Here is a 57,226-nt window from a genome sequence, read left to right on the forward strand (position 1 = left end):
AGGAGGAAAGATTCTGATTGCGGCAGCTGCAGCGGCTGCGGCTTTCCTGATCTACTGGTTCGGATTTGCTCCGCATATCGTGATGCAGGACTTTGTCGGAAAGGATCTCAATTCTGTCTCTGCCTGGGCAAAGCAGAATAAGATGGATGCCGGCGTGGTCGCAACGGCTACGCCCGAATACAGCATGGAGATCGATAAGGACCTGATTCTTTCGCAGAGTGTTTCTGCCGGGACAAAGATCAGGAAGGATACCCCGGTGACCTTCACGCTCTCGCTTGGACCGGATCCGGATGAGGCTGTTGCGTTTCCGGATATCAGGAATATGACTCAGAGCGAGATCACGGACTGGATCAATGAAAATAAGCTTCTGAAGACCAAGGTTACCACACAGTACAGCACGACAGTGGAAAGCGGTGCAGTGATTTCCTATGATCTGAAGAATGCGGATGAATCTTCCTTTACCAGGGGGACGACCCTGAATATCATCTGTTCCAAAGGTGCTGCGCCGGCTGGACAGGTTACGGTCGAGAGCTGGGTGAATAAGGAATTCGCAGGAGCGAACGGCTGGGCTGCGTCCAAGAAGCTTACCGTCAACAAGCAGGAGACTTATTCTGACAAGGTGGATTCCGGATTAGTCATTTCCCAGTCCCCGGAGGCTGGTCAGTCCCTGGAAGAAGGCGGGACGATCACCTTTGTGGTTTCCAAAGGCAAAGGTGTGACCGTTCCGAATCTGGTGGGCTATACGAAGGAACAGCTTGATGCATGGACTGCGGATAAGAACAATGATGTCACGGTAGTCACCAAGTCTATCTATAATGATGCGCCCGCAGGTTCTGTCATCTCCCAGTCCATCGATGCCGGTTCTGTCGTAGACAGCGGCACGGTTCTGGAACTGACGGTGTCTCTGTATCTTCCGATCCTGCAGACTAACAGCCGCCAGTGGCTTGGCAAGGATTATCTGGAACTTAAAGCATGGGTAGATGATGTGAATTCCAAAGGAGCGAACATCCAGGCTGGCGAATATGGTGCAGATTATCAGCCGACGACCAGCGATGAATATCCGACGCCGGGCCAGATCACAAAGTATTCCTGCAGCTATGGAACAAGTGATGCCGGCAATGGCTGCGATCGTCCGCTGTCTCTGAATGCACGCATAGCATATCAGGTTTCGACTGGACCGAAGACCGCTGCCACGTCGACGGCAGAACCGACGACTGCTCCGAGCAGCTATGCGCTGAGCACTTCGGATCTCGCGGATCTTGGAAAGATTACGGATTTCTGCAACAACAATAATATGAACTGTACGTATACCGCATCTGACGCCGAAAATGATCCGATGGTCAAAGTGTCGGTTAACGGAAAAGAGTATCAGACCGGCGACTCGTTCTCTGAAGTTGTTCAGAAAGGAGCGGAGATCAGCGTTACTTATAATTCCCGGAAAGCGACATCGGCAGCTTCTCCGACGGCAGGAACTGATTGAGAACAGAATCAGATCAAGATAGAAATGAAGGGAGGGTCTGAACTTTGAATGCTCTGAAACGCGCCTGGGCTTATGTAAGACGCAAGCCAACCAAAACCATACTTCTGATGATCACGTTCTTCCTGATCGGGAATCTGGTGATTCTCGGCCTTGGCATTTCTGAAGCGGCTGAAAATGCGAAGATCCTTACCAGGAAGTCCATGCGGGCGGTCGTGAGCTATGAAGTGGATTACAACTCGTATTACAACTACGTGAATACTCTGACGGATGAAGATGAGATCAATCAGGCTTATCAGAATTCACCGACCATTGACGCTTCACTTGCTCAGGAACTGTCCAGGGATGAACGGGTCATTGCGTTCAACTACATGGTCAATACAACTGCCTACAGCGTCGGATTTGACAATGTGCCGGTCGGCAATGAGGAGAACCGGGGAACTTCTACGTATACCGATGAGAATGGCAATACGGTAGAGTACCGGGATCCGAATATCATGATCTATGCGAACATGTATCCGAATATGATTGAATTTGCGGAAGGAACCTTCAATGTGGTTTCCGGAAACATGTTCACGCAGAGCGATATCGATGACGCAAAGAATGTTGTCCTGATCACGCAGGAACTTGCCGATCAGAATAATCTGAAGGTCGGCGATACCATCACCCTGACGACTCTGGATACCTATTCCCAGCAGGATTATCTCAATGGCGGTGCGACTGCAGATGAGCTGAACCTCGAACTGGAAATCTGCGGCATCTACACGACCAAGAACGATGTGGATCCGAGCTCAGAGAATTATAAATGGATGTCCCCCTATGAATCGCCGAAGAATATCGTGCTCATGCCGATGACATCTTATGCAGAATACATGAAGAAGCAGATCGAGGTTGCGGTTAAGGTTCATCCGGAATATTACGAGGGAGTGAACCTGGAAGATATCGAAGCGGCAGTGAGTGTTCCGACCAAGGTTGTGTATCTGCTCGATGATCCGCTCCATGTCGACCAGTTCGTGGCAGATCATAGCAGCAGCCTGGCACCTTATACGATTCTCAATGCGAACAATGAGACCTTCAAGAAGATGGCCAGACCCCTTGATACGCTGAGCTTCTTTGCCAATATCGTGGTCTGGATCGTGGTCGTCAATGCGGTAGTGATCATTTCTCTGGTTACTGCGCTGACGCTCAAGACCAGAGAATACGAGATCGGTGTACTGCTTTCGATCGGCGTGTCCAAGGCAAAAATCGTGCTGCAGCTGTTTGCGGAGCTGTTCGTGATTGCAGTCATCGGATTCGGACTTGCTTCGATATCCGGTTCTCTGCTTGCCGGCAAGGTTGGCGAGACTGTGCTGAATTATCAGACAGCTTCGGATGCCCAGTATGAGACGGATGACAATGATGGCGGCTATTACTTCAGCGACAGCACCGATTATTTCACGGAGGTGACGCAGGAAGATCTGCTTTCTCAGTACCATGTGTCTGTTTCGCCGCTGCTGATCGGGAAGATCTATCTGCTCGGAACGGGAGTCGTGCTGATTGCAATCATTATTCCTTCCTTCATGATCATGCGTCTGAATCCGAAGCAGATTCTTCTGGAGCAGAACTGAGGAGGACACTATGGGAACGATACTGAAACTGGAAGATCTCTGCTATGGCTATATTGACGGCGGCTACAAGCGCGAGATCCTGAAGCATCTCTCCTACAGCTTTGAAGAAGGAACGTTCTATACGATCCTGGGCCCTTCCGGATCAGGCAAGACGACCTTGCTGTCGATCATGGCAGGCCTGGATAAGCAGGAAAGCGGACATGTTTATTATCAGGAGGAAGATATCGATCAGATGGGGCTGTATAAATACCGCCGCAACAAGATCGGGGTGGTCTTCCAGTCTTATAACCTGATCACCTATCTCACCGGCCTGGAGAATATCCTGGTGGCGATGACGGAAACGGACAATGATATTCCTGGGAACCATAAGGACATGGCATATGCGCTGCTGAATATGGTGGGCATTGCCAATACGAAGGCAGATCGGCTTGTCACGCATCTTTCCGGCGGAGAACAGCAGAGAATTGCGATTGCCAGAGCAATTGCCGGAAACGTTGATCTGATCTTCGCGGATGAGCCGACTGGCAATCTGGATACTGAGACGGAGCAGGAGATCATCAAGCTGTTCCAGATGCTGAGCGAGAAGTTCGGCAAGACCATCATTGCCGTTACACACTCGAATGAAGTCTCCAAGCTCAGCGATCACCGAGTGCTGCTGAAGAACGGTGTGCTGCAGGATCTGTAAACCGAAAAGAAGCCTTGTGTCCTGAATGGAGGATTCTCCATCTGGATGCAAAGCTTCTTTTTCGATCAGAATATCCGGGATTCAGAGATTCAGAAATGAGGGGATCTTTTCTGCTTCCTTCTGCCCTTTGTGATAGAGATCAATGATCTTCTGCCGGTCTTTGGTCAGCGTGTCCATGCCTTCAATGCTGTCCGGAGCAAGGATCAGAATTTTCCCCTGCCGTTCGAGACTGATTGCTTCATCCAGCTCACGGTTGTAAGTCTCTGCCCGTTTCTTCAGCGCTTCAGCAGCCATCGGCCATTTCTTCAAGAACCATGCGAACTTCTGATCCTTTGAGGAATTGCGGTAATAGTGCCGCGGTCTTGTGAGGATGACGATGACCTTCTCGCAGCCGGCATCGAATGCCTTCTGAAATGGAATGGGGTCAGAGAGTCCCCCATCGAAATAGATACCGCCTTTCCATGCATAAGGCTTGGAAGCAACCGGTACGCAGCTGCTGGCTTTGATTGCGCCATAGTCATCCTGCACCATATCATGAGAATCAAAGTATACTGGCTTGCCTGTTACAGCGTCTGTCGCAACGATGCGGAAAGTTCTGCCGCTTTTCATGATCTGTTCGAAGTTCAGCGGGTTTTCGCCCCCTGAATTCGTCAGCGCATCCCCATAGATATATTCCAGATCAATATAGTTTCCTTTGGTGATCATGTTGCGGAAGCTCATGTAGTCTTTCCGGAAACTGTAATTGGTGTAGAACTGATAGTTCCTTCCCTTCTGACCTGCCAGGAAAGATGCTTCATTTGCGCTGCCGGCAGAAACACCGATGAGATAATCAAATGTGACTCCATGATCCAGGCACCAGTCAAAGATGCCTGCTCCGAAGATTCCGCGTTCTCCGCCTCCTACGTCCACGATTCCGTTCATGAAAATGTCCCCTCTTTACGCAAGGATTCTATCATCTGGAAGAAGATCATGAAAACTTCATTCGAGGCAATCTGTATAGACTTCCTGGCAGTTCAATTCTCCTGTTTCTTTCAGGAACAGGGATGCTAGAATAAAGGCATTATCCGGATGGAGGGTTTATTATGGATGAACTGGCAATGCTGCACCTGCTTGAAAATGACCCGCAGATTTCAGCTGAAGATCTGGCAGATGCACTGAATGAGAAGGAAGCGGATGTCCTGCGTGCAAAAGAGCGGCTGGAAAAGGACAAAGTAATCTGCGGCTATCATACGGTGATCAACTGGGACAAGACCAATGATGAGCGCTGCAGCGCGGTCATTGAAGTCAGCGCGAAGCCGGAACGTGACGTAGGCTACGATGCCATTGCAGAGCGTATCGCTCGCTTTGATGAGGTGACCAGTCTGTATCTCATGAGCGGGAAGTCGGAATTCCTGGTGACGATTGAAGGCAAGACGATGCGGGAGATCGGCGATTTCGTCGGGCAGAAACTGGCGCCGATTGAAGGCGTCACTTCCACTGTGACCTGCTTCATGCTGAAAAAATACAAAGTAGAAGGCATGATGCTGGAAGAAGAGCCGCTGAAGGATGAAAGGCAGATTGTCCATGAGTGAAAGCTATCTGAGCGATCGCGTCAAAGACATGCCGGAATCTCTGCTCTGGAAATTCTTTTCCCTGGCAAGGCAGACTCCGGGTGTCATTTCGCTGTCAGTCGGCGAACCGGATTTTCCGACGCCCTGGCATATCAGCGAAGAAGGAATCTATGCCATTGAAAAGGGACGTACGTATTACCCGCCTTCCAAGGGCCTGGAGCAGTTAAGAAAAGGAGTTCCGGAATACTACCGCAGAAGATTCGGCGTTGAAGGCTATGAAACCGAGAATGTTCTGGTGACATGCGGTGCTTCGGAAGCGATTGATCTGGCTTGCCGCTGTGTGCTGAATCCAGGCGATGAGTGCATCGTTCTGGATCCTGGCTATATTGCATATGAGCCTGCAGTTCTTCTGGCTGGGGCTGTTCCGGTCTATCTGAAGCTGAAGGAGAGCGAAGGCTTCAAGGTTACTCCGGAGGCACTGGAAGCCTGCATCACCGATAAGACGAAGATGATCATCCTGAACTATCCGTGCAATCCGACCGGCGGAATCATGGAGAAAACGGACTATGAGAAGATCATCCCGATTCTGAAGAAGCATCATATCTATACGCTGAATGATGAGATCTATCTGGAACTGACCTATGGCGGCGAGCGGTATTCCATGGCAAGATTTGAAGACATGCGTGATCAGATGATGATCGTCTCAGGGTTCTCCAAGGCATATTCCATGACCGGATGGAGACTTGGCTATGTGCTGGCCAGCAAAGAGATGATCAATGCCATGACGACCATCCATCAGTACACGACAATGGGTCCGGCTACGCCGGCTCAGTTTGCGGCAATCGAAGCAATCTCAAAGCGCTCTGACCGAGATATCGACATGCATTGTGAGTCGTTCAAAGCCAGAAGAAACTTCCTGGTCAGCCAGCTGAATAAGATGGGCCTTCATACCCCGATGCCGGAAGGTGCATTCTATGTGTTTGCTAACATCACGCCGACCGGGCTTTCCAGCTATGACTTCTGCGTACGCCTGCTGCAGGAAGAAAAGGTGTGCGTGATTCCAGGTAATGCGTTCGGTCCGAGCGGTGAGGGGTTTGTCCGGATTTCCTATGCATACAGCCTGGAAGAACTGAAATCGGCCTGTGCCCATATCCAGAATTTCCTGAAGCAGTTCGGCTTATGAGTGAACGTTCATTTGTTCCGGGAGAGATCGTGAAGCATTTCAAGCGGGAACTCCATCCGGAAGGATCAACTTATCTGTACCGGATCATGGGCGTTGCAGAGCAGACAGAAACCGGAGAACAGCTGATGGTCTACCAGGCCCTTTACGGAGACTGCAGGCTTTATGCAAGGCCCCTTGAGATGTTTCTGAGCGAAGTAGATCATGAGAAATATCCGGAGATTGTCCAGAAGTACCGGTTTGAGAAATTTACCGGCAGATAAGGATGGAGAGCTGGATAGACGCAGAAAGGCATTTACAAGTAACCGACCAGAAAGCCTAAGTGCTTCAGCCTTGGGATGAGAGCCGGAACATGTGCAGCAGAAACACTCTTTCTACTGCGTATCATATAATAGGGAGGATACAAGTTCAGATTAGAACCGAATGAAACACAGAAGAAGCAGATTCAGGAAACACTTGATTCTGCTTGTTTTGTGTTTGAAAGTAAATGGTGCTAATTTTGAAAGACGGGCGATTTCATCTGACTCCATCAGGGAAAATGTGCAGGCTTGCCGCGGATCATGCTTACTCCATCATTGAGAGCGTAAAATCGCAGATGCAGGAAAATTAAGATTGCAGAAGTTCCTTGAACCTGTTATGATTCTCTCCGTGAGTTAGATTTTTTAATCTGCTCCTTGCCTGTATAGGCCATTAGTCCAGAAGGAGGTGCTAGAATGAGCAAGTACGAAGTCATGTACATCATCAATGCGGGTGTCGAGGACGACAAGCGCGCTGCTCTCATCGAAAGCCTTAACGGAATTATCACCAGAGAAGGTGGCAAGGTCGTTAATGTCAACGAATGGGGCATGCGGGATTTCGCCTACCGTATTGACGATATGACCAAAGGTTACTACGTCGTAGTGAACTTTGAGGCAGACAATGCCGGCGTCAAGGAATTTGATCGTCTGATGCGTATCAATCCGAACGTTGTGCGTTTCCTGATCGTCAACATGGATGAAGTAAAAGAAAACAAACCTGCTGCCAAGGAGGCTAAGTAATGGCCGGCAGCATCAACAGTGTCGTTCTGGTCGGAAGACTGACCAGAGATGCAGAAGTGCGCAAGACCCAGTCAGGTCTTTCTGTCGCTACGTTCACGGTTGCCTGCGATCGCAGGTTCTCTTCCCAGAATGGGAATCAGAGCCAGAATGGTCAGCAGCCGTCAGCTGATTTCATCAGCTGCGTGGCATGGAGACAGCAGGCTGATTTCCTGGGAAGCTATGCTCACAAGGGCTCGCTCGTAGGAGTCCAGGGTTCTATTCAGACGCGGAATTACACCGCTCAGGATGGAAGAAAGGTATACGTCACAGAAGTAATCTGCGATCGTGTGCAGCTCCTGGAATCAAAGAATGCAAGCCAGTCCAGAAGTGATACCGGCAGCTACGGATACGGAAACTACGGCAACGAGCCGCAGGATCCGTACGCTGGCGGGATGAACCATGGATCTGCCGATACTGGTGCGCAGCCGTCCGCTTCGGATGGCTTCAACACAGGTCCGAGTCTCGATATCTCGAGCGACGATCTGCCTTTCTGAAAAAAAGAAGGAGAGTAAACCATGGCATTCAAGAAACAGAGAATGGGTGGCCGCAAGGTATGCTATTTCACCAAGAATAACATCACCTATATCGACTATAAGGATGTTGAGCTGCTGAAGAAGTTCGTTTCCGCCAACGGCAAGATCATTCCGCGCCGTGTCACGGGAACCAGCGCTAAGTACCAGCGTCAGCTTGCTGTCGCTGTAAAGCGTGCTCGTCAGATGGCTCTGCTGCCATACGTCGGAGACTGACCAATCAATCGCCAGGCCTGAGTAAGGTCTGGTTTTTTTGTGCGTTCAGCAGCAGATTCTCATGAAAAGTATAGATTTACATTCGTAGACCTTGACGGGCGGAAGAAAACTGATTACTCTGAAGATGGGCTACATAAGTAAACCTTAAGGAGGCAGGTGCATGAATCATTCTTTAAGCAATGCGGAACTGAAAATTGCTGAGATTATCTGGGAAAAGCCTGGCATTTCCTCTATGGACACGGTTCGTCTGTGTGCAGAGAGGTATGGATGGAAGAAGTCGACAGTATTCACACTGATCCGCAGAATGAGCGAGAAGAAACTGCTCTTGTCTCTGGACCATTGTCTGGAGATGACGATTTCCAGGCAGAATTATCTTGATCAGATGGCTTCAGAGGTGATCAGTGATGATTTTTCCGGTTCTCTGCCGTTGTTTCTGACTTCCTTCATGCGGGCAAATACGCTTTCGGAAGCGGAAGTGAAGGAACTGAAGAAGCTGATTTCAGATTACCGGGGAGGTTCCGAACATGAAAGCTGATGTGCTTTTTCACTATATTCTCAATATGTCTGTTACCGCTTCGCTGACGATTGTTATGGTGCTGGCGGCAAGGATCCTGCTCAGGAAATCGCGCCGTTTCTGGTCCTTCTTGCTGTGGGTTCCGGTTCTGTTCCGCCTGCTGTGCCCGTTTTCCTTAAAAAGCCCGGTATCTGCAGCAGCGCTCATGCCTTCAGAAACCATGACGATTCCTTCGGGAAGCGGGAATATCTCGATGGTGAGCTATGCAGATCTTCCTGGCGGTGCGTCTGCTTCTGCAGGGGTCACACTTGTTCAGGCTGCAAGCATGATCTGGATCGTCGGCGCAGCAGCATTGCTATGCTATACCATCCTTTCCGAGGTTAGATTCATCCGGAAACTTCCGTCTGCAGGTCAGAAGAATATGGTGGAGGATCCGAGAATTCCTTCTCCGTTTCTCCATGGAATTCTGAAGCCGGTAATTTATCTGCCGGCGGGACTTAATGAGAAGGAAAAAGAAAGTGTCCTTCTTCACGAGCACTGCCATATCCGATATGGAGATCCGCTGTTCAAGCTTCTCTTCTGGCTGGCGGTAATTCTTCACTGGTTCAATCCGCTCGTATGGATAGCCTTCCGGCTGATGAACGAGGATATGGAGATCCGCTGTGATGAGTATGCCCTTCAGCATAGCGATGTTGCTCAGCCTGCCTATGCAGAACTTCTGCTCCGCTTTGCAGCAGAGAATGGAGCACCTGCTGATCATGAAAGAATCTGCTTTTCCATGGAACATTCCAGGAACCGGATTATTCATGTGCTCCAATTCGCGCGTCAGTCTGATAAGCGGGTTGCGGCTGCAGGAGCTGTGATCGCAGTGCTTTGTACGACTGCCTGTGCTTCTAATCCTTCTGCTGTGGTTCCTGCTGGAACTGCAGATATGTCTGCCTATCGGGGGATCGGAACAGGCAGGAATCAGTTCAATGAAGTGGATATCTACCAGCTGTTCGATTTCTTCGAGGAGAAGGGGACCGGTCTGATCTATATCGGCAGACCAGATCTGGAATACTGCCAGGAGACGGTTCCGGTTCTCAACCAGGTAGCGGAAGATCAGGGACTCACAGTTCTCTATCTGGATGATCAGAAGTTCATCGATTCGAATTCCTATGATTCTCATTTCATGCTGAACTGGTATCAGCTCTGCGATGAACTTGGCCCGGCGGGTGATCGGGAAAAGAGCATGATTGTAATGCCTCTGACCGCATGGGTTGAAGATGGAGAAGTAGTTCGATACGAAGATATCAATGAGGATTATTACGGGAAGAAGCTATCGGCTTCAGAAAAGCAGGCAATCTATGATTCCTACCGGAATCTGATCCTTGAATCGTGAAGAATGGATGAAGGAAGTTTTGATTTAGAGCTCAAATTGAAATACCTGAAAATGCATATTTTACTGTCAAATCATGGAGATCTTAAATTATGAAAAAAATAATCGCAGTAATCATTTCTCTATTTGCATGCATTATGACTATTACACCGATTAATGCCTCTCAACTAATATCCGAAGAGCCAGGAGAACCGGTAAAGGACACAGATTATGCAATAAGGACCATTACAGGATATACGTCGTTTTCTTTCATTGGATTGCCTAGTGTCCATACTCAAGGAATGATAGGTATTCAAGCATCTGGGACTATTACTTTAGATGCAAATAATCAAGGAGTTTCAGCAAGTATCATCATAGATTATGGGCCAAAAGAATATTATTCAGTTGCGACATCTTATTACATCAGCGGGTCACGAGTGATTGTGAATTATACTGCGACTGCGAAAGTAAGTACTTTTGATCCTCATGTTACGAGTGGCTCATTTGTGGTGAGCTAATTCAAAGGGCTCATCGGTCTGTCCGACATAACAGGTTCGGGTGTCAATACATCTGAACCTTTTCTTATGAGGTTCTGCGCACCAAATGCAGGCCTGCTTTCAGCATGTTATAATAACAGACAGTCCTGAGGTCTTTTTATCGTACGTTTGAGAGGTATCTTCTTATGAATCACAGTGTTCGGAAATTGACAGATGGAGCAATGATGATCGCGATCGTCGGCGTCTTCCTGCTGATTGACCGTCAGCTTGGCGGAGCACTCAGCAGCATGCTGATGTTCCTGCTGCCGCTGCCGATGGTATTCTATTCAGCTAAATACGGCATGAAGGACAGCTGGGCAGTTCTCGTTGCAATGGTGCTTCTTTCCTTTATCGTGAGCACGCCGGCCTCTATCTTCTACGTAGCTTCAGAGTCTTTCGTGGGCTTGCTGTATGGCTCCGGCACGAAGACACATATGCCGATGAGACGTCTGGTTCTGCTGACGATGCTGGCTGGTATTTTTATCAATATCATCGATCTGGTCGTGATCGGAGCAATGCTCGGCTATGGTCTGGCCGAGAATGTCACGGATATGCTGTCGATGGTGAATCAGCTTTTTGCACAAGCTAATGTTGCAGTTCCGGCGAATGTGGACATGACGTCTTTTGTGACGAATATCGTCTTCATCGGCACTGCGCTGACGGGGATTCTGCAGGGACTCGTAACGCATCTGCTGAGCAGGCTGATGCTGAAGAGATTAAGGTATCCGGTGGAAATGCCGAAGCCGCTCGGCTCGTATTATCCGCCGAAATGGAGCGGGTATGCTGGTCTTGCCGGATTTATGGTTTACTACTATACGCTGGTCAGGCCGGTTTCTTCGGCTGTGGTTCAGAATCTGTGCCAGGGGTTCGGGATGTGCGGCTACCTGTATCTGGTGGTCTATGGCTGCATTGCTGTAATTCTTCAGGTTTCTCTGTTTCGTCCGAAGGCAAAAGTGCTGGCGGGAATTCTGACATTCTTTCTGATTTTTTCGTTCCCGATGTTTCTTCTGATTCTCGGGTTCCTGTATATCACGACGGACTTCCATAAGCGGATGCTGGAAGGAGCTGGAATTCATGCAGAAAAAGATGAGTGATCTGAAGCGGTCCCTGATCCTGGTGGTGGTGATTCAGGCAGCCTTGCTGTTTGTCTTCCGCACAGGCCTGGAACAGGGGATCATGACCGCAACGCTGATCCTGATTCTCGAGGCAGTGCTGTTCTATTATCTGACTGACCGCTTTGAGGCAATGGCTGAAGAGCGTTCGACTGGGATCCGGGAAGTGCTTGGCAATGCCGCAAATGATGCATTCTTATTTGCCGAGACCGGAATGATCATGTATGACGATGATCATGTGATCACCTGGATGAGCGAACTGTTTGAAAAGCGCGGCATCAACCGGGTGGGAAGAAAAGTGCTTTCCTGGCTGCCAGAAGCAGAGACATTGCTGGATGGAACCTCTGACCGGATCAGCGTGCAGCTGGATGACCGGATTTATGAAATCACCCGCAAAGAAGATGAGCCAGTGCTGTTCTTCAAGGATGTGACGGATCTTTCGCATACGAAAGAATCACTGGAAGAGGGACGTACCGTCATCGGCATGGCTTCGCTGGATAACTATGAAGAGTCTACGCAGTATGAAGATGACAGCGTAGCTACCGCAATCTCGGTTGCGGTCAGAACGCCGATCACGGAATACTGCAAGGAACATGGCATTCTGGTCAAGCGGGTCAATAACTATCGCTACTTCATGGTGCTGAATGAGAAGATCTTCAGCGATCTGGCGGCTGATCATTTCAGCGTGCTGAATGCGGTCCGCAAGGCTGCGCAGAAACAGGATGTCTCCATTACGCTGTCGCTTGCCTTTGCAAGGGGAGAAGTGTCATATGAAGAACTGGATGATATGGTATCCAGGCTCATGGACCTTGCCCAGAGCAGAGGCGGAGACCAGGTAGCAGTGCAGAAGGTCGGTGAAGAAGTGAAGTACTTCGGCGGATCTTCGGAAGCAACCGAAAAGCGGAGCAAAGTCCGGGTGCGCGTGATGGCGCATACGCTGAGAGAACTGATTTCGCGTTCTTCCAATGTTATCATCTGCGGCCACAAGGTCATGGACTTTGACTGCATGGGTGCAGCAATCGGTATTTCAAGAATTGCTCAGGCCCTGCATAAGCCTTCGGTCATCATTGAGAAGACCGGCGGCGTGGAAGACAAGCTGAAGTCGGTGGTCACGAAGAATCTGGCACAGCTGGATCAGGAAGTGAAATTCGTCACGGAAAGCGAAGCACTGAATCAGCTGCAGGAGAAGACGCTGGTGGTCATGGTGGATCACCATAATGTGCAGACCTCGAATGGTGCAGCGGTGCTGGAACGGGCCAGGAGTGTAGCGGTTATCGATCATCATCGCCGCAGCACGGAAATGGGCGTGAAACCGGTTCTTGTCTATATCGAAGCCGGAGCTAGTTCGGCTTGCGAACTGATCACGGAGCTGTTCCCATATATTTCGAACCGGATTGAGATCAGCGAGCTGGATGCGAATATCATGCTTGCAGGCATGACGATTGATACCGGTCATTTCCATGTCCGCACGGGCTCAAGAACATTCGATGCGGCTTCGAATCTGAGAAGGCTCGGAGCAGATCCGCAGGAAGTAGATGAATTTCTGAAAGATACCTATGAGGAATTTTCGATCAAGGCAGCGGTGACAGCGGTCAGCGAGCGCTATGAACATGGTGTGATCATTACGCCCTACAAAGGAAGATCGCTCAGCCGCACGCTGCTTTCGCAGACGGCGGATGATCTGCTGGAAATCCAGGATGTCGATGCGGTCTTCGTGATTGCAAAAGATACGGAAGGACTGACCTGCATCAGTGCCCGTTCCAACGGGAAAGTAAATGTGCAGGTAATCATGGAAGCGATGAAGGGCGGCGGTCATATGACGGCTGCGGCAGTTCAGCGGGCGAACAGTTCGGTGGACGATATGAAGAAGGAACTGATTACAGTTCTGAATGGATATTTCAAGGAGGCACAGGATGAAGGTAATACTGAAAAGTGATGTGAAGAAGGTCGGAAAGAAAGGCGAGATTGTTGAGGTTGCAGATGGATATGCACGCAACTTTCTGATTGCCAGAGGGCTGGCAGTGCCTTCCACGGAAAAGAGCAGAGAGATTCTTGCTCAGCAGAAGGAGCAGGAAAAAGAAGAAGATGCCAGAAAGAAGGCTGAGGCTGAAGAGCTTGCGAAGAAGCTGGAAGGCACTATGCTCGAATTCAGGGTGAAAGCAAATAAGGACGGCCGGGTGTTCGGTTCTGTTTCGACAAAACAGATTGTCGAGGAACTGGCAAAGAAGGGCCTCCGGGTTGATAAGCGCAAGATTCTGGATACGTATCCGATCAGTGCGCTCGGCGTCACGAAGGTCCGGGTGGAACTGTATAAAGGCGTGATCGGAACAATCAATTGTCAGGTTAAAGGAACGGAATAACCTATGCCGATGCGGACCATGCCATCAGCTCCCGAAGCGGAAGCGAGTCTGCTCGGTACGATGATGCTATATGATCGCTCTGCTCGGGATGCGATCGAAGAAGGCTTGTCGGAAGAGGATTTCTACGTCGATGTGAATCGGCGCATTTACCATGCGGCACTGAGTCTGTACCGGGAAGGAAAGCAGGTAGACCTGACTTCAGTTTCCACGCGTCTCAAGGATACCGGGGAACTGGATACCGTGGGCGGAATCGCATATCTTGCGAATCTGACGAATGCGGCGGTCACCAGCTACAACACGAGGAGCTATGTTCAGATCATCCGGGATAAGGCGCTGACCCGCAACATGATTCTGGCCTGCCAGAAGATTGCGGAAGAAGGTCTGGAAGGTCAGACCGATGTCAATGCTTACATGGATGAGGCAGAGAAGGCGATCACGGATGTATCGCGCAATCGCCGCACGACGGAATTCAAGAGCACGCCGGAACTGATGACCGGTGTTCTGGATCAGATTCACCGGATGTCAGACAATCGTTCCGATGTGACCGGAATCCGGACCGGATTCCGGGATCTGGATCATCTGACGCATGGCTTCCAGCCGGGCGATCTGATTATTCTGGCTGCACGTCCTTCTATGGGAAAGACGGCAGTGGCATTGAATCTTGCAATGAACATTGCGGCATATCAGCCGGATCGGGCCGTGGCGATCTTTTCGCTCGAAATGAGTGCGGAATCGCTGGCAATGCGTCTCTTATCAGGGAGAAGCAGGGTTCCGGGTGACAATCTCAAGACCGGCAGACTGGATAATGATCAGTGGAACCGTGTCAATGAGGCAGCCGCCAGCCTGCGCAAGAATAAGATCTATATCGATGATACTTCGGGAATCAAGACGGCAGAGATTTTCTCAAAGTGCCGCAAGCTGCAGGCGGAACAAGGCCTGAGCATGGTGCTCATCGACTATATTCAGCTGATTACCGGTTCTTCCAATGGCCGCGGCGGTGATTTCAACCGCCAGCAGGAAGTATCGGAGATTTCGCGTCAGCTCAAGGCTCTGGCAAGAGAACTGAAAGTTCCGGTCATCGCCCTCTCACAGCTGTCCCGTTCCGTGGAAGCACGTGAAGACAAGAAGCCGCAGCTTTCCGATCTGCGTGAATCCGGAGCCATCGAGCAGGATGCCGACATTGTCATGTTGCTGTTCCGCAAGTCCTACTATGACGAAGAAGCGAAAGCACAGGCTGAAAAGACGGGAACGGAAGAACTGGAAATCAATGTGGCAAAGCATCGTAATGGTGCAACCCGCAAAGTATTCCTGATGTTCGAGCCGAATACGAATGCCCTGATGAATCTTGACCGCAGACCAGATGGAGGCGGACAGTGATGAAGCGGATTCTGCAGATTCTCGGATGTCTTGCGGCATCTATCGCAATTGTGGTCTTTCTGCCTGGGCTCATGCCTTCTGTTTCCGGGGGAAATGAGAATGCTTCTGCAGAAGAAGAGAGCATTCTTCCGCAGCGGGTTGAGAGCATCAATTCTTCTCCTTCAGAGATCTATCGGATCTACAGCAGCGGACAGCTGATCGGAGTTCTGAAGAATCGGTCGAAGCTCAATGCGCTGCTGGATTCCATTTATGAAGAAGAATATGCAGAAGAGTTTCCGGGCTCTGAAGCAGCTCTTGGAAAAGATGTGTATCTGGTCAGCGAGCAGAGCTACTTCACGTATACCGATATCGATGATGATATCTGCAATTATCTGAAGGAAAATAATCTGTTCACGCTGAAGGCGGCACAAGTGGAGTTCTCTGACAGCAACGGAATCTATGCGAAGATCTATGTGGGCAATCAGTCCATGTATGAAGCAGCCATGAATACGTATCTGTCGTATTTCATAAGTTCTTCGGATCTTGCTCTGCTCAACAGCGGCCAGTCCGTTCCGGAATTAAGAGATTACGGCAGCCGAGCAACGAGCGTGAGCATTTCCCAGACCATTACGGTCAGAGAGTCTTATGCGCCGGCTTCTGAGATTCTGAATACTGAAGCAGATATTCTGGAATACCTCGAGTACGGAAACGATACGGAAAAGGAATATTACACGGTTCAGAAGTACGATACCGTTGCCGGTGTCGGTGCAAAGAATCATGGTCTTTCGGCTACGCAGGTCATGAATATCAACCGGGACAAGATCAGCAGCACGGATCAGGTTCTCAGCGAAGGCGAGCAGCTGTGCGTCACATATTTCAATTCTCCGATTGATATTGTCGTGAATCAGGAATCCATGCGCAAGGAAGTCGTCTATTTCGAGACGGTTTACCAGGAAGATCCGGATCTCAAGGAAGGCGAGGTGGAGACCACCCAGGCTGGTTCGAATGGATCCAGAAACTCCCTGTACAGCGAGAAATGGATCAATGGAGTTCTGGTTTCCGGTTCTCTGGTTTCCTATGTGGACACGCTGCAGCCAGTGAATGAAGTCGTTTCGATCGGCACGATGCAGATTCCTGGGGTCGGTACCGGACAGTTCCGCTGGCCGGTGGACAATCCGTCAATCACCTGCCACTGGGGCTGCTACTATGGTCACAGGGCAATCGATATCCAGAATGCCTATGATCATTACGGAAATATCTATGCGGCAGACCGCGGCGTCATTTCCGAGAATTCCTACAACTCTATCAACGGCAACTACGTGATCATCAACCATAACAACGGCTACTATACGTACTATGGACATATGAATGTGCCGAGTCCGCTGGCGGTCGGAACGATTGTCGACAAGGGGGATGTGATCGGGCAGATCGGCATGACCGGTGTTGCGGCGGGACCGCATACGCATTTCTTCATCTTCTCCTTGACGCAGAATACGGATGGCACAACGACTGCAGAACGGTATGATCCATGTTCGCTCAGCAACTTCCCGAGCTGTGACGGCGTATGATGAAGTTTGCGATGCTGGCATCCGGCTCGAGAGGAAACTGCTTTCTGCTGCAGGATGAGAATACGTTTCTGATGATTGACTGCGGCACGACGAAGAAATATCTCTCCGAAGCATTTTCTGCCTCGGGGTTCTGCAGAGAAGATCTGGATGCGGTGCTGATCACGCATACGCATACGGACCATGTCTCGTGCCTGCGCATGTTTGAAGATCATCCGATCTATGCGGCTGCAGATCTTGGAGATGTTCCGTATACCCGCGTGAAGCCGATGGAGAAGTTCCCGCTGGAACATCTGACGATCCTGCCTCTGGCTCTGAGCCATGATGCGGAGGATACGGTCGGATATGTCATTGAAAGCTGGCAGGAGAAGCTGGTCTATATCACGGATACCGGATATGTGAAGGATTCATATCTGCCGCTTCTGAAAGGAGCAGACTACATCATCCTGGAAAGCAATCATGATGTGGAGATGCTCATGCATACGAGAAGACCGCAGTACCTGAAGATGAGAATTGCTTCAGATTCCGGACATCTCTGCAATGAAGACTGTGCGGCAATCCTGGATCAGATCGTGACGGAGCGCACGAAGCAGATTATCCTGGCTCATATCAGCCGCGAAGCGAATACCAGAGAGAAGGCCCTGGAAGTGAGCAGGCAGGTTCTGGAACATCATCCGAACAGAAATCCGCATCTGCTGCTGTGTGCGGCAGGACAGTATGAAGTGATCAGAGGAGGAGCATGGACCGATGAAAAAGTGGATCCTGGCAGCTGCAGCTGCGTTGTTGGCTTGGAACATCTATCTGACCGTATCAGTCAGGAATCTTTCTGAAGAAAATCAGGCTGCTTCTCCGGCAGCCACTTCGGATTCGCATGGTGCTTCCGTCGTATACAACACGACGATTGAAGGATATACGACAGATATCACGGAGACTGCGGCCTCGGTGCAGCCGATGATCGTTCAGATCACGGCCAGATCAGAAGACAGTGAGGCGGCAGACCGCATTTTTTCCGGTGTGATCTATGCAAGCTCCGACAATGAGTGCTGGATTCTGACAACGGCTGAGAATATCGCTGACGGCAATACCTATTTCGTCACATTCGACAGCGGCATCACGATCCAGGCTGATTCTGCAGTCAGCGATCCGTCCTCAGATATCGCACTTCTGCTCTGCCATCCTTCCTTTCCCACGACGGCGATCGAGATCGGCGATTCTTCGGCAGTCAAAGAAGGAGAATATGTCATCGCAGTCGGTTCTCATCCGATTGAAAACCAGAGCGGCAGCGTATCGTTCGGAGTCGTTTCCCTGCCAGGACAGGTTTTCAGGCCGGGTACCGAAGATCGTCAGCCATGGATCACAGAAGTGTTCATGACAGATGCTGAGATTGCCAGAACCGGAAGCGGCGGTCCGCTGATCAATCTGTCCGGTCAGCTGATCGGCATGGTCTCGTCTTCGATGACTTCTTCCAATTCTTCTTCCGGATTCTCTACTGCAATTACTTCTTCAGAGATTCTTTACGCTGCGAAAGAACTGCAGAAGGACGGAGCCGTTACCAGAGGATACCTCGGAGCTGATGCAGCGAATGTCAGCAGTCTGGCCCTGTATCAGAAGAGCGCATGGAACCTTTCGCTTGATCTGGTTGACGGCGTTCTGGTGACTGTCGTGGAACCCGATTCTCCGGCTGAGGAAGCAGGGATTCAGGCAGGGGATGTGATCATGAGCATCAATGAGACAGCGATCCACAGCGCTGATGATCTGAAGCAGTTTCTCTATAATTCCGCCTCTGGCGATACAGTAACCGTTTCTCTGAGCCGGCAGTCGGCTGCGGTCACGATGACTGCGACGCTGCAATGATCCGCATCATCGCATGCGGCAGAGTGAAAGACCGCTGGCTGCAGGATGGCATTGCCGAATACGCAAAGCGCATCCGTCCTTATGATCGTCTGGAACTTATCGAAGTACAGGACGAGATGGCACCGGAAAAGAACTCTGCTGCAGAAAATGAACAGGTCAAGAAGATTGAAGGACAGCGTCTTCTGAAGCAGATCCATCCGCAGGAATATGTGATCCTGCTGGATCTGGCTGGAAAAGAACTGGACTCTGTAAAACTTTCAGAGAAGATCAACCAGCTCAATACTTCCGGAAAGAGCAGAATTGACTTTGTCATCGGCGGTTCACTCGGCGTATCAGAAGAACTCATTCAGAGAGCAGATTTCCGCTGGAAGCTTTCTCCGAACACGTTCCCGCATCAGCTGTGCAGACTGATCGTGCTGGAACAGATCTACCGGAGTTTCCGCATTCTTCATCATGAACCGTATCATAAATAAGAGAAGACCGGGCATGATGCCAGCAGGCAATGCGATGCAGAGATGCATGTGATTGCCTAGATGGATCTGTGTCATCTGGTCCTTACAGCAGAAACCCTCGCAGCATCATGCGAGGGTTTCATTTAACTTCAGAAACTGGAGGTCATTCCGGAGCAGTGATTCGCTCTGCATTTTCGATGACCGCAAAGGTATCCAGAGATTCCGCTGAGGTCGAAATACGGATGGTATCACCAGTCTGAATTTCGGCAGGATACAGATTTTCTACTTCAGAAAGATTCAGTTTCATCGGCGTATCTTCGACAAGAACTGTGAGCTCCTTACCGTCCTTTGCCGTTACCGCTGCGTCAATATAGTATTGCAGCGCTCCGGCATCTGGAGAAGCAGAGGAAAATTCGGTACTCTCCATAGAAGGAGCTGCTGTCTGCGGAGAAGAAGGGGCTGATGCAGAATTCTCTGAATCGTGGCCAGAGGCAGTGCAGCCTGCGGTTACGAAACAAGGAACAGCAATCAGAAGAATGGGTTTCAGAATTATCATAGCGGCTCTCCTCTCCCATCATTGTTATGAACGACCATTCATTTAATAGCAGGATTTCTGATAAAGACCAATACCCTGCAGCAATGATCAGGAAGGCTGTCATCTTTTCATGAATCGAAGCCGCAGGATTCCTGCAGTGCGAGTGTAGGTGGTGCATAGTCTTGCTTACGGAGTATTCAGCCAGCCTGCATGCATGATGCCGGGAGCATTCAGCGTATACAGAATCAGGAAGGCAGAGCACAGAACTTTCTATTCCTGACTATCGGGAATCACCTTGGATCGCTTCGCTGCTTTCTTCTGCATTGTTTATGAGACTGACCGGTTCGATGATCACTTTCCTTATACAGCTCAGGAGGCGATGGATCTCTGGTCATGAAAGCAGAGCGTATGAGCAGATTTTTCGAGTGTTTGAAGGACGGCGGTTCAGCTGCAGAAAGCCACCCTTGTTCAAAAACAGATCTTCTCTTTTCAGCAGTCACGTTTCAGAAGATCTTTCTGATACTCCTTAGATACTTCCATGGTGTACTGATACCATTCTTCAAAGTATTTTCTGAGTCTCGGGTCTTTCAGCTTGGCAGAGTTTTTCTCGATGTTCTCTTTCTCTCTGAAGGAATCAAAGACAGGGATATTGTTTTCTGCTTTGTATTTTGCAACGTTCTCAACCGTATGCATGCGCTCTTCGAAGAGTCTGACAAGCTGGTCATCGATTTCATTGATTCTTGTACGGCTTTCCTGAAGTAAGTTCATAACTGTTTTCCTTTTTTCTCTATTATAAATACCTGTGCAGGAAAATCCTTTCGAGTTCTGCGGGAAATCAGATTATCAGGGCTGCGGTTTTCTTCTATAGTTAGATATGTCTAATTGCTTGCACGGGACATGCAGACAGAACGAGATTTCATGCAGGATCGTTCAGAAAAGCAGGATGCACATGAGAATTCCGGTTTATGGATGCGGGGTAATCGGCTCTCTGCTGGTACATGCATTATGCACTGCCGGGAATGAAGTGACGATGATCAGCCGGGGAAGATGGAAAGAGATTCTGAGTACGGATGGTCTGCATCTGAAGCATGTGCTTCAGCATAAAGAAACGATTGATCATCCCGAAGTGGCGGAACAGGTAATGGGGAATGTTTCCTGGGATCTCGTATTATCCGTGATGCAGGGATGGCAGCAGGAGGCACTGCTGGATACTCTTGCAGGAATTCATGGAAAGATGCTTGTCCTGATCGGAAATAATCCTCTCTGTCAGGAGATGGAAAAGAAGATTCATGGACTGACTCCGGAGCAGAAGGTTCTGTTTGGGTTTCAGAGTAGTGCCGGGGTCCGGGAAGAACATGCGGTAAAAATATTCCGGGCAGGAAAGACCGGCCTCACGCTTGGCTATGTGCATCAGAAGCCGGAGGAACCAGATCGGAAGATGCTGGGGCAGGCGCTTGATGGCAGTGGCTTTTGCCTGGAATGGTGCGATGATGTGCTGGGATACCTGTATACGCATGCAGCGTTTGTTCTGCCTTGCGTGTATCTCTGCTATGGGCATGGATGCGATCTGAGAAAAGTCCGGTACGCAGAGATCAGACGCGCGGTTCAGGCAGCCAGGGAGGGATACCGGCTGAGGATGAGAAGTACGATCAGAGCAGGGTATGGGCGATCGTGATGGATCTCATGCTGTATGGCATGGCGAAGACCGGAATCGGAGAATACTGCATTTCTGATCATTGCCGGAATGCAGTCGAAGAGATGGAATGGATGGATCAGTGATTCGCTGCTCTGAAAAAAGATTATCCTGATGCCAGTACCCTGGAATGGGATCGGCTTCGTCAGGAGATGCCTTCCTGGAAGACGCTGCACCAGAGATATTCCGGAAAGTAATGCATATCCTCATCTTCTATAGGTTGTGCAGAAAGAGGCCAGCAGCGGACGCCTCTGTCATAAGGAATGAACAGGTGAGAAACCGGATGTTCCATTGCCCCGGATGGAATGGTTTGCTGTTCTGGTGAGGGATGGCTAAAACACAAGTAAGCGCTTGTAGTTTGCGGACGGGTGAAGTAAAATGATCCTAGAATCGACCAGGAGGAGATAAAAAACTATGAAGCAGATATCTGTAACTGTTGTGGATCCGGTAGGACTTCACGCACGCCCTGCTACTGTTGCAGTCAACGCAGCTAGCAAGTTCAAGAGCGAAGTCAAAGTTGCTTACAAGGGACGTACCGTTAACATGAAGTCCATCATGGGCGTGATGTCACTGGGTATTCCGACGCAGTCTGAAATCACCGTCACCTGCGATGGAGATGACGAAGACGTTGCCATCAAGACGATCGAAGAAGTGCTTCGTGCTCAGAAAGTCATTGCTTGATTGACTGAAGCCGTCCGAACAGGAAGATGCCGCTGAGCATCTTCCTTTTTTAAGAAAAGGAGATAATTGCTATGTATCAGGAGGAGTATGAACGCTGGTGTTCTGCTGATCTGAAGGACATCGATCTTTCAAACGAGCTTCGTGAGATCCGCGGAGATGATAATGCAATCAAAGATCGGTTCGCTGCAGCCTTGAAGTTCGGCACTGCCGGACTGCGCGGAACACTCGGAGCCGGCACAAACAGGATGAATATCTGGGTGGTCCGCCAGGCAACGCAGGGCGTGGCAGACTGGGTGAAGACGCAGGGCGGAACGCAGACCGTTGCAATCAGCTATGATTCCCGTCTCAAGGGCTGGACGTTTGCCAGAGATGCGGCCGGGGTACTGGCGGCCAATGGCATCCATGTACGCATTTATGATGAGCTGATGCCAGTTCCGGCACTAAGCTTTGCAACGAGATATTATCACTGCAATGCCGGCATCATGATCACAGCTTCCCATAATCCTGCTCAGTATAATGGCTATAAGGCTTATGGACCGGATGGCTGCCAGATGACTGATGATGCGGCTGGCGTTGTTTATGCACAGATTCAGAAGACGGATGTGCTGACTGGGGCGAAGTATATGTCGTTCCGGGAAGGCGTCGAGAAGGGGCTGATCAGGTTCGTTCAGGATGACTGCATTCAGGCGCTCTATGAGGCAATTGAGTCCCGTCAGGTTCGCCCGGGTCTCTGCCGGACCGCCGGCCTCAAGCTGGTATATTCTCCGCTGAACGGAACCGGTCTGGTCCCGGTAACGCATGTGCTGAGAGATATCGGCATTACGGATATCACCATTGTTCCGGAGCAGGAATACCCGAATGGCTATTTCACAACCTGCCCGTATCCGAATCCGGAGATCCGCGAGGCATTGCAGAAGGGCTTGGAGCTTGCGGAAAAAACGGGAGCTGATCTGATGCTGGCAACGGATCCGGATGCGGATCGCGTAGGCATTGCGATGAAGTGCCCGGATGGTTCCTATGAGCTGGTTTCCGGCAATGAGATGGGCGTGCTGCTGCTGGATTATATCTGTGCTGGCAGAATCGAGAAGGGCACAATGCCTGAGAAGCCGGTTGCGGTGATGTCGATTGTGAGTACGCCGCTGGCGGATAAAGTGGCAGAGCATTATGGCGTAGAGCTTCGCCATACGCTGACTGGCTTCAAGTGGATCGGCGATCAGATCGCACAGCTGGAAGCTGCGGGCGAAACGGATCGCTTCATCTTCGGATTCGAAGAGAGCTATGGATATCTGGCCGGACCGTATGTCCGTGATAAAGATGCAGTAGTCGGAAGTATGCTGATCTGCGAGATGGCGGCGTATTATCGTTCGATCGGTTCTTCGATCAAGCAGCGTCTGGAAGAGATCTATCAGCAGTACGGACGCTATCTGAACAAGGTTGACAGCTATTCGTTCCCGGGTCTTTCCGGCATGGACAAGATGGCTGGCATCATGGAAGATCTGCGGAAGAATCCGCCGGCTGACTTTGCAGGGGATAAGGTCGTCCGGGCAATTGACTACGAGAAGCCGGAAGAAACCGGTCTGCCGAAGGCCAATGTGCTGACGTATCACCTGGAAGATGGGGCAACGGTAGTGGTTCGTCCTTCCGGAACGGAGCCGAAGATCAAGACTTACTTCACGACGCTCGGCAAGACGCTGGCGGAAGCTGAGGCAGAAAAGGAAAAGCTTGCAGAAGCACTGCAGCCGATTCTGAAATAGACAAGAGAGGAACTGTGTAGAGCAGTTCCTTTTTGGTACAATGAAAAGCGAGATTGGCGGGGAAAAGGATGAACAGGGCACTGGCAATGCTTGCAGGAAGCTTTTTTCTGCTGGCAGGGATTTATGACTGCTATGATTCAGAACGGAAAGGCAAGCGCAGGCTGAAACCGTTTCTGATGCCGCTTCTTACAGTGTTCTATGTATCTTCAGCAGATGAAATTTCCCTGCTGGTGACGGCTGGGCTGCTGCTGGGCGGGCTAGGCGATACGCTGCTGATTCATAAGCAGAACAAGAAAGCGCTGCTTGGCGGAACGGCAGCGTTTCTTGCCGGTCATCTCTGTTATGTGCTGCGGTTTCTGCATGATTGCAGATGGGGAATTTTCCCGGAATGGATCATTCCGGTGCTGATTGGATATGCAGGGTATGCGGCGATATTTGCACCGAGACTGCTGAAACATGTGAATAAGAGGCTGAAGCTTCCGGTCATTGCCTATATGATCGGTCTGCTCGCTATGAGCATCCTTGCGTTTCTGAGATTGAGTACCGGGGAAGATCCTGGCCGAGTTCTGGTCTGGCTGGGATCACTATGCTTTGTGGTCTCGGATACGATTCTTTCGTTTTCTATCTTTGCGAAGGGAAGCCATCGCGGAGTCATGGAAACCTATCTTGCTGCGCAGGCGCTGATCGCAATTGGCTTTCTTCATGCTTGAATTCCTGCGATATACTTGAATGTGCGGAATATCATCAGAAACGGGAGGGTGCGCAATCATGGATCAGGCACAGATCATTGAAGAATTCCATCAGGGCCGCTGCATCAGGGCATATCAGCTGTTCGGTGCGCATTTTGCCTATGAAGGAGGAGAGGGAGTACGCTTCACGGTTTATGCGCCTCATGCGCATTCAGTCAGTGTGATCGGAAGTTTCAATGACTGGGATGGGAATCGAGACCGCATGACCCGGACCGATTTCAAGGGCGTATGGTCGGTCTTCGTGAAAGGCGTGAAGGAATGGGATTCCTATAAATATCATATTGAAGACAAGAACGGACAATTTCTGGATAAGTCAGATCCGTACGCCTTCTACAGCGAGACTCCTCCGGAGACCGCTTCGAAGGTCTACAGCCTGCATGATCTCTGCTGGAGCGATCAGGAATGGATGAGGCAGAGATCAGTGAATTTCGATCGCCCGGTATCCATCTATGAAGTTTACGCCGGAGGCTGGAAAAAGAACGGGAAATACCCATATACCTATCCGATGATGCAGCAGAATCTGATTCCGTATGTGAAAGAACATGGTTTCACGCATATCGAGATGATGCCGCTGACCGAATATCCGTTCGATGGCTCCTGGGGCTATCAGGCAAGCGGCTATTTCAGCGTGACGTCCAGATATGGCAATCCGACCGAGTTCGGAGCGTTTGTCAATGCGTGCCACCAGGCTGGCATCGGCGTGATCATCGATATGGTTCCGGTCCATTTTGTCAGAGATGCCTACGGGCTCAGAAACTTTGATGGTCAGCCGCTGTATGAGTATCAGAAGCGCAGCGACGCAGAGAGCCAATGGGGTACTCTGAACTTCAATCTCTGGAATGAGGAAGTGCGTTCCTTTCTGATCAGCTCGATGATCTTCTGGTGTGAGACGTATCATGTGGATGGAATCCGCATTGATGCGGTTTCCAACATGATCTACTGGGGCGGAAACCGGGATCGGGGCGAGAATTCCGGAGCGATCGATTTCATGAAGCGCATGAATTATTACGTGAAGAAGGAATTTCCTCAGGTCATGATGATTGCGGAGGATTCTTCTGACTATCCGAAAGTGACAGCCAGCACGCTGGATGGGGGACTTGGATTTGATTATAAGTGGGATCTCGGCTGGATGAATGATACGCTGAAGTATTATTCCGAAGATCCGATCTACCGTTCTTATGATCATTCGAAGCTGACGTTCTCGATGGCTTATTTCTACAGCGAGAAGTTTCTGATGCCGCTGAGCCATGATGAGAATGTGCATGGCAAGAAGACGATCATTGACCGGATGTGGGGCAGCTATGATCAGAAGTTCTCGCAGGTGAGAAATCTTTATGCGTATATGTATGCGCATCCAGGCAAGAAGCTGAATTTCATGGGCAATGAGATTGCCAGCTTCCGGGAGTTTGATGAGAAGCGGGAGCTGGACTGGCTGCTGCTGAAGTATCCGAGACACCAGGCTTTTCAGAGATATTTCACTGATCTGAACCGGATTTATCTGGCACATTCGTGCCTGAGCAGGTATGATTATGACTACTGCGGATTCCGCTGGATTGATGCCGATGATGCGGCGCATTCGGTATTCTCGTTCTATCGCGAAGATGAAACGGAGATTCTGGTGTGCGTGCTGAATATGACGCCGGTATCTTATGAGCAATTCACGATCGGGGTTCCGCAGCAGGGATCTTATTTGGAAATTCTGAATTCCGAAAAAGACATTTATGATGGCTGCAACATGTGCAATTTCAGACCGGTAAAGTCCGGAAAGTCGGAAGACCCGAAATGGAGCAGTCAGATCACGATCCGGCTGGCGCCGTTTGCGGCGGTCTGGCTGGTTCATGAAAAGAAAAATAGAATCGAGGGGCATGATGTTTCGAAACAAGCAGGAGTTCAAGAAAGAGTTCAGCCAGAGGCTGATTGAAGCGTATGGCACGACCGTAGATCAGACGCATCCGACCGAGAAGTATCTGGTCTTAGGCGAGATGGTGCGTGACTATGCAAGTGTCAACTGGAAGGATACCAAAGTGGCGGTATCAGAGAATCAGGCCAAGCAGGTGTATTACTTCTCCATGGAGTTTCTGCTCGGCAGAATGCTGACAAGCAATCTGAGAAACCTCGGCATCTATGACATTGTCACCGAGGGACTGGAAGAACTCGGGATCGATTATGAGAACCTGGCTTCCATGGAACGGGATGCAGGACTTGGCAATGGCGGCCTGGGCAGACTGGCAGCGTGCTTCATGGACAGTGCAGCAACGGAAAACCTGCCGGTGAATGGAAACTGCATCCGCTATCAGTGCGGTCTGTTCCGTCAGAGAATTGATGATCAGGGCAACCAGGTAGAAGTTCCGGATATGTGGATGCGGATCGGCAATCCGTGGGAAGTACGCAAGCTGAAGCATTCCGTGGATGTGAAGTTCTGGGGCAATGTGGAAGTCCATGGCGATGAGAATGGCAATCTGCATTTCAATCATGTGAATGCAGAGCATATCCTCGCGGTTCCGTATGATATGCCGATGATCGGGGCAGGCACGAAGATGACGAACACGCTGCGCTTGTGGAGTGCAGAAGCAGCGGATGAGTCGCCTTCGTGGATGGACTACCGGGAATATCTTTCCGAGGTCAATCAGATCTGCCTGAATGTTTATCCGGATGATTCGACTGAAGAAGGAAAGTATCTGCGCCTGAAACAGCAGTACTTCTTTGTCAGCGCAGGCATTGACTCGATCATCAACACGCACCTGAAGCAGTATGATACGCTCGACAATCTTGGCGAGAAGGTCAGTGTGCAGCTGAATGATACGCATCCGGTTCTGGCCATTCCGGAACTGATGCGGGTGCTGATGGATGACTACGGATATTCCTGGGACAGGGCGCAGGCAATCACGATGTCGGTCATGTCCTATACCAATCACACCGTCATGAGCGAGGCACTGGAAAAGTGGCCGGTGGAATATGTGCAGAAGCTGCTGCCGAGAATCTACATGATCATCGATGAACTCAACAGCAGATACGGGCGTTTCCTGAATGAACGCTATCCGAATCGCCAGGATCTCTGGTACAGCACGCGCATCATCGACAATGGCATGATTCATATGGCCCGTCTGGCGGTCATCATGTCACATGCGGTCAATGGCGTTGCTGAGATTCATACCGGATTGCTGGAGAGCGAGCTGTTCCATGAGTATTACTCCATGTGGCCGGAGAAGTTCACGAACAAGACGAATGGAATCACGCCGCGCAGATGGATGCTTTACAGCAATCCGGAACTGAGAGAGATGCTGAAGAGCCATATCGGCAAGGGGTTCGAAACTGACTTCTCGAAGATTGAGAAGCTCATGAATCATGTCGATGAGCCGAAGCTTCAGGAAGAGTTCCTGCGCGTGAAGCAGAAGCGCAAAGAGATCCTTGCGGCCTATATTCAGAGATCGACCGGCATCATTGTGGATCCTTCTTCGATCTTCGACAGCCAGGCCAAGCGTCTGCATGCATATAAGCGTCAGCTGCTGAATATCATGCATGTCATCTATCTCTATCAGAGAATCAAGAGCGACCGTAATTTCCGGATCTATCCGCATACATTCATCTTCGCGGCCAAGGCAGCTCCTTCCTATGTGTTTGCCAAGAAGGTCATCAAGCTGATCAACTGCGTATCCAAGGTTGTCAACAGCGATCCGGACGTCAACGGCATGCTGAAGGTGGTATTCCTTCCGAACTACAGCGTTTCGATGAGCGAGGTGCTGATGAATGGCTCAGATGTCAGCGAGCAGATCAGCACAGCGGGCAAGGAAGCCAGCGGCACAGGCAATATGAAGTTCATGATGAATGGTGCAATCACGCTCGGCACCCTGGATGGTGCAACCGTTGAGATCGATCGTCTGGTCGGGCGTGAGAATGATGTGATCTTCGGAATGACGGTAGAGGAAATCGAGAGCTTCCGTCAGACCTACCGGGCAATGGATTATGTCAATGGCGATGAGCGGATCCGGAAGGTTCTGAATACGTTCATCGACGGAACCTGGAATGGCGACCGGGATGATTTCCGGACGATCTATGACGAGCTGCTCATGAAGAATGATGAGTACTTCGTCCTGGCAGATTTTGATTCTTATGTACAGGCACAGGAACAGATCTCTGCCCGCTATCAGGACCGCCATGCCTGGGCAAGAAGCTGCCTGATCAATATTGCGAAGTCCGGCTACTTCTCCAGTGACCGCACGATCTGCCAGTATGCGGATGAAATCTGGAATGTGAAGCCGCTGAAATTCTGATTGCCTAAGCGTATAAATGCATTTATGATAGGAGCGCAGAAAATGTGCTCCTTTTCTGATGGAAAGAAAAGGTGCGCTGGAAAGAGAAAAATATGAGTGTGATCGAAGCGTTCCTGGATGATTATGGAAAGGTTCTGGTGACTGTCAGCAAAATCTTCTATAACGGGAGTGCCAGCGGATTCTATATCACAGATGACTATGGTCTGTATGCAGAATGCGTGATCCGCGGGGTCGAGGAACATGAACGGGAAGTCCGCTATCATCTGACGATTCCGGCAGATCTTCCATTCGGGCGGAACTATTACATCCATGAAGAGCAGGGGCAGTGTGTCGTGCTTCAGAACCGGTTCATTGTCCGCACTGCGCAGTTTGATAAAGAGTTCAATTACAGCGGAGATGATCTTGGTGCAATCTGGACGAGAAACGGGACTTCCTTTGCATTATGGGCACCGACTGCGGTGCGGGTATTTGTGCGCATCGAACATGGCGGCGTGCTGCGGATGGTGCCGATGAAGCGGACGGATCATGGCGTATTCCGGGCTTATGTGTCCGGAGACCTGTCCCAGGCTCTCTATCGATATGTGCTGGAGCGGGATGGAAAGACGGCAGAGTCTCTGGATCCGTATGGGTTCAGCACGTCTGCGAATGGCAGAAATTCTGCGGTGATCAATCTGGCCAGAGTGCTGGATATCCCGGATCCGGGCGTGAAGACGCCGCTGGCAAGTCCGGCCGATGCGGTGATCTATGAGTGCAGTGTCAGAGATATGACCAGCTCGATTCTGAGCAATACGAGAGAACATGGCACATTTAATGCCCTGTGCCAGAGCGGCACCTCCTACCGCGGTCAGCCGACCGGGTTTGACTATCTGTGCAGTCTCGGCATCACGCATGTGCAGCTGCAGCCGGTCATCGATTTCTCGACCGTGGATGAAGAACATCCGGACCGCAATTATAACTGGGGCTATGATCCGGCGCAGATCGTCGGCCTGGAAGGATCTTATACGAAACACCCGGAGGATCCGTATTCCAGAATGATGGGCTTGCGGAAAGTGACGGCAGCGTTCCATGAACACGGGATCCGGGTGATTCTCGATGTCGTGTACAACCATATGTATGACATGGAGCAGAGTGCGCTGAACCGGACGGTGCCGTATTATTTCTTCCGGTATACGGATTCCGGATATCTCTCCAATGGCAGCTACTGCGGCAATGATCTTGACAGTGAACGGCCGATGATGAGGAAGCTATTGATCTATGCCGTGAAGTTCCTGATGAATACGTATGGAGTTGATGGCTTCCGGTTTGATCTGATGGGCATCCTCGATGTGAGCACAATGAATCAGCTGAATCTGGCAGCCCATGCGATCCGCAGCGATGCTTTGATCTATGGCGAGGGCTGGGATATGCCGACCGCCCTCAGCGAAGATCGCAAGGCAAAGATCTACAACCAGCATCAGATGCCAGGCATCGGTCATTTCAATGATACGTTCCGGGATGTGGCAAAAGGCCCGACCAGCGATGACCGCAAGTACGATACGGGCTATCTGACCGGGAATACCGGACTGGCGTTTGAAATGTGCAGTGCATTGACCGGCAATTCTCTGGATCAGCCGTATTTCATGCGCTTTGATTCGCCGATTCAGTCGGTGAATGCTGTGGAGACGCATGATAATGCGACTGCCTGGGACAAGATGCATTTCTGCTGTGGAGAGGAGCCGCGCGAGATCCGTCTGAAGCGTCAGAAGATGATGATCCTGGCGACGATGTGCGCCCAGGGCATTCCGTTCCTGCATGCAGGGATGGAATTCTGCGGCACGAAGAAAGACTGTTCGAATTCCTATAATGCCGGCGATGAGATCAATGGCATGAACTGGGAGAGAATGATCTTCAATGAAGACCTTGTGGAATATACGCGGAAAGCGATTTCCCTGCGCAGGAGCTGGAAGGCTTTCCGGCTCAGCACACGGGCAGAAGTGGAGCAGTGCGTGCATTTCTCGATCGCAGATGAGTCGGTGATCTTCTATGACATCGATATTGCGGATGAAGCACACCATTCAGCCGGGATCCGGGTGATTCTGAATCCTTCTTCCTCTGATCGGGAATACCGGTTTGATGAGCCGTGGCAGATCGTGTTCGGAGCAGATGGCGAATGTCTTTCAGTATATTCCAATGAGGTTTTCCTTCCGGCTTACACGATCTTCGTGTGCTCCCGGCGCCATTGATGGCCTGTAAGGAGATACGGCTGGGGTATAATGAATCAGTAAGGAGTTTACTATGAAACAGATGCTGAAACAGATGCTTCATGCAGTATGTGCTGCAGCCGTTGCGGCAGCAGTGATTTCTCCTGCCAGCGTGATGGCAGAAGAGAATACCGGCAATGCCGACTTTGATGAATTCCTGAATCAGGAATTCGTGCAGGCAATGGAAGATGATTATCTGACCATGCATTATACGATCCGTGACTACGAAAGTGCCGGGATCACGAAACCGGATCCGGTCATGACGGATCAGTCTCTGCAGTCGTATCAGGATGCGGTGGATGAGGCGAATGCTTCCCTGGAGAAGCTGAAGGCATTTGACTATGATTCGCTGAGTGCAGAACAGCAGGTAGACTATCAGGTCTATGAGACGTATCTCGAGAATATCGCTGCTATGAATTCCTATCCGATGCTGGATCAGCTGTTCAATCCTTCGTTCGGAATCCAGGAGAATCTGCTGACGAATTTCACGGAGTTCATCTTCTATGACAAGCAGGATGTCGAGGACTATCTGAGTGTTCTGAAGAGTGTTCCGGATTGCCTTGAGCAGTGCCTGGACATCACGAAGCAGCAGGCAGCTGCCGGCTATTTCCTGACGGATTCCCAGCTGGATGACACCGAAGATTCCATTGCCAAGTTCACGGAGAAGAAGGATGACAATCAGCTGATTGCCATCTTCGATGAAGATATCGATGCGCTTGATTTCCTGAGTGATGACGAGAAGGCTTCCTACAAGGAACAGAACAAGGACATCGTGCTGAATCAGTTCATCCCTGCCTACGATCATGTCAGCGAAGAACTGGAGAAGCTGCGCGGTTCTGCGAACTATGAGGGCGGCCTCTGCAACTATGAGGATGGCGGCAGCGACTATTACCAGGCACTGGTGCGCTATAAGACAAGCAGCGATGACAGCATTCAGGATCTGCTGGACCAGTGCACGGATTTCCTGAACCAGGTCATCTACCAGTACATCGATCTGATGCGCAGCAGCGATCTCGATTCGGCTGAGCAGGAAACGGTCGGCATGGATACGCCGGAAGAGATCCTGTCCTACCTGCAGAGCATTCTGGGCAAGTCTTATCCGCAAGGACCGGATGTCACGTATACGGCAAGCTATCTGGATCCGTCGGTGGCCAATGATTCCGTGGTGGCATACTACATGCAGCCGCCGATTGATGACATTACCGATAATGTCATCAAGATCAATGGTGACAATGTCAGCGATGAGAATGAACTTTATTCCACGCTTGCTCATGAAGGCTTCGGCGGTCATCTTTATCAGATCACATGGTTCCTCAATACGAATCCGAGCCGGATCCGCAGTGTATGTTCCAATTCGGGCTATACCGAAGGCTGGGGCATGTATGCAGAGATTGTGGCGCTGTCCAATGCGCCGCAGCTGAGCGATGCGGCAATCGAGAATCTGCAGATCAATACGTCGCTTGGCTATGTGCTGGATGCGGCAGCCGACCTGGCCGTGAACGGACTTGGCTATTCCGTGGATGATGTGGCAGAATACCTTGATTCTCTCGGTCTCAATTCTGCAAATGCAGAGTCTCTCTATGACTTTGTCATCAGCCAGCCGGGCACGATTCTGCCGTATGGCATCGGCCTGATGAAGTTCCTGAATCTGAGAGAGGATGCCAAGGAAGCACTTGGCAGCAAGTTTGATCTCAAGGAATTCAATACCGTGTTATTGACGGGCGGCGATCGTCCGTTCTCCATGGTGGAAGCAGATGTGAATGAATGGGTGAAAGAACAGGGTGGCAGTGCTCTGGACTTCTCCAGCACCAGCGCTCCTGCTTCCTCGGCGCCTGCGGTTTCCGGAAACAGCGGTCCTTCGTTCCCGACCATCGCAGTGATTGTGATTCTTGCAGCAGCTGCCGTGATTGCAGCAGTAGTGAAGAGGCGCGTTTCGCGGCATGATCCGCTTCAGTAAACTGCTGATCTCCATTCTGTGTCTGGCCGTCCTGTTTTCCGGCTGTTCGGCGGCAGAGGAGTCTGCGGCTGAGCAGACTTATGCCTCTGTGCGTTCAATGGCAGAAGCAGTATCCAGTGCAGTGACTCAGAAAGACTGGAAGACTCTTTCCGGTCTTTTTGCGCGCAGTTCCGAACAGAGTCATCGTGCAAAAGACCTCAAAGCACTCTGGGCAGAACAGACTTCGGAAGATCCGGGTGAATGTCTGGCAGAGGGAGTTGTATTTGAAGACGATCGCAAAGGCGGAGAACTGCTCTTCTTGGCCGGAGACCAGGAAGTGCAGGCAGACTTCCGGCTTGCAGAGTCCGGAAAGATCAGTTCTCTGCAGTTCTTTCTCCGTTCAGAAGATCCGGTTCTCGAGTCTTCAGATACGTGGACGGAGACAGCTGTTTCCTTCGGAAAGGAAGTATCTATGAGAGGTATTCTGACGCTGCCGAAGGATGTCGAATCTCCTCCGGTTGCGATCCTGATGCCGGAGGGCATGAAGGAGTCGTGCAATCGTTCCGGAAATGATGACAGCTTCCGGAAAGACTTTGCCCATGCATTAGCAGAAGCAGGCATAGCCAGCGTCAGATGGAATACGCGCCTTGAAGAAGATCCGTATCTGATTCAGGACTCCTCGGAGTATTCCCTGAACCGCATCCTGCTGGAAGACTTTGCCAGCGTGGTGCACAGCCTGGAACGATATCCGGTCAATGCGGCAGATATCATCTATATCGGTCTGGGTACCGGAGGTTCGCTTGGCTACTACCTCGTGAATTCTCATTTCGAGATAACCGGTGGACTCGTATTGCTGAATGCGCCATATGAAGAAGATGGCATCTCGCTGCTTTCCAGGGCAGAAGAACTGAATATCTCTGCGGATGAGGTGAAGTATTCCATTGCGGCAGAACCTGAAATTGATCCGATGATCGGCGGATATCCGTTAACGTACTGGAAAGACTGGAATACGGCCGGGGCATTGAACTATACCCCGAAGGTATCCATGCCCATTGCGATTCTGCAGGGTGAAGCAGATACGATCACGAAATTCTCTTCGGACTATGAGTCGTGGAAGAGTCAGAAGGGATCCAATGTCTCGATGAAGAGCTATCCGGGTCTCGGCCATTATCTGAGAGAAACAGATGGTTCGATCTCTGCGGATGTCGTGAATGATATTGTCCGCTGGCATCAGGGAGAAGATATAGAGAAAGAAGGGGAAGAGGATGATTCATAATCACTGGTATCCCTGGCTGCAGGAAGAATGGCAGCAACCGTATTTCAAGAAGCTTGCAGCGTTTGTGCATGAGCAGTATCAGACGAAACACATCTATCCGCCCAAGCAGCTTGTGTTCAGCGCATTTGAACACTGCGACTATCCGGATATCAAGGTTGTGATTCTCGGTCAGGATCCATACCATCAGCCTGGTCAGGCGCATGGTATGTGTTTCTCGGTAAGACCTGGAGTTGCAGTGCCTCCTTCTCTGCAGAATATCTATAAGGAACTTCAAGATGATGTCGGCTGCCGGATTCCGGATAACGGATATCTGATGCCCTGGGCTGAACAGGGCGTCTTCCTGCTCAACACGGTCATGACCGTTGAGGAGTCCAGACCGAACAGCCATGCCGGACAGGGATGGGAAATCTTCACGGACCATGCGATCCAGAAGATCAATGAACGGGAACAGCCGGTTGTATTCCTGTTATGGGGAAGAAATGCCCGCAGCAAATCCTCCATGATCGATCATTCAAAGCATCTGGTTCTGGAAGCTGCGCATCCTTCTCCGCTCAGTGCATATCATGGGTTCTTCGGCTGCCGGCATTTTTCGAAAGCCAATGCTTTCCTGGAGGAACACGGGATGAAGCCGATTGACTGGCAGATCCCGGATCTCAATCATGTTTCAGGACATTGATGAAGCAGTAGAATGGATCACCGCAAGACACTTTCCTTCGAGAGGCTTCTCTGCATTTGAGCACGTCATGGCCTCCTTGGGCAATCCGCAGGATTCGTTCCGCTCCGTGCATGTGGCAGGAACGAATGGAAAAGGCAGCACATGCTGCTATCTCAGAGACTTGCTGCATACGAAGTATCCGAAAGTCGGATTCTTTACGTCTCCGCATCTTGTGGCACATCAGGATCGGATCCGCATCAATGATGCATGGATTCCGGATGAGACGTTTCTGAGACTTCTGAATGAGCACCTTGCATGCATAGAAGAGAACGCCCTCAACATGTTCGAGATCGATATGCTGCTGAGTGCGTTCTGGTTCCAGGAAGAACAGGTGGGCATTGCCGTATATGAAACGGGGCTTGGTGGAAGACTGGATCCGACCACGACGCTGCATCATCCTGATCTCTGCATCATCACGACGATCGGCTTTGATCATATGGCGTTATTAGGCAATACGCTTGCGGCAATTGCAGGGGAAAAGGCAGGCATCATCATGCCGCATTCCGAAGTGCTTACAGGATATCTGAAGCCGGAGGCAGAAGCAGTCATTGTGGCAGAAACAGAAAAGCAGAAAGGAACTCTGCATCGTCTGGAATCATATGAAGACCTCGGTCCTCAGAAGTTCTGCTTTGAGGGAACAGAGTATTCTTTAAAAGCACTTCCGGAGTATCAGAAAGCAAATGCTTCGCTTGCCTTGAAGGCAGCAGAGCTGCTTGGCATTGAGATTCATTCTGATTCTGCAATCCAGTCTGTGCATGACAGTGTCTGGCCAGGCAGATTTGAAGCAGTGCACCAGCATCCGCTTGTCATCCTCGATGGGGCGCATAATACCGAAGGCATGCAGGCACTGACAGAATCGATGAGATATCTGCCGCATCCTTGCATTGCGGTATTCTCTGCACTGAAGGATAAGCAGGGACCGGAGATGGAAGCGATGCTGAGAAAGGCGTGTGATGAGGTGATCGTCACGCAGTTTGAAAATACGAGAGCAGATACTGCCGAACATCTGGCAGACTCTGAAGCAGAGATTGTCATGGACTGGAAAGAGGCCGTGCAGAAGGGAATGGAACTGGCTGGAGAGCATGGATGCACTTTGGTCTGCGGATCGCTGTATCTGATCAGTCTGGTGCGGAAATTGTTTGTTTCTGATTGACGAGGGAATCCTGTCGACGTAGAATCTGAACCATCAGGGAATGAAGTCTCCCTGGGAGTGATCCCGAACTGCTGATGAGCTGATGACTTCTGTGCGGTTTTTCCGCATGGAAAGCATCAGCTTTTTATGCGGCTATGAAAGGAGAAATCATAGGATGCTGAGTTTATCACTGCTGCTTCTGACTGGTCTTCTGTTCGGGTGGGGATGCAGGAAGGTTCATCTTCCATCCGTCCCCGGCTATCTGCTTGCCGGAATTGTGCTTGGTCCGCAGGTATCGAATCTATTGAGTTCCGATCTGCTTTCGATCGGCAGCGATCTTCGGGAGATTGCATTGATCATCATTCTTGCCAAGGCAGGTCTTTCATTAGACAGTGCGGTTCTGAAGCGGATCGGAAGGCCAGCAGCTTTGCTGTGTTTTCTGCCGGCAACGTGTGAGATTCTTGCGTTCGTCTTCCTTGCGCCGATGGTGCTCGGGGTCACGCGGGCAGAGGGTGCCCTCATGGGAGCAGTGATGGGTGCGGTATCGCCTGCGGTAGTAGTGCCGGCGATGAGCCGCATGATGGACGAACGATACGGAACGGCTAAAGGCATTCCGCAGATGATCATTGCCGGGTCTTCTGCAGATGATGTCTATGTGATCGTCCTGTTTTCTGCATTTCTTTCGATGGTGAGCGGCGGTTCTGTTTCAGCTGCTTCCTTTCTGGAGATTCCGGAGGCGATCATTCTCGGCATTCTTGCAGGGGGTGTCTGCGGGGTTTTGCTGGATCTTGTGTTCCGGATGGTGCATCCGGATGGTTCGCTGCAGATCATTCTGGTGCTCGCTGCATCTTTTCTATTGCAGGGGATGGAGGAACTGCTGAAGGGAACGGTTTCTGTTTCAGGACTTCTCGCCGTCATCAGCATGTGCATGGTTCTCAGAAAACAGGATGTTTCTTCGGCTGAAGAAATGAGCCGAGGTCTCGGGAAACTCTGGAATGGGGCCCAGATCTTCCTGTTTGTCCTGGTCGGGGCAGAGGTGAAGATTTCTTCCGTGCTTTCTGCTGGTGCAGGCATGATCCTCATGCTTGCGATCGGCTTGGTTTTCCGCTCAGCAGGTACCCTGGTTTCTGTTTCGGGAACGGATCTTTCTGCTCGGGAGAGGAGTTTTACAGTGATTGCAGAGCTGCCGAAAGCCACCGTGCAGGCGGCAATAGGCTCGATTCCGCTTTCGATGGGTCTGGCCTGCGGAGATCAGGTCCTGACGCTTTCGGTGCTGGCGATTCTGATTACCGCACCGCTTGGTTCTGTGCTGATCAGCAGCACGTATCAGAGACTCTGCACGCATGACGTTCGGACAGCTGGGGAAATGCTGTGAACCGGGAAGATTGCGGCGGTTTCGTCAGATTTCCGCTTTCGGGGCCCCATGGAACTGAACGATGGTATATAATGAGACTGAATCAAGGGGAGAGCAGCCCCTAATACCATTCAGGAGGCATAATTACACTATGAGAGCAAACACGATGGTGGCCATGATTCTTGCAGGAGGAAGGGGATCCCGCCTGCATGAACTGACCAAGAAAGTCGCGAAGCCTGCTGTCCATTTCGGCGGCAAGTACCGGATTATCGACTTTCCGCTCAGCAACTGCGCGAACTCTGACATCAATACAGTCGGCGTGCTGACTCAGTATGAGTCTGTGCTGCTGAATTCTTATGTTGCAAGAGATCATTACTGGGGACTTGATACCAATGATGGCGGTGTCTATGTTCTGACGCCTCGTGAGAAGGATGCGCAGAACTTTGAGGTATACCGCGGTACTGCAGATGCGATCACGGCGAACCTGGATTTCCTGGATTCGATGAATCCGGAATATATCCTTGTTCTGTCTGGTGACCATATCTACAAGATGAATTACGACAAGATGCTGGACTACCACAAGGAGAAGCAGGCAGATGCGACGATTGCGGTTCGTGAGGTCCCGTTAAAGGAAGCAAGCCGCTTCGGCATCATGAACTGCGACAAGGATGACATGATCGTCGAGTTCGAAGAGAAGCCGGCTCATCCGAAGAGCAACCTTGCCTCGATGGGCATCTATATCTTCACGTACAAGACACTGCGGAAGTATCTGGTTGCGGATGCGAAGAATCCTGACAGCAATCATGATTTCGGCAAGGATATCATTCCGGGCTATCTGCGTGACAAGAGACGGCTGACGGCTTACCGATTCAAGGGATACTGGAAGGATGTAGGAACCGTGGATTCGCTGTGGGAAGCGAATATGGACCTGCTGAAAGACAATAATGAGCTGGATCTCGGCGATTCCAACTGGAAGATCTATACCGAAGATGTCAATGCGATTCCGCAGTTCATCGGACCGGAAGCTATGATTTCCAATTGCTATATCACGCAAGGAAGCGTCATTCTCGGCGAAGCGAGAAATTCGGTGATCGGTACCAACTGCAGCATCGGCAAGGGTGCCAAGGTCATCGATTCCGTCATTCAGCCAGGCGCTAGAATCGGCGAAGGCGCAGTGGTTACCCGCTGCATCGTTGCAGATGATGTGGAAATCGCCCCGGGTGCAGTCGTAGGCGATAAGAACAGCGAGCATATCGAGCTCGTCGCAAGCAAGTTCGTGGAGTAAGAGGGGGTAAAGATATGCGCGCACTGGGTATCATCAGTTTCGAAGACAATACAGCCACCATTCAGGGACTTGGCGATTACCGCCCGGTACCGGCCATTGCATTCATGGGCCGCTATCGGATCATCGACTTCATTCTCAGCAACATGACGAACAGCGGCATTGACAATGTGCAGGTCTACTGCAAGGAGAAACCGCGCAACCTGATCGAGCATCTCGGCGATGGCAGCCACTACAACATCAATTCCAAGCGCGGAAAGCTGCGGATCCTGTATGGAGAGAAAACGTTCTCTTCCGAGGCTTATAACCACGATGTCGCAAACTACATGCTGAACATGCAGTACATCGAAGAAGACCCGAATCCGTATGTGGTCATTGCCCCGAGCTACTTTGTATACAGCCTGGATTTCAATGAAGTGCTGAAGCAGCACATCAATTCCAAGGCAGATGTCACGGTGCTCTATACCGCAACTAACCGCGGCAAGGAATCATTCCTCGGCTGCGATACGCTGAACCTGGATAAGGTGAAGACGGTCATGGGCTTTGAGAAGAACCGCGGCAAGAGAAAGAACATCAACGTTTCGATGGAAGCGTATGTGATGACTAAGAAGCTGTTCATTGATCTGGTCAAGAAGGCTGCCGACACTTCCAGCCTGTACTGGTTCAAGGACATCCTGGCTGATTCGGTTTCCGAACTGGATATGAGAGGCTATCAGGTCAGAGGCTATGTCGGCTGCCTGAACAGCCTGGAAGAGTATTTCCGCATTTCCATGGAACTGAGAGATTACAAGACAGCTCAGCAGCTGTTCCGTCCGGGCTGGCCGATCTATACGCAGACCAATGATTCCTGCCCGACCAAATATACCGAGAATGCCGAAGTGCATGATTCGGTTGTCGCAAACGGAGCAGTGATTGACGGCAAGGTCGAGAAGTCTCTGATCAGCCGCAATGTCACCATCTGCAAGGGCGCTGAAGTAGAGAACTGCATTATTCTTCCGGGTGCTTACATCGGTGAGAATGCCAAGCTGGATCATGTGATAGTGGACAAGTATGCGATTGTCCACCATGTCAAGAAACTGGCTGGCACGGATGCTGCACCGGTTTATGTGAAACGCAGAGATCGAATCTGACAGAAGGAGAAGGATCCAATGGGAAGATCAATTCTATTCGCAGCAGGGGAAGGACTTCCGTTCATCAAGACCGGAGGCCTCGCAGATGTCATCGGCAGTCTGCCGAAGGCATTGGCGAAGCGCGGACATGACGTGCGGGTAGTGCTGCCGCTCTATAAGAAGATCATCGAGAAGTATTACGATCAGCTGGAACGGCTCGGAACAATCCAGGTTCATTCCGGATGGATCGACCAGCCGGCTACGTATTACAAGGCAGAAGTGGACGGAGTGGTCTATTATTTCATCGAGCACCAGGGATACTTTGAGCGTGACGGCTTGTATGGATATGAAGATGACGGTGAGCGGTTTGCATTCTTCCAGCGGGCAGCTCTTGATATGATCTACTTCATCAACTGGTGGCCGAACATCATCCATTCCAATGACTGGCAGACCGGAATGATTCCGCTGCTCTGCCATGCATGCTACGCGGATGATCAGCGCTATCAGGCTATCAAGCATGTATATACGATCCATAATCTTGCCTTCCAGGGAAATTTCGGAGTAGACATGCTGCCAAGCTGCCTGGGCCTTGACTACTATTACTTCGACAATGGTTCCATCAAGTTTGACAGCGGCATTTCTTTCATGAAAGCTGGCATCGTCTATGCAGACAAGATCACGACCGTTTCGCCGACCTATGCCAATGAGATTCTCTCAGAGTCTTATGGCGAACGCATGGATTCCATCCTGAGATACCGCAGAGAAGATCTCTGGGGCATCGTCAATGGAATTGATACTACTGTATGGAATCCGAAGACTGATCCGCGTCTGACGAAGAACTATGATCTTCGTACGTATGTCTCCGGCAAGAAGGCAAATAAACTTGCCCTGCAGGAAGAACTCGGACTCAAGGTCACCAATGATGTCTGTGTCATTGGCCTTGTCTCCCGTCTGACTAACCAGAAAGGGGTCTATCTCATTACTGAGAAGCTCCGTGAGATTCTGGATATGGACGTTCAGTTCATCGTTCTAGGAACGGGAGAGCAGAATGCCGAGAATGCATTCAAGTGGATGGAGAGCGAATACAAGGGCAAGGCAGTCTATTACTGCGGCTATAACGAAGATCTTGCCCATCGCATCTATGCTGGTGCAGATCTGTTCCTGATGCCTTCGCTCTATGAGCCTTGCGGCATCGGTCAGCTGATCGCCATGCATTACGGCACGCTGCCATTAGTCCGTGAAACCGGCGGCCTCAAAGATACGGTACACCCATATAACCAGTACACCGGCGAGGGCAACGGCTTCAGTTTCTGGGCGGCAAATGCCGATGACATGGTTTATACGCTGCATTGGGCAGTCGAACAGTACTACAATAACAAGCCAGGCTGGAAGGGTCTCATCAAGAGTGCCATGACCACGGATGTCAGCTGGGAACAGTCTGCTGGCATCTACGAAGAACTGTATTATCAGCTCTGCAACTGGCCGGATAACTGAGAAGAAATGAAAGAGCACCTGCATGCTGAAGTTCACTTCATGCAGATGCTCTTTTTATTAATAACTCATATTCTTGACTTCATATGCAACAAGATCGGCAGCGTTTGAAGTAACCTGTTCCATGAGTTCCGTGTAAGCAGAGTCTTCTGTCGCATACAGGTGACGAGTGCCATCTGATATTGTCTTGAGACCGCCTTGGAAGAAATAGACGATCTTTCCATCTTCCGGCTGTACCATATAAACGAGATCGGATTGCGTGAATTCGATATCCGTTTCTGTGAAGGAGAAGGAAGTGATCTCTTTCTGAAGCAGTTCAATGTTGGTGGTACCGGCCAGTTCAGACATCTTTAACCATTCCTGAACTGCCTCTGATTCGTCCACTGGTGATTGATTGCTCAGCCATCCGGTGGAGGAAGAGCGAGATTTTCCATTGGCAGTGTAGGTCAGGGGAAGTTCATACTGCATCTCTGAAACATCATTCTTCAGAAATGCAGATACTGCCTCATCTGACTCAATCAGACTGGGAGAAGAAGTACATCCTGAAAGCAGGAACAGGGGAATCACAATCATGGCAGTTCTCTGAATCAATTTCATAGGTCCTCCTTGCATGCATGATTACAGCGATGACTTATGCCTCATCGAAGAAGCGGTATATCGGATAACAATCGAGCAGAGGAATGCGGTAACGCCGATTCTGATTGCTGAAACCAGTCCTTCTGCCGCCAGATAGACCAGAAAGAAGATCATAGCAATCATTAGCGACTGAATCAGTACGGTATACTTTCTGATTTTCATCAAGTTCTTCCTTTCTGTTCTGTGAAGTTTGTTTTCAGTGAGGAACATTCATGCATAATAAATGCTCTGATGAGATGAATTCCTCACTTCAGAATAATGAATTCATTCTGATGAAGAACTTCAACTTCCTGTTTCTCTTCATCGGAAACATCAGCAGACCCCATCACGGTGGAATAGTAGCTGTCATTGCGAATCAGCTGCCAGCTATTGCTTTCAGCAATGACTTCTCCGCCTTTTCCTGGTGCTTCCGAAGTGCTGCTTAATACGTAGGTCTGGAAGACAACCCCATCAATCGAAGCAAAGTTCCAGTTGTACCAGTACAAACCATATCTGCTGTCAGATTTCTGGAGCGGGTTGGCAATTCCCTGATTGAAATTCAGCGCAAGGTAGATCCGATCTCCTTCCTCTGCCTTTTCCCCGGTTATCTGCAATTCAAGATCCGGAAGCAGAGACATTACTCCGACTGTTACAGAATCGTTCAAATCTGTATCTCTGAAAGTGAACCAGGAGTACCCGTTTTCAGAGGAAAGATATTCTGCCTGGATCTGATCCGGAAACCTGGAAACTTCTGCTTCGGGTTCCGTGTGACGGATATAGGTTGCTGAAATTGCACTTTCATCAACAGCGGAATAAATGATTCCGGTATCTGTATCTGTGTAGGAAGAGGGTTCAGGAACAGACACTTCTGGCGGAGCTGGTGCTGGTTCTTCTGTATGATCAGCAGTAACTGCAGTGGTTTCAGACGGAGAAGTCAGATCCGGTGAAGCGTGAGCAGAAGCTTTGCCTGAATCTGCTGAAGAACAAGCGGCAAGCAGCAGAGAGCTGATTAATAGAATTGAATAGGTTTTATTGTTAATCATTTGTAATATACATGAACTCCTTTTATATACCACTCAGCCATATAATCCTCGATAGTTGTTTTTGAAGCGGCAGCTCTAGATGGATTGAAAATATAATGATAATAAACAGTATTTCCATTTACATTGTATGCTTCATAACCATAACATACTACGGCATGCGAACCGCCAGTAAGTTTTTGCATATAGACAATCATAGGGCGACCTTTAGTTAATGCACCTCTTATTGCTTGCAATTCTTTTGCCTCTTTATAAGACGTATCAGTATTATTCTAATAAAAGAATGGCTGGAATCATCCGGCATCAGTTCTCAGATAACTTTGAGCTCTCTGCATGGAATCCTTTCTTGCCTGCCGGTATCCATCTGTTTCTGAAGCAGACAGAACCTCCGAAGCATAGTTCTCTGAAAGTATCAGAACTGTCTCATACTGCCGATCTGCCCCAAGCGTCATGTCCTCACTCAGCTCTATGGTACTGAAGGCGGCTGCAGGATAGCACCCAAGCTCATTTGCCCGGATGGCATACAGATTTCCGGAAAGCCTGGAAAGATTCAGCAGATACTCCTGGTTCATCATCATCGGAAGATATCCCGAATAAGTGGATTCCATCTCTCCAGCCAGCGAATATGGTTCAATGACCTGAATCATCTTTCCTGCTTCCAGTTCTCCTGAAAATACCTGGCTGACCTGTACGGTGGTGATGATGGAAGTTCCGGAACATTTTCTGGATAATGGAGTTCCTTCAATGATTTCTCCCTGCAGAAAGGAACTGCCATATTCTTCTGTGTGATCTGTATACGAAAACACAGCAGCAATCGGACTTACTGAGACCGGATAAACCTGCTCCAGTTCCTCAGATGGTGTGATCGGGTAGCTTCCGCGCAGAAAGTATCCTCCGCCTGCAGAAAGCAGAGAGAATACCAGCAGTCCTCCTGCTATTTTCTGAAGTCCCATGGCCGGATCTCTCCTTTCTCGATCGTGATGATGGAATCACTGATTTCCTTCAGTTCTTCCAGGTCATGATCTACCAGCAGGATCACTTTTCCCTTTGCTCGTTCTTCCCGGATCACGTCAAACAGAATCTCTCTTGACTGCAGATCCAGACTATTCGTGACCTCATCCAGCAGAATCACATCCGGATCTTCCATGAATGCCTGAATCAGCATCAGCTTCTGCTTCATCCCGAGGGAATAGTCTCCAGCCTTCTTGTTCCTAGCAGAGCTCAGTCCGAACCGTTCAAACCAGGCCTGAATCTGCGCATTTGAAACCACTTTGCGGAAAGAAGCCAGAAACCTGATATTAGCAAGTCCGCTGAGATCATTGATCAGTTCCGGCTTCTCAATGGACACGCCGAAATTGAAATCAGAAATCGTATCTGAAGAAACGGCTTTCCCGTTATACGTAATGGTTCCTTCTGAAGGTGCCATCAGTCCGCACATGCATTTCAGCAGCACGGATTTCCCGGAGCCGTTTCTTCCCTTCAATCCCATTACGGTTCCTCCGGAGATCGAGAGATTCACATTCCGGAGAATTTCCTGGTTTCCGAATCGCTTGCCGACCTCAGTCAGCGTCAGTTCTCTTCTGATCATAGTCCCACTTCCTGTTCATTAAAAATAAGAAATAACCCAAGATACTGATTCCCCAGCGGATCCATACTCCTGCCGGAGTATCCAGCAAGGGAGTCCCGGCAAGGAACACCCAGTTGTTGATCACTTTCAGCACAATATGAATCAGAACTGCCAGAAACGCTGCCGTGCTGCAATTCACCACCTGCATCAGCATCAGTCTGAGAGCTCCGGCAAACAGCATCATGCAAAGACTGCTGTTCAGAAACCAGGAAACCATCGGTGACTGAAACCCTGCGATCATGACTGGAAGAACCAGATAAAGAGCCATGTACTCAGCAAGAATGAGCATCTCTGTCAGAAACTGATCCATCTTCCTGCCAGTACGATCTCTTCTGACCTGTACAGACTGCAGATGAAGAACATGATCTGCTTCCATGCATGCAATGAAATACAGCGGTATCATCATCAGCGGCAGAATATAATCATTGATCGCAAACAGAAATGAATCCCTGCTATTCCAGCCATAGACTGCAAACAGATATGCAGAAATCACAAGGATCAGAGAAACAATCAGCAGAATCTGAAACCGTCTGATTTTCTGCAGGAGCCGGAAACATTCTATTGCCATAGCTTCTCCTTTCCGGAAGCGGTCCTGATCAGCAGCCGGAAAAACACAAGATAGATCATCGGGCCGATAAAATTGAAAAAGGACTGAACAGGCTTGGAAACATAGTTCAGAGTGCTTTTACGAAGCAGCGAAACGGAAGTGAAATCAAACAGCGCCCCATATCCATTCGGAATCACCATCAGTCCGATCGAAAGAACAATCATTACCGCAAACGGACCAATCGCAACGGCAACCCTGTTTCTGGTAAAGCAGCTGATCAGGAAACCGGCCATGCCGAAAGCAGCTGCATATCCGGAAATCATCAGCACATAATAAGCTAAATAGAGGATCGGATGTGCATAATACAATTCCGGAAACATCACGCTGTCCGGATTCAGAGAAACCCCGAAATGGATTCCCGGGCAGGCAGTTTCTGCAATAATCACATCAAAGAGAAAACAGCAGAGATAGAAAAACAGCACCAGAAGAAATGAACTTACTGCTGACTCTGCCGCCTTCTGCAGAACGAACTTCTTCCGATCCGTTCTAGTGAAGATTGCTTTTCTGAGCGGATAATACGCATTGAACTGCTTGCCGCAGGCGAATGCCGCAAGCAGCGGCACCAGCCAGCAGAGCAGGTTCTCAACCAGAGAGCTGTTCAGTGCATTCAGCACATAGAAATCCAGAGCAGAAAGATCCGGAATGTTCCGCTGAGACAGGAACCGATAAATCTCTATGCCAAATGCCAATGCCATAACCGTCACCCATTTATCTGGATCAACAATTCTATTCTTCATCTCTTTACCTAAAAGGGCTCTATGCAAGCAGCCCCTTTCACTTTCTAGTATGTCATCGTGCCGTTGATGGTATATCCGCCCCAATTGTATTCGGCACTCTTGAAATATACTTTGTGGACTGTTCTTTCAACTCTGTTATCAGTGAAGACAGCAGTTGCCCTTCCTCCTCCTTCTGCTGCCATTCCCCAAGTAGTCAGCTGTGTTTCAGAGCTGTCAACCGCCCAGAAATTTACTTTGTCAATTACATTCCCTGTTTTCACCAGGTTTACAAAGAGATACCTTCCATGGCAATAAGCATCGAGGTAATATTCCGCGAGTTTCTGTTGTGCAGGAATATAGAAATTTACCAGATTCACATCTGTATCTCTAGCAAGAACCGGCACACAGAAGATAGAAAGCGAAAGCAATACTACGGTGAGGACTCTTCTGAGTTTCCTCATAATCGTCCCTTTCCTAATCCTGAATCTGATGTCAGAGAAATTGAATGAATCAATACTGTCCCGGGAGAATATCCCGGGATTCATTGAATGCCGGTTCTTCTCATCATAACCTCCATTCTTCTTCGATCTATGTGACCATCCTTTTCTGATAATCAAAGAGTGATGCGATAGCAGGCATTCCGTCTGCTCACGATCAGCAATCTATATTTGGACTATATCTTCAGCTGATATGGATTATCAATCAATTCGTGAAAAACGAGCTGCATATCGTGAAAAATTCAGTGAAAGGCCTTTTGGCGAAAGTCCATCGTAAATCATTGTCATACGTGGCCAATCTTCTTAAAGGAAAATTCATAACGTAAAATGCTCTATTGCTTGCATAGTTCTGCTATGATGCTTATATGGATTCGGCTTTTATTGACAGAGCTATTACATTATTTGAAGTGCCTTCTGCCGAACAGAATTGTTTTATCTATGGGCTGAATACAGTCATTGTCGACACCCTGGATTTTCTGCCTGTGATCTTGATCGGAATCTATCACTATCATGATCTTGTTTCTTCAATTACTTTTATTCTTGGACTTTCAATACTGAGGCAATATACAGGTGGCTTTCACGCACATTCTATTCCTGCATGTGTTTTCCTGTACTCAATGATTTTTATAGTTTTCAATTACCTGGTAACTGTGTTGTTGCACCATCCAATGGTTTTTCTGATTGCATCAAGTTCTGCGGTTTACCAATTTCTGACTGCTCCTATCCTGAGTCAGAAGAAACCGATGACTGATCGGGAGGCTGAAATATGCAGAAAGAATGCCAGATTGTCTTTAGCAGGTTTCCTTTTTCTGATTCTAGCCTCCTGCCTTCAATTTCGGATATTCTCTGTGAGACTTTCCGTAATACTGATATTGAATTTTATTCTGATGCTGATACAGCAGGTGCTGAATCATGAGAACAGTAACAGTTACAATTCTAGATGATCAGCCGGAAGATATCAGAAAGATTTCTGATGCATTGCTCACTCAGAAATGGAGCGATCTTTTCTTTGAGCTTGAAAGCTGTACGAATGGTTCTTCTCTGAAGGAGCCTTATCAGTCAGAACTTTATATTATTGATATTGAAATGCCAGGTTGCTCTGGTTTTGGGATTGCTGAGACGATATTGGAGAAGTGCCCTTCAAAAAAGATTATTTTCTGCACATCACACGATAGTTATGTCTTTGACTCTTATGATCTCAGTATTTTTTACTTTGTCAGGAAAGAACACCTGAAGGATGACCTTGAGAAAGCAATTGAAAAATACCGAAAGGTTTCTTCACAAAGCCTGTATGTACTGCATGGGCGTGAGAGGACTGATCGTCTGATTGATATCAATCAGGTGATGTACCTGCATACCCAAGGGAACAATACTTTGATTGTGTGCGCAGATGGAGAAGAATATATTGACCATCATTCGCTGCGCATGGTTTCTCAATCGTTTCAGGAAATTCGGTTCTGCGCGATTTCAAGTTCATGCGTGGTGAATTTTGATTATGTTTCTGAGATCGAGCGCGGAAGAATTATCCTTGCGGATTTCAGCCATATTCTGATCAGCGCCGCAAGATTATCCAGGGTGAAAAAGCAATACAATCAATTCCTGATGGAGAAAATGATATGACAGTTTTTGATCTGGGAATCAATCTTCTGGAAGCTTGCCTGTTCGGATTGTTTTTCTGGCAGATTTCGAACCAAAGCATGGCAAGGAAAGGGATTGCGTTTGTTCTTTACTCAGTTCTTCACTTCCTGCTGATGTCATATATCAACAGGACTGAAATCATGGCTGGATATCGAAGCTTGATCTTTTATATGCTTGCATACATATGCCTTTCGATCGGTTCTGATTTTTCTGCGGAAGGAAAGCTGTTTTTCTCATTGATTCCTGATCTGATCACTGCTGTGATCAATACGTATCTGCTGATTGCTGCTTCGTATTTCATGTTCGGCAGAATTGAGATTCTTTTTCTGCTTGAACAATATGGGGTGATTGTGACTCTGATTTCAAAACCGCTTCAGCTGCTTGCTCTGCACTGTGCGGCTGCTGCAGTGAATCAGAAGAAGGAATACCTTGACAGAAGAGAATTCTTACTGGCGGCAGGCATGGCATTCCTCTGCTTGATGATGTTCAATTCCATTGAAGAACTGCTGTTTTATCAGAAGTTTGATGGTGAGAAGATTTCGATTGCAGTGATCTGTCTGAGTGGACTGGTCGTGCTTTTCTGGGTTACGGTGTGGGCTGCAGCAAAGCGGAATCAGAAGATCAGGGAAGAACAGAAGATGAATGAGATGATGGCTCTTCAGCTGAGAAGTACAAAAGAGAATATGAGAATATCAGAATCGCTTTCGCGCATGAAACACGATGTCAGACATATGATCTCTCTGCTGGCGGATAGCGGGGGATCGGAAGAACTGATCAGAAAGTATCGGAAAGAGCTTGATTCTCTGGAAATTCCGATTGAAACGAAGAGCAGGGCCTTGAATGGTATCCTTCATGCGGAACAGGAACGAGCTTCAGAGAACGGACTCCATTTCCGCTGTGTGCTGAATGTCTCGTCAGAGCCTTTTCTGTCGGAAGATGATCTGATTGTCCTCCTGATGAACAGCCTCGATAATGCGATTCTGCATATTTCCGGGGGAAATGAAATTAATCTGATGATTCGTTCCAATTCAAGGTTTTTTCTTCTGAAGGTAGAGAATCCAATCAGTACAGAGGGCCAGAGAGCCTATGAAACTTATCTGGGAAAAGCAGATCGGAGCGGAAAGTACGGACTCCGTTCTGCAAGAGTCATTGCGGAAAAGTATGGCGGGGATATTCGGGTGAAGTGCAAGGATGGAGTTTTCTCGTTTTCAGCGATTGCACATGCGGATTCTGATCAGCTCGTGAAGGGGATGTGAAGACTAGGCGGCGAATTGCAGAAAGTGTCGTGGAATAGCCGTATTGTTCGTTTACTCACATGTTTTCGGGGTGCTATAATATGAACGCAAAAAGGAGGAGATTCATCATATATGTCTAAGGTTACTGTTAAGGATCTGGACGTTAAGGGCAAGCACGTAATTGTTCGTGTGGATTTTAACGTTCCGCACAAGGGAGATACGATTACAGATGACAATCGTATCCGTGCTGCACTGCCTACGATCAACTATCTGACTGAGAATGGAGCAAAGGTTCTTCTGCTCAGCCACCTTGGAAAGATCAAGACAGATGAGGATAAGGCAAAGAACGATATGTCCATTGTCGCAAAGCGCCTGGCAGAGCTGACTTCTGCACCGGTGAAGTTCGTCAATGCGACTAGAGGAGCTGAGCTGGAGGAAGCAGTCAAGGCCCAGGAAAATGGATCTATCGTACTGATGCAGAACACCCGTTATGAGAAGGGTGAGACGAAGAATGATCCGGAGCTTGGCAAGTACTGGGCTTCTCTGGGAGATGCATTTGTTGAGGATGCATTCGGTTCTGTTCACAGAGCACATGCTTCTACAGTAGGCATTCCTTCCAATATGAAGGAAGTTGCTGTAGGCTTCCTGGTTGAAAAGGAACTGAACGTTCTGGGCAAGGCACTGAATGATCCGCAGAGACCGTTTGTTGCAATTCTTGGCGGGGCTAAGGTTTCCGATAAGATCGGTGTCATCGAGAACCTGCTGAAGATTGCTGACAAGGTTCTGATCGGCGGCGGCATGTCCTATACCTTCGCTGCTGCTAATGGCGGCAAGATCGGTACTTCCCTGCTGGAAGCTGACAAGGAAGACCTTGCAAAGGAATTCATGGAGAAGGGCAAGGGCAAGCTGTTTCTGCCGGTAGATACGGTTATCGCAAATGACTTCGATAATCCTACGGATATCAAGACGGTAAAGGCTGGAGAAATTCCGGATGGCTATATGGGACTGGATATCGGCCCGGCTACGGTAGCAGAGTTCCAGAAGGAGCTTGCTGGTGCTAAGACCGTATTCTGGAATGGCCCGATGGGCGTATTCGAGAAGCCTGAGTTTGCTAAGGGAACCGAAGAGATCTGCAAGACGCTTGCTGAGCTTGATGGTGCTACGACAATTATCGGCGGCGGCGACAGTGCTTCGGCTGCGAAGAACCTTGGCTATGCAGATAAGTTCAGCCATATCTCCACGGGCGGCGGTGCTTCCCTCGAATATATGGAAGGAAAGGAGCTCCCGGGTGTTGCAATCATCCCGGAGAAGTAATTCATGTCTAGAAAACCTATTATCTTCGGCAACTGGAAGATGAACAAGACCCCGTCTGAGGCCCTGGAATTCTTCAATGGCATCAAGGGTTATGTGACCGGCGATGAAAAAGCAGAATACGGCATCGGTGCTCCGTATGTGGATCTCGATGTTGCAGTGAAGAATGCAGGTGCAGTCAAGGTGGCTGCAGAAAACTGCAACGAAGTTGACAGCGGTGCATTCACTGGTGAAGTATCTGTTCCGATGCTGAAGGAGATCGGCATCACGTACTGCATCATCGGACATTCCGAGCGCAGAACGTATTATGCAGAGACCAGCGCACATTGCGCAAAGAAGGCTAAGCGCTTGTTTGAAGCAGGAATCACTCCGATTCTCTGCGTCGGTGAGACGGAAGCTGAATATGATGCAGGCAAGACTGCTGAAGTCGTCAAGACAGAGCTGAAAGAGTCTCTGGAAGGTCTTACTGCAGATGAAGTTTCCAGAATGGTCATTGCGTATGAACCGATCTGGGCAATCGGCACCGGCAAGTCTGCAGATGTCAATACGGCAGAGAGCTGCTGCAAGCTGGTTCGTGATACGGTCAAGGAACTGTATGGCGATGCGGCTGCAGAGGGTGTGCGTGTTCAGTATGGCGGCAGTGTCAAGCCGACCAATATCAGCGAATACATGGCTTGCGAGGATATCGACGGCGCGCTGATCGGCGGAGCTTCTCTGAAGGTTGATTCCTTCAAGGCTCTGGTTGACGCAACTAAGTAAGGTTTCAGGAAGAACAGGGTTCTTCTGAAATAGTATTAAGGTTATCGAAGGAGGATATAAATTTAAGATGCCTTATATCGTAAGTGTTTATGCACGCGAAGTTCTCGATTCTCGCGGCAACCCGACTGTTGAATGCGAAGTTACCACTGAATCCGGTGCATTTGGACGCGCAATTGTTCCGTCTGGTGCTTCTACCGGTGAGCGGGAAGCTCTTGAGCTCCGTGATGGTGATAAGAAGCGTTTCGGCGGCAAGGGAGTTCTGAAGGCTGTTGAGAATGTCAACACCAAGATCGCTCCGAAGCTGATCGGCATGGATGTTACCTGCCAGTCCGAGATTGACCAGGTTATGCTGGATCTCGATGGCACGCCGTTCAAGAGCAACCTGGGTGCAAATGCTACGCTGTCTGTTTCCCTGGCTTGCGCAAGAGCTGCTGCTGATTACTACGGAGAGCCGCTGTACAAGTACATCGGCGGTGCAAATGCCAAGGTTCTGCCGGTTCCGATGATGAACGTCCTGAATGGCGGCAAGCACGCTGATTCTGCTGCTGACTGCCAGGAATACATGATCATGCCGGTTGGTGCTAAGAATGAGCATGAAGCTGTCCGTATGGGTGCTGAAGTATTCCATGCTCTGAAGACGGTTCTGAAGAAGTATGGCTATAACACCGCTGTCGGTGATGAAGGCGGCTATGCTCCTAGCTGTGTTCCGGGCAACAAGGGACCGCTGGAGACACTCGGAAATGAAGGCCCTCTGGCTCTCATGACTGAGGCTGTTGAGGCTGCTGGCTACAAGCTCGGCGATGACATCTGCTTCGCAATGGACCCGGCTTCTTCTGAATTCTATGATGAGAAGAAGGGCAAGTATGTTCTGAAGCGTTCCGGTGAAGGCGAGAAGACTTCTGAAGAAATGATCGACATGTATGAAGCATGGACGAAGAAGTATCCGCTGATCTCTCTGGAAGATGGTCTTGCAGAGAATGACTGGGAAGGCTGGCAGAAGCTCCGTGAGCGTCTTGGCGATAAGATCCAGCTGGTCGGCGATGATCTGTTCGTCACGAACACCACGTTCATCAAGAAGGGAATTGAACTGAATGCTGCTAACGCAGTTCTGATCAAGCTCAACCAGATCGGCACCCTGACTGAAACCCTCGATGCAATCGAGATGGCTAAGGAAGCAGGATGGACTGCGGTTGTTTCCCACCGTTCCGGTGAGTCCGAGGATACCACAATTGCTGATCTCGTTGTCGGTGTCAATGCTGGCCAGATCAAGACTGGTTCCATGAGCCGTACTGACCGTATTGCTAAGTACAACCAGCTGATGAGAATTGAGGAAGAACTCGGCCCGGTTGCTCAGTATCGTGGCAAGAAGGCTTTCTACAATGTCAGAGCTCTGTCCGCTGCTCCGGCTGCTCCGGCCAAGAAGGCTCCGGCCAAGAAGGCTGCTGCCAAGAAGGCTCCTGCTAAGAAAGCGGCAAAGAAGTAATCTGATTTTCTGAATCTTTCCGAAGACTGTCTCTCATTCGAGGCAGTTTTCTTTTTGCTGATTCGTAGAATTCAGGAAGATATGCTACAATGTCGGTCATTGGAGATGAGTAATACAAGGTATGAGTTCTGATTCACGACAAAAAGGTCTGAGTTCTGGTCTGCTGGTGCTTTGCTGGGCTGGCTGCATTCTTCTGTTTTTCTTCATGGATCTGCTGGGGATCCTGCTGATGGAATTGCTGACGAGGGGAGACAAGAAGCATTCGATTTCGAATGGCTGGATCACGGAGCTGTTCGGAATTCTTCTGATTCTCTTTGAAGTGATCTATATTTATGGTGCTGCCTCCGGCACGATGACCGGACATGCAAGCGTGTTTGTACTGACGCTGACACTGGCGGTGGCAATTGGTGTCACCTGGGATGCGCACAGAGTGAGAATTGCCGGCAAGCAGGTTCAGAGAGTCGAGCGTGCAATGGATGAGGAAGAGGATCTCAGAGGCATTGCCAATGAACTGGACAGCAGTGAAGAAGATCTGATTGCACTTCTGAAGAAACTGCAGAAGGAAGGATTCTTTGAAGACTATCTGCTGAATGAAGAAGAACATTCTTTTTTACCAATAGAAGCTTCGCTGAAATAAGGATTATCCTCTCTGATGAACTGATTTTCGTGTGTTTACAGAGGGCTTGACATTCTGCTATAATAGCGAAGCATTGGCGAAAGGAGCACGTATTCGGATGCTTGACGCATTATTGATGATCGTTTCCGCAATGATCGTGATTATCACGCTTCTGCAGGGTGGAAAGTCAAATGGCATTTCCGGTGCGTTTACCGGGAACGGCGGCTTGAACCTGTTTGCGAACGTGAAGGAAAGAGGTTCTGAGAAGGTTGTTTCGAATGTCACAATGATTCTCGGTATCATCTTCTTCGTTCTGGTGATTGCGATCCGGGTTACGGAATAGAACAGAAATACAGCCGGTCAATGTGCCGGCTGTTATTTTATCTGCAGGAGTGAGAGATGGAAGAACTGAAGAAACAGATACTTGAACTGCTGGAATCTGCCAAGGGCGGTCTGGATCGGGAAAGACTGAAGAATGGCCTGAAGCTGACAGCATCAGCAGAGATTGTAGAACTCGGAAAGACTCTGGATCAGATGGAAGAAGACGATGATCTGATCCGGACTTCAAATAATCGTTACAAGACGCTGGAACAGGCTGGCTATGTAAAGGGCATTCTCAAGATCAACAAGCGCGGCACGGGGTTTGTGGATCGGCCGGATCAGCCATCCATTCTGATCCGTGTTCCGGATCAGAAAGATGCACTGAACGGCGATACGGTTCTGACAAAGCCGATTCCGGATCTGAATCCGGAAACCGGAGAAGTCAGCTATACCGGAACTGTAATCAAGGTTCTGAAGCGTGCGCATACGCATGTGATCGGGACCTATATGGATACGGTTTACGGCCTTCGTTTCCTGCCGGATGATATTCATCTGCAGAGTGTCAGAATGGATATCACTGCACCTTCTGACTTTCGTCCGATTCCTGGCCTGAAAGTCATGATGCACGTGGTGAAATACGGTTCACCGCTTCATCTGGAAGTGGTGAAGACTCTGGGCAATAAAGATGATCCGGGGGTAGATATCCTTTCGGTTCTTCTGGATTATGACATCGTCATGGAATTTCCGGAAGATGCGATGAAGCAGGCAGAAGCAATTCCTCAGGAAGTTCAGCCTTCTGAAATGGAAGGAAGAGTCAATCTGACAGAAGATACCATCGTCACCATCGATGGCAATGATTCCAAGGACTTCGATGATGCAGTGGGAGTTCAGGAGAATGAGAATGGCTGGCTGCTGAAAGTCAGCATCGCAGATGTTTCGCACTATGTGACAGAAGGAAGCCCGCTGGATCAGGAAGCCGAGAAGAGAGGCTGTTCTACTTATGTGACGGATCGGGTCGTGCCGATGCTGCCGCATATTCTGAGCAATGGGATCTGCAGCTTGAATCCGCATGTGGTCAGGCTTACCAATACGTGCGAGATGCAGATAGGGAAAGACGGTTCTGTTAAGTCATATAAGCTCTATCCTTCCTTCATGTGCTCTGCCGAGCGTATGACCTATGATCATGTCAATGAGATCCTGCAGGGAAATGAAGAGAGAAAAGCACAATATTCACATCTTGGAAATCTCTTCGAGACACTGGCTGCCTGTGCGGACGCGATCCGTGCTCATCGGAAACAGAAGGGCGCCATTGATTTCGATACGACTGAATCCGAGATTCTCTGTGATGAAAAGGGCCACCCTTATGAGATCCGTCCGAAGCATCATGGTCATGCCGAAGAAATGATTGAAGACTGCATGATTGCAGCAAATGTCTGTGTGGCAGACTTCATGCATACACATGAATTCCCATGCGTTTACCGGATTCATGAAGAGCCTCAGAAAAAGAAGCTTCAGGATTTCACTAAGCTTTCATATCTGCTTGGGGTTCCGTTTTCTTCAAAGGACCTGAGTCCGAAAAATATCCAGCAGTATCTTTCTGGATGCAGAGATTCGGAAGAGTATCCGGTTCTTTCTCAGCAGCTGCTGAGAACCATGGCGAAAGCGAGATATGACAGCGTGTGTGCGGGACATTTCGGACTGGCAGAACCGGAGTATCTGCACTTTACGTCTCCGATCCGACGTTATCCGGATCTGATCGTGCACCGTATGCTGCGGAAGTATGATTATGAACATTTCCAGGGAAATCCTTCTGCGGATCAGAAGAAAATGCAGGCTTATTCCGAAAGCTCCAGCGAACGGGAAAGGGCAAGCCAGAGTGCAGAATTCGACTGCGACGATATGAAGAAGGCAGAGTACATGATGGATCATATCGGCGAAACAGCCGAAGGCATCATTACCACTGTGACCAATTTCGGATTCTTCGTGCAGCTGCCGAATACGGTGGAAGGCATGGTCCGCGTGAATGCGATGTCGGATGACTTCTATCATTTTGATGAGAAGAAGATGTGTCTGCGCGGGGAGCGTACACGGACGGAGTACCGGGTAGGGCAGACTGTCAGGATCAAGGTGCTTGGTGCTTCTAAGGATGCAAAGACTGTAGACTTCGGCTTGCAGAATATGAAGACCGCCAGAAAGCCTGCACCAGTTTCTGCTGGCAGGAAATACTCCACCAGATCCAGAGCGGCACGGAAGTCAGAACAGGTTGAGGAACCGTATTCCTCTTATGATTATGGCAAGCATTTCCGCTATGGCAGAGATGCGAGAAGGAAGCAGAATGGCAGAAAAAAATACCGGTGAGAAAAATATAGCAGTCAATCGCAGAGCGAGACATGACTATTTTCTCGAAGAAACGTTTGAAACCGGCATCGAGCTGACCGGAACGGAGATCAAATCCGTGCGGGCAGGACATGTGCAGTTCAAGGATGCCTACATCTCAATCTACAAAGGTGAAGCATGGATCAAAGGCATGCATATATCTGCATATACTTATGGCAGCATCTTCAATGTTGATGAAGAACGTGATCGCAAGCTGCTGCTTCATAAGTATGAGATCCGCAAGCTTTACGATAAGGTGCGTCTGAAGGGATATACGCTGGTGCCGGTACGCATGTATCTGAAGAATGGACGGGCAAAAATGGAGATTGCTTTAGCAAAAGGAAAGAATCTCTATGACAAGCGTCAGAATCAGAAGCTTCGCGATGCAAAGCGGGAAATGGAAAAAGCTCTGAAGTTTCATCGCTAGTCTGGTTCTTGCAAAATCAGGATGCAGATGCTATAAAGATAACGCATCTCAGGATGCGTGTCTTTCATGGGGCTGTCATGGTTTCGACAGGTTTATGTCTGATTCAGGATGCAGTGGAGCGGTGACCTAATCACTACTAAATTTAAACGCTAATAACAATAGCACAAGCTTTGCTTTCGCTGCTTAATTGACGCTAGACGCGTCTGCAGCGCCCGATCCGTGTATTAGCCGTTCTGCTCGGATTGTGTAATCAAAACGGATAAGGTGATCCTGAAGCCTGTAGGGGGATCCCGACAATTTACAGGCAGATTCA

At 49.5% G+C, this 57,226-nt stretch carries 57 protein-coding genes, 1 other RNA gene, 1 pseudogene and 1 riboswitch (2 of these 60 cut by a window edge); of the genes and pseudogenes, 47 read left to right on the plus strand and 12 right to left on the minus strand.

Annotation, left to right across the window (positions count from 1 at the left end; all coding sequences use genetic code 11):
- The 3 genes in view from C7E00_RS02405 to C7E00_RS02415 are tightly spaced (at most 44 nt apart) and all read left to right on the plus strand, a layout consistent with a single transcriptional unit that may run on beyond the window.
- Positions 1-1,480 carry the 3' portion of a PASTA domain-containing protein gene (locus C7E00_RS02405; protein WP_105302760.1) on the plus strand. Its footprint begins 356 nt before the window's first position, so 1,480 of the gene's 1,836 nt are visible here — the last part of the coding sequence; its start codon lies off the left edge, out of view; it ends in the stop codon at positions 1,478-1,480.
- A gap of 44 nt (positions 1,481-1,524) precedes the next feature.
- Complete coding sequence (locus C7E00_RS02410; protein ID WP_239928518.1) at positions 1,525-3,084, plus strand: ABC transporter permease; 1,560 nt, start codon at positions 1,525-1,527, stop codon at positions 3,082-3,084.
- 10 nt (positions 3,085-3,094) lie between these two features.
- Positions 3,095-3,769: an ABC transporter ATP-binding protein gene (locus C7E00_RS02415; protein ID WP_105302761.1), complete on the plus strand. Its 675-nt coding sequence runs from the start codon at positions 3,095-3,097 to the stop codon at positions 3,767-3,769.
- 81 nt (positions 3,770-3,850) lie between these two features.
- Here C7E00_RS02415 and C7E00_RS02420 read toward each other — a convergent pair whose 3' ends face one another.
- Positions 3,851-4,690, minus strand: coding sequence for a patatin-like phospholipase family protein (locus C7E00_RS02420; protein WP_105302762.1), 840 nt, complete (start codon positions 4,688-4,690; stop codon positions 3,851-3,853).
- A 161-nt stretch (positions 4,691-4,851) separates the two neighbouring features.
- Here C7E00_RS02420 and C7E00_RS02425 point away from each other — a divergent pair, with 161 nt between their 5' ends.
- From C7E00_RS02425 to rlmH, 18 genes and pseudogenes are all read left to right on the plus strand, one after another.
- Positions 4,852-5,340: an Lrp/AsnC family transcriptional regulator gene (locus C7E00_RS02425; RefSeq protein WP_105302763.1), complete on the plus strand. Its 489-nt coding sequence runs from the start codon at positions 4,852-4,854 to the stop codon at positions 5,338-5,340.
- Positions 5,333-6,502, plus strand: a complete 1,170-nt coding sequence (locus C7E00_RS02430) for a pyridoxal phosphate-dependent aminotransferase (protein WP_105302764.1) — start codon at positions 5,333-5,335, stop codon at positions 6,500-6,502. The genes C7E00_RS02425 and C7E00_RS02430 overlap by 8 nt, the downstream gene beginning before the upstream one ends.
- A complete protein-coding gene (locus C7E00_RS02435; protein ID WP_167836431.1) occupies positions 6,499-6,762 on the plus strand; it encodes a DUF1653 domain-containing protein in 264 nt (87 codons plus the stop codon). Before C7E00_RS02430 ends, C7E00_RS02435 begins: the two co-directional genes overlap by 4 nt.
- A gap of 147 nt (positions 6,763-6,909) precedes the next feature.
- Positions 6,910-6,996, plus strand: a pseudogene (locus tag C7E00_RS16725) (hypothetical protein); the annotation flags it as partial.
- A gap of 216 nt (positions 6,997-7,212) precedes the next feature.
- Positions 7,213-7,536: a 30S ribosomal protein S6 gene (gene rpsF / locus C7E00_RS02445; RefSeq protein WP_105302765.1), complete on the plus strand. Its 324-nt coding sequence runs from the start codon at positions 7,213-7,215 to the stop codon at positions 7,534-7,536.
- The gene (ssb, locus tag C7E00_RS02450) at positions 7,536-8,069 is read left to right on the plus strand and encodes a single-stranded DNA-binding protein (protein WP_105302766.1); all 534 of its coding nucleotides are present in this window, start codon (positions 7,536-7,538) and stop codon (positions 8,067-8,069) included. Before rpsF ends, ssb begins: the two co-directional genes overlap by 1 nt.
- Before the next feature lie 21 nt (positions 8,070-8,090).
- The gene (rpsR, locus tag C7E00_RS02455; protein ID WP_105302767.1) at positions 8,091-8,321 is read left to right on the plus strand and encodes a 30S ribosomal protein S18; all 231 of its coding nucleotides are present in this window, start codon (positions 8,091-8,093) and stop codon (positions 8,319-8,321) included.
- Positions 8,322-8,481: 160 nt separating this feature from the next.
- A complete protein-coding gene (locus C7E00_RS02460; RefSeq protein ID WP_105302768.1) occupies positions 8,482-8,856 on the plus strand; it encodes a BlaI/MecI/CopY family transcriptional regulator in 375 nt (124 codons plus the stop codon).
- Positions 8,846-10,216 (plus strand): M56 family metallopeptidase, encoded by a 1,371-nt coding sequence (locus C7E00_RS02465; RefSeq protein ID WP_105302769.1) that lies wholly within the window; start codon positions 8,846-8,848, stop codon positions 10,214-10,216. The genes C7E00_RS02460 and C7E00_RS02465 overlap by 11 nt, the downstream gene beginning before the upstream one ends.
- 89 nt (positions 10,217-10,305) lie before the next feature.
- Positions 10,306-10,710: a hypothetical protein gene (locus C7E00_RS02470; protein ID WP_105302770.1), complete on the plus strand. Its 405-nt coding sequence runs from the start codon at positions 10,306-10,308 to the stop codon at positions 10,708-10,710.
- A 164-nt stretch (positions 10,711-10,874) separates the two neighbouring features.
- Positions 10,875-11,822 (plus strand): DUF2232 domain-containing protein, encoded by a 948-nt coding sequence (locus tag C7E00_RS02475; RefSeq protein WP_105302771.1) that lies wholly within the window; start codon positions 10,875-10,877, stop codon positions 11,820-11,822.
- Complete coding sequence (locus tag C7E00_RS02480) at positions 11,803-13,776, plus strand: GGDEF domain-containing protein (protein WP_105302772.1); 1,974 nt, start codon at positions 11,803-11,805, stop codon at positions 13,774-13,776. The genes C7E00_RS02475 and C7E00_RS02480 overlap by 20 nt, the downstream gene beginning before the upstream one ends.
- The gene (gene rplI, locus C7E00_RS02485; protein WP_105302773.1) at positions 13,754-14,200 is read left to right on the plus strand and encodes a 50S ribosomal protein L9; all 447 of its coding nucleotides are present in this window, start codon (positions 13,754-13,756) and stop codon (positions 14,198-14,200) included. Before C7E00_RS02480 ends, rplI begins: the two co-directional genes overlap by 23 nt.
- Before the next feature lie 3 nt (positions 14,201-14,203).
- Positions 14,204-15,577 (plus strand): replicative DNA helicase, encoded by a 1,374-nt coding sequence (gene dnaB / locus C7E00_RS02490; protein ID WP_105302774.1) that lies wholly within the window; start codon positions 14,204-14,206, stop codon positions 15,575-15,577.
- Complete coding sequence (locus C7E00_RS02495; protein ID WP_105302775.1) at positions 15,577-17,124, plus strand: M23 family metallopeptidase; 1,548 nt, start codon at positions 15,577-15,579, stop codon at positions 17,122-17,124. The genes dnaB and C7E00_RS02495 overlap by 1 nt, the downstream gene beginning before the upstream one ends.
- The gene (locus tag C7E00_RS02500; protein ID WP_239928519.1) at positions 17,121-17,951 is read left to right on the plus strand and encodes an MBL fold metallo-hydrolase; all 831 of its coding nucleotides are present in this window, start codon (positions 17,121-17,123) and stop codon (positions 17,949-17,951) included. The genes C7E00_RS02495 and C7E00_RS02500 overlap by 4 nt, the downstream gene beginning before the upstream one ends.
- Positions 17,869-18,975 carry a S1C family serine protease gene (locus tag C7E00_RS02505; RefSeq protein WP_105302776.1) on the plus strand — a complete coding sequence of 369 codons (1,107 nt, stop codon included), beginning with the start codon at positions 17,869-17,871 and terminating at the stop codon, positions 18,973-18,975. Before C7E00_RS02500 ends, C7E00_RS02505 begins: the two co-directional genes overlap by 83 nt.
- Positions 18,972-19,448 carry a 23S rRNA (pseudouridine(1915)-N(3))-methyltransferase RlmH gene (rlmH, locus tag C7E00_RS02510; protein ID WP_105302777.1) on the plus strand — a complete coding sequence of 159 codons (477 nt, stop codon included), beginning with the start codon at positions 18,972-18,974 and terminating at the stop codon, positions 19,446-19,448. Before C7E00_RS02505 ends, rlmH begins: the two co-directional genes overlap by 4 nt.
- Positions 19,449-19,590: 142 nt before the next feature.
- Here the strand turns inward: rlmH and C7E00_RS02515 are convergent, their stop codons facing one another.
- The gene (locus C7E00_RS02515; protein WP_135358137.1) at positions 19,591-19,854 is read right to left on the minus strand and encodes a hypothetical protein; all 264 of its coding nucleotides are present in this window, start codon (positions 19,852-19,854) and stop codon (positions 19,591-19,593) included.
- A 597-nt stretch (positions 19,855-20,451) separates the two neighbouring features.
- Entirely contained in the window at positions 20,452-20,730 is a 279-nt protein-coding gene (locus tag C7E00_RS02520; RefSeq protein WP_105302779.1) for a chorismate mutase, read from the minus strand.
- Between the two features lie 181 nt (positions 20,731-20,911).
- Here C7E00_RS02520 and C7E00_RS02525 point away from each other — a divergent pair, with 181 nt between their 5' ends.
- From C7E00_RS02525 to glgA, 15 genes are all read left to right on the plus strand, one after another.
- Complete coding sequence (locus C7E00_RS02525; protein WP_167836432.1) at positions 20,912-21,637, plus strand: ketopantoate reductase family protein; 726 nt, start codon at positions 20,912-20,914, stop codon at positions 21,635-21,637.
- Positions 21,638-22,069: 432 nt separating this feature from the next.
- Complete coding sequence (locus C7E00_RS02530; RefSeq protein ID WP_105302781.1) at positions 22,070-22,336, plus strand: phosphocarrier protein HPr; 267 nt, start codon at positions 22,070-22,072, stop codon at positions 22,334-22,336.
- 71 nt (positions 22,337-22,407) lie between these two features.
- Positions 22,408-24,090 carry a phospho-sugar mutase gene (locus C7E00_RS02535; protein ID WP_105302782.1) on the plus strand — a complete coding sequence of 561 codons (1,683 nt, stop codon included), beginning with the start codon at positions 22,408-22,410 and terminating at the stop codon, positions 24,088-24,090.
- A gap of 68 nt (positions 24,091-24,158) precedes the next feature.
- Entirely contained in the window at positions 24,159-24,800 is a 642-nt protein-coding gene (locus C7E00_RS02540; RefSeq protein ID WP_105302783.1) for a lysoplasmalogenase family protein, read from the plus strand.
- Between the two features lie 58 nt (positions 24,801-24,858).
- Positions 24,859-26,760, plus strand: a complete 1,902-nt coding sequence (gene glgB / locus C7E00_RS02545) for a 1,4-alpha-glucan branching protein GlgB (protein WP_105302784.1) — start codon at positions 24,859-24,861, stop codon at positions 26,758-26,760.
- Positions 26,708-29,110 carry a glycogen/starch/alpha-glucan phosphorylase gene (locus tag C7E00_RS02550; RefSeq protein ID WP_167836446.1) on the plus strand — a complete coding sequence of 801 codons (2,403 nt, stop codon included), beginning with the start codon at positions 26,708-26,710 and terminating at the stop codon, positions 29,108-29,110. The genes glgB and C7E00_RS02550 overlap by 53 nt, the downstream gene beginning before the upstream one ends.
- 92 nt (positions 29,111-29,202) lie before the next feature.
- Positions 29,203-31,332, plus strand: a complete 2,130-nt coding sequence (gene pulA / locus C7E00_RS02555; protein ID WP_105302786.1) for a type I pullulanase — start codon at positions 29,203-29,205, stop codon at positions 31,330-31,332.
- A gap of 52 nt (positions 31,333-31,384) precedes the next feature.
- Complete coding sequence (locus C7E00_RS02560) at positions 31,385-33,307, plus strand: DUF885 domain-containing protein (protein WP_105302787.1); 1,923 nt, start codon at positions 31,385-31,387, stop codon at positions 33,305-33,307.
- Positions 33,291-34,562, plus strand: coding sequence for an alpha/beta hydrolase (locus C7E00_RS02565; RefSeq protein WP_105302788.1), 1,272 nt, complete (start codon positions 33,291-33,293; stop codon positions 34,560-34,562). Before C7E00_RS02560 ends, C7E00_RS02565 begins: the two co-directional genes overlap by 17 nt.
- Positions 34,552-35,238 carry a uracil-DNA glycosylase gene (gene ung / locus C7E00_RS02570; RefSeq protein WP_105302789.1) on the plus strand — a complete coding sequence of 229 codons (687 nt, stop codon included), beginning with the start codon at positions 34,552-34,554 and terminating at the stop codon, positions 35,236-35,238. Before C7E00_RS02565 ends, ung begins: the two co-directional genes overlap by 11 nt.
- A complete protein-coding gene (locus C7E00_RS02575; RefSeq protein WP_105302790.1) occupies positions 35,222-36,430 on the plus strand; it encodes a bifunctional folylpolyglutamate synthase/dihydrofolate synthase in 1,209 nt (402 codons plus the stop codon). The genes ung and C7E00_RS02575 overlap by 17 nt, the downstream gene beginning before the upstream one ends.
- A gap of 27 nt (positions 36,431-36,457) precedes the next feature.
- Positions 36,458-36,529, plus strand: a riboswitch (Fluoride riboswitch).
- Positions 36,530-36,584: 55 nt separating this feature from the next.
- Positions 36,585-37,784, plus strand: a complete 1,200-nt coding sequence (locus C7E00_RS02580) for a cation:proton antiporter (RefSeq protein WP_105302791.1) — start codon at positions 36,585-36,587, stop codon at positions 37,782-37,784.
- A 130-nt stretch (positions 37,785-37,914) separates the two neighbouring features.
- On the plus strand, positions 37,915-39,048 hold the full coding sequence (locus C7E00_RS02585) for a glucose-1-phosphate adenylyltransferase (protein WP_105302792.1): 1,134 nt from the start codon (positions 37,915-37,917) through the stop codon (positions 39,046-39,048).
- 14 nt (positions 39,049-39,062) lie between these two features.
- Positions 39,063-40,175, plus strand: coding sequence for a glucose-1-phosphate adenylyltransferase subunit GlgD (gene glgD, locus C7E00_RS02590; RefSeq protein WP_105302793.1), 1,113 nt, complete (start codon positions 39,063-39,065; stop codon positions 40,173-40,175).
- A gap of 18 nt (positions 40,176-40,193) precedes the next feature.
- The gene (gene glgA / locus C7E00_RS02595; protein ID WP_105302794.1) at positions 40,194-41,648 is read left to right on the plus strand and encodes a glycogen synthase GlgA; all 1,455 of its coding nucleotides are present in this window, start codon (positions 40,194-40,196) and stop codon (positions 41,646-41,648) included.
- A 57-nt stretch (positions 41,649-41,705) separates the two neighbouring features.
- Here the strand turns inward: glgA and C7E00_RS02600 are convergent, their stop codons facing one another.
- From C7E00_RS02600 to C7E00_RS02640, 9 genes are all read right to left on the minus strand, one after another.
- Positions 41,706-42,242, minus strand: a complete 537-nt coding sequence (locus tag C7E00_RS02600; protein ID WP_105302795.1) for a hypothetical protein — start codon at positions 42,240-42,242, stop codon at positions 41,706-41,708.
- A gap of 21 nt (positions 42,243-42,263) precedes the next feature.
- Entirely contained in the window at positions 42,264-42,443 is a 180-nt protein-coding gene (locus C7E00_RS02605; RefSeq protein WP_135358138.1) for a hypothetical protein, read from the minus strand.
- Between the two features lie 83 nt (positions 42,444-42,526).
- Complete coding sequence (locus tag C7E00_RS02610; protein WP_105302797.1) at positions 42,527-43,303, minus strand: hypothetical protein; 777 nt, start codon at positions 43,301-43,303, stop codon at positions 42,527-42,529.
- Positions 43,300-43,536: a hypothetical protein gene (locus tag C7E00_RS02615; RefSeq protein WP_135358139.1), complete on the minus strand. Its 237-nt coding sequence runs from the start codon at positions 43,534-43,536 to the stop codon at positions 43,300-43,302. The genes C7E00_RS02610 and C7E00_RS02615 overlap by 4 nt, the downstream gene beginning before the upstream one ends.
- A gap of 57 nt (positions 43,537-43,593) precedes the next feature.
- Positions 43,594-44,253 (minus strand): hypothetical protein, encoded by a 660-nt coding sequence (locus C7E00_RS02620; RefSeq protein ID WP_105302799.1) that lies wholly within the window; start codon positions 44,251-44,253, stop codon positions 43,594-43,596.
- On the minus strand, positions 44,235-44,888 hold the full coding sequence (locus tag C7E00_RS02625) for an ABC transporter ATP-binding protein (protein WP_105302800.1): 654 nt from the start codon (positions 44,886-44,888) through the stop codon (positions 44,235-44,237). The genes C7E00_RS02620 and C7E00_RS02625 overlap by 19 nt, the downstream gene beginning before the upstream one ends.
- Complete coding sequence (locus C7E00_RS02630; RefSeq protein ID WP_105302492.1) at positions 44,860-45,495, minus strand: hypothetical protein; 636 nt, start codon at positions 45,493-45,495, stop codon at positions 44,860-44,862. Before C7E00_RS02630 ends, C7E00_RS02625 begins: the two co-directional genes overlap by 29 nt.
- A complete protein-coding gene (locus C7E00_RS02635; RefSeq protein WP_105302801.1) occupies positions 45,486-46,229 on the minus strand; it encodes a hypothetical protein in 744 nt (247 codons plus the stop codon). The genes C7E00_RS02630 and C7E00_RS02635 overlap by 10 nt, the downstream gene beginning before the upstream one ends.
- A gap of 86 nt (positions 46,230-46,315) precedes the next feature.
- Positions 46,316-46,867: a hypothetical protein gene (locus C7E00_RS02640; protein WP_135358140.1), complete on the minus strand. Its 552-nt coding sequence runs from the start codon at positions 46,865-46,867 to the stop codon at positions 46,316-46,318.
- Positions 46,868-47,112: 245 nt separating this feature from the next.
- Here C7E00_RS02640 and C7E00_RS16730 point away from each other — a divergent pair, with 245 nt between their 5' ends.
- The 11 genes from C7E00_RS16730 to ssrA form a co-directional block, all read left to right on the plus strand.
- Positions 47,113-47,691, plus strand: a complete 579-nt coding sequence (locus C7E00_RS16730; RefSeq protein ID WP_105302803.1) for an accessory gene regulator B family protein — start codon at positions 47,113-47,115, stop codon at positions 47,689-47,691.
- Positions 47,660-48,367: a LytR/AlgR family response regulator transcription factor gene (locus C7E00_RS02650; protein ID WP_105302804.1), complete on the plus strand. Its 708-nt coding sequence runs from the start codon at positions 47,660-47,662 to the stop codon at positions 48,365-48,367. The genes C7E00_RS16730 and C7E00_RS02650 overlap by 32 nt, the downstream gene beginning before the upstream one ends.
- Positions 48,364-49,641 carry a GHKL domain-containing protein gene (locus C7E00_RS02655; protein ID WP_105302805.1) on the plus strand — a complete coding sequence of 426 codons (1,278 nt, stop codon included), beginning with the start codon at positions 48,364-48,366 and terminating at the stop codon, positions 49,639-49,641. The genes C7E00_RS02650 and C7E00_RS02655 overlap by 4 nt, the downstream gene beginning before the upstream one ends.
- A 111-nt stretch (positions 49,642-49,752) precedes the next feature.
- The gene (locus C7E00_RS02660; protein ID WP_105302806.1) at positions 49,753-50,934 is read left to right on the plus strand and encodes a phosphoglycerate kinase; all 1,182 of its coding nucleotides are present in this window, start codon (positions 49,753-49,755) and stop codon (positions 50,932-50,934) included.
- 3 nt (positions 50,935-50,937) lie between these two features.
- Entirely contained in the window at positions 50,938-51,690 is a 753-nt protein-coding gene (tpiA, locus tag C7E00_RS02665) for a triose-phosphate isomerase (protein WP_105302807.1), read from the plus strand.
- A 67-nt stretch (positions 51,691-51,757) separates the two neighbouring features.
- On the plus strand, positions 51,758-53,173 hold the full coding sequence (eno, locus tag C7E00_RS02670; protein WP_105302808.1) for a phosphopyruvate hydratase: 1,416 nt from the start codon (positions 51,758-51,760) through the stop codon (positions 53,171-53,173).
- A gap of 121 nt (positions 53,174-53,294) precedes the next feature.
- The gene (locus C7E00_RS02675; RefSeq protein WP_105302809.1) at positions 53,295-53,810 is read left to right on the plus strand and encodes a hypothetical protein; all 516 of its coding nucleotides are present in this window, start codon (positions 53,295-53,297) and stop codon (positions 53,808-53,810) included.
- Between the two features lie 97 nt (positions 53,811-53,907).
- Positions 53,908-54,132, plus strand: a complete 225-nt coding sequence (secG, locus tag C7E00_RS02680; protein WP_105302810.1) for a preprotein translocase subunit SecG — start codon at positions 53,908-53,910, stop codon at positions 54,130-54,132.
- 56 nt (positions 54,133-54,188) lie between these two features.
- Positions 54,189-56,468: a ribonuclease R gene (gene rnr, locus C7E00_RS02685; protein WP_105302811.1), complete on the plus strand. Its 2,280-nt coding sequence runs from the start codon at positions 54,189-54,191 to the stop codon at positions 56,466-56,468.
- Positions 56,446-56,913, plus strand: coding sequence for an SsrA-binding protein SmpB (smpB, locus tag C7E00_RS02690; protein WP_105302812.1), 468 nt, complete (start codon positions 56,446-56,448; stop codon positions 56,911-56,913). The genes rnr and smpB overlap by 23 nt, the downstream gene beginning before the upstream one ends.
- 68 nt (positions 56,914-56,981) lie before the next feature.
- Positions 56,982-57,226: a transfer-messenger RNA gene (ssrA, locus tag C7E00_RS02695) on the plus strand; it runs 115 nt beyond the window's last position.

It is taken from the genome of Anaerolactibacter massiliensis, assembly GCF_900290205.1.
Lineage (GTDB): Bacteria > Bacillota_I > Bacilli_A > Erysipelotrichales > Erysipelotrichaceae > Bulleidia > Bulleidia intestinalis.

What these genes read in the sequence shown, in the direction of transcription:
- C7E00_RS02415 (WP_105302761.1), top strand. Translation starts at nt 3,095, where the DNA reads ATGGGAACGATACTGAAACTGGAAGATCTCTGCTATGGCTATATTGAC.
- C7E00_RS02420 (WP_105302762.1), bottom strand. Translation starts at nt 4,690, where the DNA reads ATGAACGGAATCGTGGACGTAGGAGGCGGAGAACGCGGAATCTTCGGA.
- C7E00_RS02425 (WP_105302763.1), top strand. Translation starts at nt 4,852, where the DNA reads ATGGATGAACTGGCAATGCTGCACCTGCTTGAAAATGACCCGCAGATT.
- C7E00_RS02430 (WP_105302764.1), top strand. Translation starts at nt 5,333, where the DNA reads ATGAGTGAAAGCTATCTGAGCGATCGCGTCAAAGACATGCCGGAATCT.
- C7E00_RS02435 (WP_167836431.1), top strand. Translation starts at nt 6,499, where the DNA reads ATGAGTGAACGTTCATTTGTTCCGGGAGAGATCGTGAAGCATTTCAAG.
- rpsF (WP_105302765.1), top strand. Translation starts at nt 7,213, where the DNA reads ATGAGCAAGTACGAAGTCATGTACATCATCAATGCGGGTGTCGAGGAC.
- ssb (WP_105302766.1), top strand. Translation starts at nt 7,536, where the DNA reads ATGGCCGGCAGCATCAACAGTGTCGTTCTGGTCGGAAGACTGACCAGA.
- rpsR (WP_105302767.1), top strand. Translation starts at nt 8,091, where the DNA reads ATGGCATTCAAGAAACAGAGAATGGGTGGCCGCAAGGTATGCTATTTC.
- C7E00_RS02460 (WP_105302768.1), top strand. Translation starts at nt 8,482, where the DNA reads ATGAATCATTCTTTAAGCAATGCGGAACTGAAAATTGCTGAGATTATC.
- C7E00_RS02465 (WP_105302769.1), top strand. Translation starts at nt 8,846, where the DNA reads ATGAAAGCTGATGTGCTTTTTCACTATATTCTCAATATGTCTGTTACC.
- C7E00_RS02470 (WP_105302770.1), top strand. Translation starts at nt 10,306, where the DNA reads ATGAAAAAAATAATCGCAGTAATCATTTCTCTATTTGCATGCATTATG.
- C7E00_RS02475 (WP_105302771.1), top strand. Translation starts at nt 10,875, where the DNA reads ATGAATCACAGTGTTCGGAAATTGACAGATGGAGCAATGATGATCGCG.
- C7E00_RS02480 (WP_105302772.1), top strand. Translation starts at nt 11,803, where the DNA reads ATGCAGAAAAAGATGAGTGATCTGAAGCGGTCCCTGATCCTGGTGGTG.
- rplI (WP_105302773.1), top strand. Translation starts at nt 13,754, where the DNA reads ATGAAGGTAATACTGAAAAGTGATGTGAAGAAGGTCGGAAAGAAAGGC.
- dnaB (WP_105302774.1), top strand. Translation starts at nt 14,204, where the DNA reads ATGCCGATGCGGACCATGCCATCAGCTCCCGAAGCGGAAGCGAGTCTG.
- C7E00_RS02495 (WP_105302775.1), top strand. Translation starts at nt 15,577, where the DNA reads ATGAAGCGGATTCTGCAGATTCTCGGATGTCTTGCGGCATCTATCGCA.
- C7E00_RS02500 (WP_239928519.1), top strand. Translation starts at nt 17,121, where the DNA reads ATGATGAAGTTTGCGATGCTGGCATCCGGCTCGAGAGGAAACTGCTTT.
- C7E00_RS02505 (WP_105302776.1), top strand. Translation starts at nt 17,869, where the DNA reads ATGAAAAAGTGGATCCTGGCAGCTGCAGCTGCGTTGTTGGCTTGGAAC.
- rlmH (WP_105302777.1), top strand. Translation starts at nt 18,972, where the DNA reads ATGATCCGCATCATCGCATGCGGCAGAGTGAAAGACCGCTGGCTGCAG.
- C7E00_RS02515 (WP_135358137.1), bottom strand. Translation starts at nt 19,854, where the DNA reads ATGGAGAGTACCGAATTTTCCTCTGCTTCTCCAGATGCCGGAGCGCTG.
- C7E00_RS02520 (WP_105302779.1), bottom strand. Translation starts at nt 20,730, where the DNA reads ATGAACTTACTTCAGGAAAGCCGTACAAGAATCAATGAAATCGATGAC.
- C7E00_RS02525 (WP_167836432.1), top strand. Translation starts at nt 20,912, where the DNA reads ATGAGAATTCCGGTTTATGGATGCGGGGTAATCGGCTCTCTGCTGGTA.
- C7E00_RS02530 (WP_105302781.1), top strand. Translation starts at nt 22,070, where the DNA reads ATGAAGCAGATATCTGTAACTGTTGTGGATCCGGTAGGACTTCACGCA.
- C7E00_RS02535 (WP_105302782.1), top strand. Translation starts at nt 22,408, where the DNA reads ATGTATCAGGAGGAGTATGAACGCTGGTGTTCTGCTGATCTGAAGGAC.
- C7E00_RS02540 (WP_105302783.1), top strand. Translation starts at nt 24,159, where the DNA reads ATGAACAGGGCACTGGCAATGCTTGCAGGAAGCTTTTTTCTGCTGGCA.
- glgB (WP_105302784.1), top strand. Translation starts at nt 24,859, where the DNA reads ATGGATCAGGCACAGATCATTGAAGAATTCCATCAGGGCCGCTGCATC.
- C7E00_RS02550 (WP_167836446.1), top strand. Translation starts at nt 26,708, where the DNA reads ATGTTTCGAAACAAGCAGGAGTTCAAGAAAGAGTTCAGCCAGAGGCTG.
- pulA (WP_105302786.1), top strand. Translation starts at nt 29,203, where the DNA reads ATGAGTGTGATCGAAGCGTTCCTGGATGATTATGGAAAGGTTCTGGTG.
- C7E00_RS02560 (WP_105302787.1), top strand. Translation starts at nt 31,385, where the DNA reads ATGAAACAGATGCTGAAACAGATGCTTCATGCAGTATGTGCTGCAGCC.
- C7E00_RS02565 (WP_105302788.1), top strand. Translation starts at nt 33,291, where the DNA reads ATGATCCGCTTCAGTAAACTGCTGATCTCCATTCTGTGTCTGGCCGTC.
- ung (WP_105302789.1), top strand. Translation starts at nt 34,552, where the DNA reads ATGATTCATAATCACTGGTATCCCTGGCTGCAGGAAGAATGGCAGCAA.
- C7E00_RS02575 (WP_105302790.1), top strand. Translation starts at nt 35,222, where the DNA reads ATGTTTCAGGACATTGATGAAGCAGTAGAATGGATCACCGCAAGACAC.
- C7E00_RS02580 (WP_105302791.1), top strand. Translation starts at nt 36,585, where the DNA reads ATGCTGAGTTTATCACTGCTGCTTCTGACTGGTCTTCTGTTCGGGTGG.
- C7E00_RS02585 (WP_105302792.1), top strand. Translation starts at nt 37,915, where the DNA reads ATGAGAGCAAACACGATGGTGGCCATGATTCTTGCAGGAGGAAGGGGA.
- glgD (WP_105302793.1), top strand. Translation starts at nt 39,063, where the DNA reads ATGCGCGCACTGGGTATCATCAGTTTCGAAGACAATACAGCCACCATT.
- glgA (WP_105302794.1), top strand. Translation starts at nt 40,194, where the DNA reads ATGGGAAGATCAATTCTATTCGCAGCAGGGGAAGGACTTCCGTTCATC.
- C7E00_RS02600 (WP_105302795.1), bottom strand. Translation starts at nt 42,242, where the DNA reads ATGAAATTGATTCAGAGAACTGCCATGATTGTGATTCCCCTGTTCCTG.
- C7E00_RS02605 (WP_135358138.1), bottom strand. Translation starts at nt 42,443, where the DNA reads ATGAAAATCAGAAAGTATACCGTACTGATTCAGTCGCTAATGATTGCT.
- C7E00_RS02610 (WP_105302797.1), bottom strand. Translation starts at nt 43,303, where the DNA reads ATGATTAACAATAAAACCTATTCAATTCTATTAATCAGCTCTCTGCTG.
- C7E00_RS02620 (WP_105302799.1), bottom strand. Translation starts at nt 44,253, where the DNA reads ATGGGACTTCAGAAAATAGCAGGAGGACTGCTGGTATTCTCTCTGCTT.
- C7E00_RS02625 (WP_105302800.1), bottom strand. Translation starts at nt 44,888, where the DNA reads ATGATCAGAAGAGAACTGACGCTGACTGAGGTCGGCAAGCGATTCGGA.
- C7E00_RS02630 (WP_105302492.1), bottom strand. Translation starts at nt 45,495, where the DNA reads ATGGCAATAGAATGTTTCCGGCTCCTGCAGAAAATCAGACGGTTTCAG.
- C7E00_RS02635 (WP_105302801.1), bottom strand. Translation starts at nt 46,229, where the DNA reads ATGGCATTGGCATTTGGCATAGAGATTTATCGGTTCCTGTCTCAGCGG.
- C7E00_RS16730 (WP_105302803.1), top strand. Translation starts at nt 47,113, where the DNA reads ATGGATTCGGCTTTTATTGACAGAGCTATTACATTATTTGAAGTGCCT.
- C7E00_RS02650 (WP_105302804.1), top strand. Translation starts at nt 47,660, where the DNA reads ATGAGAACAGTAACAGTTACAATTCTAGATGATCAGCCGGAAGATATC.
- C7E00_RS02655 (WP_105302805.1), top strand. Translation starts at nt 48,364, where the DNA reads ATGACAGTTTTTGATCTGGGAATCAATCTTCTGGAAGCTTGCCTGTTC.
- C7E00_RS02660 (WP_105302806.1), top strand. Translation starts at nt 49,753, where the DNA reads ATGTCTAAGGTTACTGTTAAGGATCTGGACGTTAAGGGCAAGCACGTA.
- tpiA (WP_105302807.1), top strand. Translation starts at nt 50,938, where the DNA reads ATGTCTAGAAAACCTATTATCTTCGGCAACTGGAAGATGAACAAGACC.
- eno (WP_105302808.1), top strand. Translation starts at nt 51,758, where the DNA reads ATGCCTTATATCGTAAGTGTTTATGCACGCGAAGTTCTCGATTCTCGC.
- C7E00_RS02675 (WP_105302809.1), top strand. Translation starts at nt 53,295, where the DNA reads ATGAGTTCTGATTCACGACAAAAAGGTCTGAGTTCTGGTCTGCTGGTG.
- secG (WP_105302810.1), top strand. Translation starts at nt 53,908, where the DNA reads ATGCTTGACGCATTATTGATGATCGTTTCCGCAATGATCGTGATTATC.
- rnr (WP_105302811.1), top strand. Translation starts at nt 54,189, where the DNA reads ATGGAAGAACTGAAGAAACAGATACTTGAACTGCTGGAATCTGCCAAG.
- smpB (WP_105302812.1), top strand. Translation starts at nt 56,446, where the DNA reads ATGGCAGAAAAAAATACCGGTGAGAAAAATATAGCAGTCAATCGCAGA.